Origin of the sequence: Streptomyces lydicus, from assembly GCF_000717345.1 — a bacterium.
GTDB classification, from domain to species: domain Bacteria; phylum Actinomycetota; class Actinomycetes; order Streptomycetales; family Streptomycetaceae; genus Streptomyces; species Streptomyces lydicus.
The window spans coordinates 228229-275022 of sequence record NZ_JNZA01000004.1 but is presented as its reverse complement, the minus strand read 5'-3'; the positions used below and the strand labels follow the sequence as shown (position 1 = coordinate 275022).

40 protein-coding genes and 1 riboswitch (1 of these 41 only partly in view) are annotated in these 46794 nt (G+C 73.1%); of the genes, 18 read left to right on the top strand and 22 right to left on the bottom strand.

Features of this window, described 5'->3' with window-relative positions; translation table 11 throughout:
- Both OO62_RS36910 and OO62_RS05390 read left to right on the top strand, forming a co-directional pair.
- Positions 1-605: hypothetical protein (locus tag OO62_RS36910; protein WP_051732754.1), on the top strand; the 605-nt coding region annotated here is incomplete at its 5' end.
- Between the two features lie 56 nt (positions 606-661).
- Positions 662-750: riboswitch (ZMP/ZTP riboswitch) on the top strand.
- Between the two features lie 20 nt (positions 751-770).
- Entirely contained in the window at positions 771-1646 is an 876-nt protein-coding gene (locus tag OO62_RS05390) for a bifunctional 5,10-methylenetetrahydrofolate dehydrogenase/5,10-methenyltetrahydrofolate cyclohydrolase (protein ID WP_051732752.1), read from the top strand.
- A 22-nt stretch (positions 1647-1668) separates the two neighbouring features.
- Here OO62_RS05390 and OO62_RS05385 read toward each other — a convergent pair whose 3' ends face one another.
- Positions 1669-2838: an NAD(P)/FAD-dependent oxidoreductase gene (locus tag OO62_RS05385; RefSeq protein ID WP_033265989.1), complete on the bottom strand. Its 1170-nt coding sequence runs from the start codon at positions 2836-2838 to the stop codon at positions 1669-1671.
- Complete coding sequence (locus OO62_RS05380; protein WP_033265988.1) at positions 2835-3155, bottom strand: bifunctional 3-phenylpropionate/cinnamic acid dioxygenase ferredoxin subunit; 321 nt, start codon at positions 3153-3155, stop codon at positions 2835-2837. The genes OO62_RS05385 and OO62_RS05380 overlap by 4 nt, the downstream gene beginning before the upstream one ends.
- A 168-nt stretch (positions 3156-3323) precedes the next feature.
- On the opposite strand from OO62_RS05380, the gene OO62_RS05375 reads away from it, so the two are divergent.
- From OO62_RS05375 to OO62_RS05345, 7 genes are all read left to right on the top strand, one after another.
- Positions 3324-4127, top strand: coding sequence for an IclR family transcriptional regulator (locus OO62_RS05375; RefSeq protein ID WP_206738461.1), 804 nt, complete (start codon positions 3324-3326; stop codon positions 4125-4127).
- 188 nt (positions 4128-4315) lie between these two features.
- The gene (locus OO62_RS05370; RefSeq protein WP_033265987.1) at positions 4316-5236 is read left to right on the top strand and encodes a zinc-binding dehydrogenase; all 921 of its coding nucleotides are present in this window, start codon (positions 4316-4318) and stop codon (positions 5234-5236) included.
- 76 nt (positions 5237-5312) lie between these two features.
- On the top strand, positions 5313-7754 hold the full coding sequence (locus OO62_RS05365) for a GcvT family protein (RefSeq protein ID WP_033265986.1): 2442 nt from the start codon (positions 5313-5315) through the stop codon (positions 7752-7754).
- A 97-nt stretch (positions 7755-7851) separates the two neighbouring features.
- Complete coding sequence (locus OO62_RS05360) at positions 7852-8982, top strand: aromatic ring-hydroxylating oxygenase subunit alpha (RefSeq protein ID WP_033265985.1); 1131 nt, start codon at positions 7852-7854, stop codon at positions 8980-8982.
- A complete protein-coding gene (locus tag OO62_RS05355) occupies positions 8975-10441 on the top strand; it encodes an aldehyde dehydrogenase family protein (RefSeq protein WP_033265984.1) in 1467 nt (488 codons plus the stop codon). Before OO62_RS05360 ends, OO62_RS05355 begins: the two co-directional genes overlap by 8 nt.
- Before the next feature lie 12 nt (positions 10442-10453).
- A complete protein-coding gene (locus OO62_RS05350; RefSeq protein ID WP_051732747.1) occupies positions 10454-12064 on the top strand; it encodes an APC family permease in 1611 nt (536 codons plus the stop codon).
- 28 nt (positions 12065-12092) lie between these two features.
- Positions 12093-13649 carry a GMC family oxidoreductase gene (locus tag OO62_RS05345; protein WP_033265983.1) on the top strand — a complete coding sequence of 519 codons (1557 nt, stop codon included), beginning with the start codon at positions 12093-12095 and terminating at the stop codon, positions 13647-13649.
- A 32-nt stretch (positions 13650-13681) separates the two neighbouring features.
- Here OO62_RS05345 and OO62_RS05340 read toward each other — a convergent pair whose 3' ends face one another.
- Positions 13682-15655: a heavy metal translocating P-type ATPase gene (locus tag OO62_RS05340; protein WP_033265982.1), complete on the bottom strand. Its 1974-nt coding sequence runs from the start codon at positions 15653-15655 to the stop codon at positions 13682-13684.
- 95 nt (positions 15656-15750) lie between these two features.
- Here OO62_RS05340 and OO62_RS05335 point away from each other — a divergent pair, with 95 nt between their 5' ends.
- Complete coding sequence (locus tag OO62_RS05335; protein ID WP_033265981.1) at positions 15751-16128, top strand: ArsR/SmtB family transcription factor; 378 nt, start codon at positions 15751-15753, stop codon at positions 16126-16128.
- Between the two features lie 87 nt (positions 16129-16215).
- Positions 16216-16842: a GntR family transcriptional regulator gene (locus tag OO62_RS05330; RefSeq protein WP_033265980.1), complete on the top strand. Its 627-nt coding sequence runs from the start codon at positions 16216-16218 to the stop codon at positions 16840-16842.
- 22 nt (positions 16843-16864) lie between these two features.
- On the opposite strand, the gene OO62_RS05325 is transcribed toward OO62_RS05330, so the two are convergent.
- From OO62_RS05325 to OO62_RS05300, 6 genes are all read right to left on the bottom strand, one after another.
- A complete protein-coding gene (locus OO62_RS05325; RefSeq protein WP_033265979.1) occupies positions 16865-17659 on the bottom strand; it encodes a carbon-nitrogen hydrolase family protein in 795 nt (264 codons plus the stop codon).
- A 111-nt stretch (positions 17660-17770) separates the two neighbouring features.
- Complete coding sequence (gene aspA, locus OO62_RS05320) at positions 17771-19189, bottom strand: aspartate ammonia-lyase (RefSeq protein WP_033265978.1); 1419 nt, start codon at positions 19187-19189, stop codon at positions 17771-17773.
- Between the two features lie 83 nt (positions 19190-19272).
- Entirely contained in the window at positions 19273-20304 is a 1032-nt protein-coding gene (locus OO62_RS05315) for an asparaginase (protein ID WP_033265977.1), read from the bottom strand.
- Positions 20305-20306: 2 nt separating this feature from the next.
- Entirely contained in the window at positions 20307-21080 is a 774-nt protein-coding gene (locus OO62_RS05310; RefSeq protein ID WP_077191668.1) for a FadR/GntR family transcriptional regulator, read from the bottom strand.
- Between the two features lie 123 nt (positions 21081-21203).
- On the bottom strand, positions 21204-21893 hold the full coding sequence (locus OO62_RS05305) for a response regulator (RefSeq protein WP_033265976.1): 690 nt from the start codon (positions 21891-21893) through the stop codon (positions 21204-21206).
- Entirely contained in the window at positions 21890-23602 is a 1713-nt protein-coding gene (locus OO62_RS05300) for a sensor histidine kinase (RefSeq protein ID WP_033265975.1), read from the bottom strand. Before OO62_RS05300 ends, OO62_RS05305 begins: the two co-directional genes overlap by 4 nt.
- Before the next feature lie 225 nt (positions 23603-23827).
- On the opposite strand from OO62_RS05300, the gene OO62_RS05295 reads away from it, so the two are divergent.
- The 3 genes from OO62_RS05295 to OO62_RS05285 all read left to right on the top strand — a co-directional run bounded on the left by OO62_RS05295 (position 23828) and on the right by OO62_RS05285 (position 26611).
- Positions 23828-24643, top strand: a complete 816-nt coding sequence (locus tag OO62_RS05295) for an ABC transporter ATP-binding protein (RefSeq protein ID WP_033265974.1) — start codon at positions 23828-23830, stop codon at positions 24641-24643.
- Positions 24633-25508 carry an ABC transporter permease gene (locus OO62_RS05290; RefSeq protein WP_033266055.1) on the top strand — a complete coding sequence of 292 codons (876 nt, stop codon included), beginning with the start codon at positions 24633-24635 and terminating at the stop codon, positions 25506-25508. Before OO62_RS05295 ends, OO62_RS05290 begins: the two co-directional genes overlap by 11 nt.
- A gap of 74 nt (positions 25509-25582) precedes the next feature.
- Entirely contained in the window at positions 25583-26611 is a 1029-nt protein-coding gene (locus OO62_RS05285; RefSeq protein WP_033265973.1) for an ABC transporter substrate-binding protein, read from the top strand.
- Positions 26612-26636: 25 nt separating this feature from the next.
- Here OO62_RS05285 and OO62_RS05280 read toward each other — a convergent pair whose 3' ends face one another.
- The 7 genes from OO62_RS05280 to OO62_RS05250 form a co-directional block, all read right to left on the bottom strand.
- Positions 26637-27704, bottom strand: a complete 1068-nt coding sequence (locus OO62_RS05280) for a trypsin-like serine peptidase (RefSeq protein ID WP_051732744.1) — start codon at positions 27702-27704, stop codon at positions 26637-26639.
- Positions 27705-27733: 29 nt separating this feature from the next.
- Positions 27734-28867, bottom strand: coding sequence for a trypsin-like peptidase domain-containing protein (locus OO62_RS05275; protein ID WP_033265971.1), 1134 nt, complete (start codon positions 28865-28867; stop codon positions 27734-27736).
- Positions 28864-31857 carry an AAA family ATPase gene (locus tag OO62_RS05270; RefSeq protein ID WP_051732741.1) on the bottom strand — a complete coding sequence of 998 codons (2994 nt, stop codon included), beginning with the start codon at positions 31855-31857 and terminating at the stop codon, positions 28864-28866. Before OO62_RS05270 ends, OO62_RS05275 begins: the two co-directional genes overlap by 4 nt.
- Positions 31838-32965, bottom strand: a complete 1128-nt coding sequence (locus OO62_RS05265) for a P-loop NTPase family protein (RefSeq protein ID WP_033265970.1) — start codon at positions 32963-32965, stop codon at positions 31838-31840. Before OO62_RS05265 ends, OO62_RS05270 begins: the two co-directional genes overlap by 20 nt.
- Positions 32966-32972: 7 nt before the next feature.
- Positions 32973-33929, bottom strand: coding sequence for an alpha/beta fold hydrolase (locus OO62_RS05260; RefSeq protein WP_033265969.1), 957 nt, complete (start codon positions 33927-33929; stop codon positions 32973-32975).
- An 18-nt stretch (positions 33930-33947) separates the two neighbouring features.
- A complete protein-coding gene (locus OO62_RS05255) occupies positions 33948-34844 on the bottom strand; it encodes a DNA/RNA non-specific endonuclease (RefSeq protein ID WP_078617019.1) in 897 nt (298 codons plus the stop codon).
- Positions 34845-34969: 125 nt separating this feature from the next.
- Positions 34970-35161 (bottom strand): DUF6381 family protein, encoded by a 192-nt coding sequence (locus OO62_RS05250; RefSeq protein ID WP_033265968.1) that lies wholly within the window; start codon positions 35159-35161, stop codon positions 34970-34972.
- A gap of 309 nt (positions 35162-35470) precedes the next feature.
- Here OO62_RS05250 and OO62_RS39460 point away from each other — a divergent pair, with 309 nt between their 5' ends.
- On the top strand, positions 35471-36586 hold the full coding sequence (locus tag OO62_RS39460) for a hypothetical protein (protein ID WP_159031816.1): 1116 nt from the start codon (positions 35471-35473) through the stop codon (positions 36584-36586).
- A gap of 38 nt (positions 36587-36624) precedes the next feature.
- On the opposite strand, the gene OO62_RS05240 is transcribed toward OO62_RS39460, so the two are convergent.
- The 3 genes from OO62_RS05240 to OO62_RS05230 are packed head-to-tail and all read right to left on the bottom strand — an operon-like array spanning position 36625 to position 40106.
- The gene (locus OO62_RS05240; RefSeq protein ID WP_033266051.1) at positions 36625-36975 is read right to left on the bottom strand and encodes a hypothetical protein; all 351 of its coding nucleotides are present in this window, start codon (positions 36973-36975) and stop codon (positions 36625-36627) included.
- A gap of 60 nt (positions 36976-37035) precedes the next feature.
- Positions 37036-37536 (bottom strand): DUF6328 family protein, encoded by a 501-nt coding sequence (locus OO62_RS05235; protein ID WP_099873178.1) that lies wholly within the window; start codon positions 37534-37536, stop codon positions 37036-37038.
- Between the two features lie 14 nt (positions 37537-37550).
- Positions 37551-40106 (bottom strand): ATP-dependent Clp protease ATP-binding subunit, encoded by a 2556-nt coding sequence (locus OO62_RS05230; RefSeq protein WP_033265967.1) that lies wholly within the window; start codon positions 40104-40106, stop codon positions 37551-37553.
- A 295-nt stretch (positions 40107-40401) separates the two neighbouring features.
- Between OO62_RS05230 and OO62_RS05225 the strand changes: the two genes are divergently transcribed.
- Together OO62_RS05225 and OO62_RS05220 are read left to right on the top strand one after the other, a co-directional pair.
- Entirely contained in the window at positions 40402-41067 is a 666-nt protein-coding gene (locus tag OO62_RS05225; protein WP_033265966.1) for a UdgX family uracil-DNA binding protein, read from the top strand.
- A 47-nt stretch (positions 41068-41114) separates the two neighbouring features.
- Positions 41115-42383 carry a PP2C family protein-serine/threonine phosphatase gene (locus tag OO62_RS05220; RefSeq protein WP_078617018.1) on the top strand — a complete coding sequence of 423 codons (1269 nt, stop codon included), beginning with the start codon at positions 41115-41117 and terminating at the stop codon, positions 42381-42383.
- Positions 42384-42450: 67 nt separating this feature from the next.
- Here OO62_RS05220 and OO62_RS05215 read toward each other — a convergent pair whose 3' ends face one another.
- A complete protein-coding gene (locus OO62_RS05215; protein WP_051732736.1) occupies positions 42451-44694 on the bottom strand; it encodes an FUSC family protein in 2244 nt (747 codons plus the stop codon).
- A 293-nt stretch (positions 44695-44987) separates the two neighbouring features.
- On the opposite strand from OO62_RS05215, the gene OO62_RS05210 reads away from it, so the two are divergent.
- Positions 44988-45608, top strand: a complete 621-nt coding sequence (locus tag OO62_RS05210; protein ID WP_398742073.1) for a PadR family transcriptional regulator — start codon at positions 44988-44990, stop codon at positions 45606-45608.
- Between the two features lie 107 nt (positions 45609-45715).
- Here OO62_RS05210 and OO62_RS05205 read toward each other — a convergent pair whose 3' ends face one another.
- Together OO62_RS05205 and OO62_RS05200 are read right to left on the bottom strand one after the other, a co-directional pair.
- Positions 45716-46300, bottom strand: a complete 585-nt coding sequence (locus OO62_RS05205) for a hypothetical protein (RefSeq protein ID WP_129322940.1) — start codon at positions 46298-46300, stop codon at positions 45716-45718.
- A gap of 98 nt (positions 46301-46398) precedes the next feature.
- Positions 46399-46794 carry the end of an acyl-CoA dehydrogenase family protein gene (locus OO62_RS05200; RefSeq protein WP_033265963.1) on the bottom strand. Its footprint extends 600 nt past the window's final position, so only the last 396 of its 996 coding nucleotides appear in the window; its start codon lies beyond the right edge, outside the window; the stop codon is at positions 46399-46401.

Here is a 46794-nt window from a genome sequence, read left to right as displayed (position 1 = left end):
CCGCACATCCGTCCCCCGCTCCCCAGGCCCCCGCACCCCAGACCGCCGCGCCGCCGCTCGCCGAACCGGCCTGGGCGCCGGCGCTCGACGCCGTTCTGATGAGCAGCTGGCACGCGGGAGTTGACCTCACCGCCCTCGCCTCCGAGCTCGGCCTCGACGTCCGGTTGCTGGTGGCCCGCGCCCAGCAGCTTTCCTCCGACAGCCGCCCCGCCCCGCAGCCCGCGCCACCGGACCGTACGGGCCGCCACCGCCGCATGGCGGGGCTCCAGCCGTCCCCGCAAGCCGACGCCGGCCACCTGTCCTGGCGGGAGAGACCGACGCCGCCCCCGCGTGAGCACTACGAACAGGACTCCTGGAAACAGCAGCCGTACCAGAACTACGAGAGCCACACCGGCTATCCGAACTATCAGAACCACCAGACCTACCAGGACTACCAGGTCTACGAGGGCCCCCAGCAGCCCGGGCAGCCCGGTCAGCCCACCTGGGACGCCAACGCCATCACCGCCGCCCAGCACGACTGGGACGGCATCCTCAGCCAGTGGGAGGCCGCCGCCCCCACCACCACCCCGCCGCTCCCCACACCGGGCCACGGCGGCGCCACCTGAGCCGGGCGGGCGCCCGGCACCGCACCGCACCGTCCGCGGGCCGTCTATTACAGTGGGCGGCGAGCCGTGACTGGCGCTGGGGTGGAGTACCACCGGGGAGCGGCTTGGCCACCCATGGTCCCTGCCGCGCGCCTGGGCGCCTCCGCACGACGCCCAGGAGCCCCGATGCCGACGGCACCCACCACCCAGTCCCCGACGCCCCCCACCGCCCGCCTCATGGACGGCAGCGTGCTCGCCCGCCGCATGGTCGAACAGGCCGCGGAGCGCGCGGCGCTCCTCACCCGGCGGACCGGCCGGACCCCGTGCCTGGCGACCGTGCTGGTGGGCGACGACCCGGCCTCGGTGACCTACGTCCGTATGAAGCGCAGCCGCTGCGAAAAGGCCGGGATCCGGTCCCGGCACGTCGCCCTGCCGGCCGCGACCACCACCGCCGAGCTCGTCGACACCCTCACCGCGCTGTCGGACGACCCCGAGGTGCACGGCATCCTCCTCCAGCACCCGGTCGGCCCGCACATCGACGAGCGCGCCGCCTTCGAGGCCATCGCCCCTGCGAAGGACGTCGACGGCGTCACCTACCACTCCTTCGCCACGATGAGCTTCGGCGCCGACGGCTTCGCCTCCTGCACGCCCGCCGGCATCCTCCGGCTGCTCGACCACTACGGCGTCGAGCTGGCGGGCAAGCACGCGGTCGTGGTCGGACGCAGCGCGATCCTCGGCAGGCCCGTCGGGATGCTGCTGCTGGGCCGCGACGCCACCGTCACCTACTGCCACTCCCGCACCACCGACCTCGCGGCGCTCACCCGGCAGGCCGATGTCCTGGTCGCCGCTGTCGGGCGGCCCCGGTTCCTGACCGGCGACCACCTCAAGCCCGGCGCCGTCGTCATCGACGCCGGCTACAACCCCGGCAACGTCGGTGATGTCGACTTCGAGTCGGCACGCACCCGCGCCTCCCTGCTCACCCCGGTCCCCGGCGGCGTCGGCCCGATGACCATCGCCACCCTGCTCACCCAGACCGTCGACGCGGCGGAGCGCCAGAGCTGACACGCATCGCTCGGTCCGGCGGTCAGGCGGTGGCCGGGTGGGTGGTGCGGGCGAGTTCGCGGCGGAGGCGCATGAAGGGGCGGGGGCGGTTGAGCGCGAGTACGGCGGTGGTGCGGCCGTCGCGTTCGTAGCAGGCGAGGAACGAGCGGTCGTCGGGGGAGCCTTCGACGAGCCGCGGGGTGTCGCCGGGGGCCCGTCGGCCGGCGAACTGGATGCGGACCCCGTACTGGTCGGACCAGAAGTACGGCAGTGCGCGGTGGGTGGCGACGGTGCTGCCGGCCAGCAGGTTCCGGACCGCCACCGCGGCCTGTTCGGTGGCGCTGGTCCAGTGCTCGGCGCGGCTGCCGTCGGTCCGGGCGACGTCGCCGACGGCGATGATGTGGGGGAGCGGGGTGACGCCGCCGGCATCGCACACGACGCCGTCGTCGAGCGGGAGGCCGGAGCCTTCGAGCCAGGCGGTGTGCGGACGTACGCCGATGCCCACGACCACGACATCGGCGGGAAGCAGCCGCCCGTCGGACAGTTCGACCGCGGTGAGGCGGTCGTCGGGGCCGGCGCCGTGCAGGCGGCTGACACCGGTCCCGGTGAGGAGGGTGACCTTGTGTTCGGCGTGCAGGGCGGCGCAGATCCGGGCCATCTCCTCGCCGAGTTGGGGGAGGAGGGGCAGCGGGGCGGCCTCGACGACGGTGACCTCGTGGCCGAGGGCGGCGCAGGAGGAGGCGACCTCGGCGCCGATGAAGCCGGCCCCGATCACCACGACCCGGCGCGCGGCACCGGCCAGGTCCGCACGGAGGGCCTGGGCGTCGTCGAGGGTGCGCAGGGTGTGGGTGCCGGTGGGGGCCGCGCCGGGGAGCCGGCGGGGGGCGGCGCCGGTGGCGAGGACCAGACCGTCGGTGGTCAGTGACCGGCCGCCGTCGAGGAGCACCGCGCCGGCCGCGGTGTCGAGTCCGGTGGCGCGGGTGCCGAGCAGCCACTCGGCGTCGAGTTCGGCGATCTCCTCGGCGTCGGCGAGGGCGAGTTGGTCCTGGCCGGTGGCGCCGGTCAGGAAGTCCTTGGACAGCGGCGGCCGGTCGTAGGGGCGGTGCTGCTCGTCCCCGACGATCACCAGACGGCCGTCGAACCCCTGGGCGCGCAGGGCCCGGGCGGCGTACAGGCCCGCGAGGGACGCTCCGATGACTGCGACCGACTTCATGCGGCGGTGCCCTCCTCGGCGAGGTGGTGGACGTAGATCATGCCGTCCTCGACGGTCACCGGGTGGGTGCGTACGGCCCGGCGCGCGGGCAGGCAGGTGGGCGCGCCGGTACGCAGATCGAATGAAGCGGCGTGGAGCGGGCATTCGACCAGACACCCCTCCAGCCAGCCGTCCGCGAGCGAGGCGTCCTGGTGGGTGCAGGTGTCGTCGATGGCGTACAGCTGCCCGTCGGCGTTGAAGACGGCGACAGGAGGTGCGGTGTCGATGCGTACGGACTCGCCCACGGGCAAGTCGGCGAGATGGCAGACAGGAATCACAGGACCCCCCTGTTACTGTTCGGTATCATCGAGTTTCGCGTTGCGCACGATGAAGCGCTATGCGCAACAGAATCCAGACGGGGAGCGTGTGCGTCAAGCGATCCCAGGAAATGCCGGCTGTTCAGATTCGGACCCGCGAGCGGGTTCCCAGGTGGTGAGATCCCGTACATGACGGACATCGTGGAGGAGCAGACGGACGGCAGACCGCCGAAGGGGCCGGCGAGCGCCGTGCAGTCGGTGGACCGGGCGGTGACCGTGCTGGAGATCCTGGCGCGCCTGGGCGAGGCCGGGGTGACCGAGGTCGCCGACGAGCTCGGCGTGCACAAGTCCACCGCGTTCCGGCTGCTGGGTGTGCTGGAGAGCCGCGGGCTGGTCGGGCAGGAGCAGGAGCGCGGCAAGTACTACCTCGGCGCCGGGGTGTTGCGGCTGGCCGGCGCCGCGGCGGTACGGCTGGACATCTCCCAGGAGGGCGCGGCGGTCTGCAAGCAGCTGGCCGACGAGCTGGGGGAGACGGTCAACATCGCGGTGCTGGAGAGCGATGCCGCGGTCAACATCATGCAGGCGCGCGGTCCGGCCTCGGTCACCGCGCAGAACTGGCTCGGCCGGCGGACGCCGCTGCACGCCACCTCCAGCGGCAAGGCGCTGCTCGCCTACCAGCCGGGACCGGTCCAGGACGCCGTGCTGGGGCGGAAGTTGCCGCAGCTCACCGAGCGGACGGTGACGTCGGCGGAGGTGCTGCGCCGGGAGCTCAGGCAGGTCGTCGAGCGCGGTTTCGCGGTGGCGGTCGAGGAGCTGGAGCTCGGGCTGCGCGCCGTGGCGGCGCCGGTGCGGGCGCACGACGGCTCGGTGATCGGCGCGATCAGTGTGTCGGTGCCGGCCTACCGGCTCGACGAGGAGCGATTGCCCGAGGTCGTCAAGGGCACGGTTTCCGCAGCTGAGGAGCTCTCCCGGCGGATGGGGTACGCCTGTTGAGCGGCTGACGGGCAGGGTGGCCCAGGCGGGGCCGGAGCGAGCGCTCCGGCCCCGTCGTCGTGTCCGGGCGGGTAACGAGCCTTTTACCAACAGCTAGCTCGCACCTCTTGACGGTGCCGATCCGGCGTTCCCACTATGTCTCTCATCGCGCAACCAGTCGTGCAGTGCGCAACACTGAGGGGTAGGGCATGCCACACGAAGTCCGTGCCGTCGTCGCGGCGAAACGAGGCGCACCGGTCGAGCTGCAGACGATCCTGGTGCCGGATCCCGGTCCGGGCGAGGTGCTCGTGTCCGTCCAGGCGTGCGGGGTGTGCCACACCGATCTGCACTACCGGGACGGCGCGATCAACGACGCCTTCCCCTTCCTGCTGGGCCATGAGGCGGCCGGCACCGTCGACGCGGTCGGCCCGGGCGTCACCGATCTTGCCCCGGGCGACTACGTGGTCCTCGCCTGGCGGGCGCCCTGCGGCAATTGCCGCTCCTGCCGCCGGGGCCGGCCCTGGTACTGCTTCGACTCCCGCAACGCAACCCAGCCGATGACACTCCTGGACGTCGGCAGCGGCGACACCGTCGCCGTCATCGGCTGCGGAGGCGTCGGCAACGCCGCCATCGCCGGCGCCTCGATCGCCGGGGCGCGCCGGGTCATCGCCGTCGACATCGACGAGCGCAAGCTCGACGGCGCCACCCGCTTCGGCGCCACCGACACCGTCAACTCCCGCGGCGCCGACCCGGTCGAGGCGGTCCGCGACCTCACCGGCGGGCACGGCGCGGACGTCGTCATCGACGCGGTCGGCCGCCCCGAGACCTACCGCCAGGGCTTCTACATGCGGGACCTGGCCGGCACCCTGGTCCAGGTCGGTGTGCCCGACCCCGAGATGAAGATCGAGCTGCCGCTGATCGACCTCTTCGGCCGTGGCGGCGCGCTGAAGTCCTCCTGGTACGGCGACTGCCTGCCCAGCCGCGACTTCCCCGTCCTCATCGACCGCTACCTCAGCGGACGGCTCGACCTCGACGGTTTCGTCACCGAGACGATCGGCCTGGACGAGGTGGAGTCCGCCTTCGACAAGATGCGCGACGGCCGGGTACTGCGCTCCGTCGTGGTCCTGTGACGGCGCCTCCCACCCCCACCTGACGCGAACCGGCGTCACCCCCGTCGACACCCCGACCAGCAGCAGGAGGAGGGGCATGTCCCGTACGCCCGCAAACAGTGCCCGTGTGGTTGTCATCGGTGCCGGCATCGTCGGCTGCTCCCTGGCCGACGAACTGACCGCCCGCGGCTGGACCGATGTCACGGTCCTCGAGCAGGGCCCGCTGCCGGCCCCCGGCGGCTCCACCTCGCACGCACCGGGCCTGGTCTTCCAGACCGGCCCGTCCAAGACCATGACCGAGTTCGCCGCCTACACGGTACGGAAGCTGGGCTCCCTGGAGGTCGACGGCCTGCCCTGCTTCAACGCCGTCGGCGGGCTGGAGGTCGCCACCACCGAGGCCCGCTGGGCCGATCTGCACCGCAAGGCCGGACTCGCCGCCTCCTGGGGCGTACGCGCTGCCCTGCTCACCCCCGAGCAGTGCAAGCGGCTGTGGCCGATGCTCGACGAGACCAAGCTCTTCGGCGGCCTCCACACCCCCGACGACGGACTGGCCCGCGCCCTGCTCGCCTGCCGCGCCCAGATGGAGCGGGCCGCCTCCCGCGGTGCCCGCTTCCTCGAACGGCACACCGTCACCGGCATCGAGCGCGCCGACGGCCACGTCACCGGCGTCGTCACCGACCGGGGCACCTTCCCCGCCGATCACGTCGTGTCCGCCGCCGGTTTCTGGGGCCCGGTGATCGGGGCGATGGCCGGGGTGGACGTCCCGCTGCAGCCGCTGGCCCACCAGTACGCCACCACCGCGCCGCTGCCCGAACTCGCCGGCGTCAACGACCCTCGCAACGAGGCCAGCAAGCCGATCCTGCGCTTCCAGGACCGGGATCTGTACTTCCGCGAGCACACCGACCGGCTGGGCATCGGCTCCTACGCCCACCGGCCGATGCCCGTCGACCCGCGCACCGTCCCCGCCTTCGACGACGCGCCCCTCATGCCGTCCTCGCTGCCCTTCACGGAGGAGGACTTCGCACCGAGCTGGCAGGACAGCGTCGGACTGCTGCCCGCACTGGGCGCGTCCGAGGTGGCCGAGGGCTTCAACGGGGTCTTCTCCTTCACGCCCGACGGGATGCCCCTCCTCGGCGAATCCCGTGACCTGCGCGGATTCTGGCTCGCCGAGGCGGTCTGGGTCACCCACTCCGCGGGCGTCGCCAAGGCCGTCGCCGAGTGGATGACCGACGGCCGGCCCGCCGTCGACGTCCACGAGTGCGACCTCCACCGCTTCGAGGACGCCCAGCGCTCACCCGCGTACATCGCCGACCGCGGCGCCCAGAGCTTCGTCGAGGTCTATGACGTCATCCACCCGCTGCAGCCCATGGAGCAGCCCCGGCCGCTGCGCACCAGCCCCTTCCACCCACGCCAGCAGGAGCTCGGCGCGTACTTCCTGGAGGGCGGCGGGTGGGAACGCCCGCACTGGTACGAGGCGAACGCACCGCTCGCCGAGGGGCTCGACCTGCCCGAGCGGGACGCCTGGTCGGCACGCTACTGGTCGCCGATCGCCGCGGCCGAGGCGAGGGCGACGCGCGAGCGGGTCGCCCTGTACGACATGACGCCGCTGCGCAGGCTGGAGGTGACCGGGCCCGGAGCCCTGGACTTCCTGCACGCGATGACCAGTAACAACCTCCGCAAGAAGCCCGGCGCGGTCACCTACACGCTGCTCCTCGACGAGACCGGCGGCATCCGGTCCGACCTCACCGTCGCCCGCCTGGGCACCGACCGCTTCCAGGTCGGCGCCAACTCGCCCGCGGACCTCGACTGGTTGCTGCGGCACGCCCCCGAGGGAGTGCAGATCCGCGACATCACCTCGGGCACCTGCTGCATCGGCGTCTGGGGGCCGCTCGCCCGCGACCTCGTCCAGCCGCTGACCCGCGACGACTTCTCCCACGAGGGCTTCGGCTACTTCCGCGCCAAGCAGACCTACCTCGGCCACGTACCGGTGACGGCGATGCGGCTGAGCTACGTCGGCGAGCTGGGCTGGGAGCTGTACACCACGGCCGACCTGGGGCTGCGGCTGTGGGACACGCTGTGGGAGGCCGGGCAGCAGCACGGCGTGCTCGCGGCCGGCCGCTCGGCCTTCAACTCCCTCCGCCTGGAGAAGGGTTACCGCGCCTGGGGCACCGACATGACCGACGAGCACGACCCGTACGAGGCGGGCCTCGGCTTCGCCGTCCGCCTGGACAAGGAGTTCACCGGACGGGCCGCCCTCGAAGGGAAGCAGACCCCGGCCCGCAAGCTCACCGCGCTGCTCCTCGACGACCCCGCCGCCAACGTCCTCGGCAAGGAGCCCGTCCACCTCGACGGCGCACCGGCGGGCTACGTCACCAGCGCCGCGTACGGCTACACGCTGGGCCGCTGCGTCGCCTACGCCTGGCTGCCGGTGCTCCCCGCCGGCACCGCAGTGCACGTCGAGTACTTCGGCGAGAAGATCCCGGCGACCGTCGCCGACGAGCCGCTGTTCGACCCGAAGATGACCCGCATCCGCCGCTGAGACCCCCGCTGCGACGCACCGAGGAGGCCCGTGCGGGCCGCCTCGCCCGGGACACCCCCAACCGCCTCGCCGCCGCGCCCGCCTGAGGAGTACGCACGTGACGACGACCCCGCTCTCCCCCAGCCTGATCGCCACCCTCGCCGGCCACTACTACACCGACCCCGACGTCTTCCGGCTCGAACAGGAAAAGATCTTCGAGCAGCTGTGGTTCTGTGCCGTGCGCAGCGCCGACCTGGAGAAGCCCGGCGCCTTCCGCACCGTGCGGATCGGCCGGGAGAGCGTCCTGATCACCCGTAACCGCGCCGGTGAGCTGCGCGCCTTCCTCAACATCTGCCGGCACCGCGGCGCCCAGCTGTGCACCGAGGAGTCCGGCGAGGTCCGCCGCAACCTCCAGTGCCCCTACCACGCCTGGACCTACGACCTCGACGGGCGGCTGGTCGCCGCCCCCAACCTGCAGAAGATGCCGGACATCGACCGCACCGAGCGCGGCCTGGTCACCGTCCCGCTGCGCGAGTGGCTCGGCTACGCCTGGGTGTGCCTGGCCGACGAGCCGCCGTCCTTCGAGGACACCGTGATCGGTGCGGCCACCGAGCGGCTGGGCGATCCGGCCGCCATCGAGCACTACCGCACCGAGGGGCTCGCCCTCGGCAAGCGCATCACCTACGACGTGCGCGCCAACTGGAAGCTCATCATCGAGAACTTCATGGAGTGCTACCACTGCGCCACGATCCATCCCGAACTCACCGAAGTACTACCGGAGTTCGCCGACGGCCTGGCCGCCCAGTACTACGTCGGCCACGGCGCGGAGTTCGCCGAGGAGGCCGCCGGGTTCACCGTCGACGGCAGTGCGGGCTTCGGCCGGCTGCCGGGCATCGACGACGCCCAGGACCGCCGCTACTACGCGATCACCGTCCGGCCGCAGGTGTTCGTCAACCTCGTCCCCGACCACGTCATCGTCCACCGGATGTTCCCCATGGCACCCGACCGCACCGTCGTCGAGTGCGACTGGCTCTATCTCCCCGAGATCGTCGACGCCGGCGTGGACGTCTCCAAGTCCGTGGAGCTCTTCCACCGGGTCAACTCCCAGGACTTCGACGCCTGTGAGCGCACCCAGCCGGCGATGCACTCCCGCGCCTACCGCGACGGCGGGGTGCTCGTCCCCAGCGAGCACCACATCGGCGCCTTCCACCAGTGGGTCACCGAGCGGCTGGAGGGCGAGCATGCCTGACCTGTTCATCGACGGCCGCTGGCGCTCCCCGCTCACCGAGCGGACCCGCGAGATCCGCTGCCCCGCCGACGGCAGCCTGGTCGCCGTCGTCGACGAGGCCGGCGGCAAGGACACCCTGGAAGCCGTCGCCGCCGCCCGCCGCGCCTTCGACCGGGGCCCCTGGCCGCACACCCCGGACGCCGAGCGCGGCGACCTGCTGCTGCGGGTCGCCGGCCTCCTGGAACGGGACAAGCCGGCGCTGGCCCGCGCGGAGTCCCTGGACACCGGAAAACGCCTCGTGGAGAGCGAGGCGGACATCGACGACATCGCCGCCTGCTTCCGCTACTTCGGCCGCCTCGCCGGCACCGCGGACGGCCGGGTGGTCGACCCGGGCACGCCCGGCGTCGACAGCCGCATCGTCCACGAGCCGATCGGGGTCTGCGCCCTGATCACCCCCTGGAACTACCCGCTGCTGCAGACCGCGTGGAAGGTCGCCCCGGCCCTCGCCGCGGGCAACACCTTCGTCCTGAAGCCCAGCGAACTCACCCCGCACACCGCCCTCGCCCTGATCCGGCTGCTCCAGGAGGCCGGGCTGCCGGACGGCGTCGCCAACCTGGTCCTGGGCACCGGCCCGGAGGTCGGCGCCCCGCTCGCCGACCACCCGGACGTCGACATGGTCTCCTTCACCGGCGGGCTGCTCACCGGGCGGCGGATCATGGCGGCCGCAGCCGGCACCGTCAAACGCGTCGCCCTCGAACTGGGCGGCAAGAACCCCAACATCGTCTTCGCGGACGCCGACTTCGACACCGCCGTCGACCACGCCCTGACCGCGGTCTTCCTGCACTCCGGCCAGGTCTGCTCGGCCGGTGCCCGGCTGCTGGTCGAGGACGCGCTGCACGACCGGTTCGTCGACGAGGTCGTGCGCCGCGCCCGGCTCATCCGGCTCGGTGGACCCTTCGACGACCACGCCCGTACGGGGCCGCTGATCTCCGCCGCGCACCGCGCCAAGGTCGAGGCGTACGTGGCCGCCGGGCTCGCCGAGGGCGCCGTACTGCGCTGCGGCGGCGCCCGCCCCGACGACCCGGCACTCGCCGACGGCCACTACTACCTGCCCACCGTGCTCGACGAGTGCCACGGCGCGATGTCCGTGGTGCGCGAGGAGTCCTTCGGACCGGTGCTGACCGTCGAGCGCTTCGGCGACGAGGACGAGGCGGTGCGGCTGGCCAACGACACCGTCTACGGGCTGGCCGGCGCCGTGTGGACCACCGATCAGGCCAGGGCCGACCGGGTCAGCTCCGCGCTGCGCCTGGGCACCGTGTGGATCAACGACTACCACCCCTACCTCCCGCAGGCGGAGTGGGGCGGCTTCAAGCAGTCCGGAACGGGCCGGGAGCTCGGCCCCAGTGGTCTGGCGGAGTACCGCGAGATCAAACACATCTGGCGCAACACCGCACCCGCGCCGCTGCACTGGTTCGACTGAGGAGGAACGCTCTTGACTTCACCCGACGCGGCGCCGGCAAGAGGTGGCACGCGGAACGACACCCGGCAGGACACGCACGACGACACCGAGCTCGCCGAATTCGGTTACCGCCCCGAACTCAAGCGCACCCTCGGCAACTTCCACACCTTCGCCGCCGGCATCAGCTACATCTCCATCCTCACCGGCACCTTCCAGCTCTTCTACTTCGGCTACGGCATCGGCGGACCCGCCTACTGGTGGTCCTGGCCGATGGTCTTCGTCGGCCAGCTGATGATCGCCCTCTCCTTCGCCGAGCTGGCCGCCCGCCACCCCGTCGCCGGGTCCGTCTACAACTGGGCCAAGAAGCTGGGCAATCCGCACATCGGCTGGCTGGCCGGCTGGATGATGCTGGTCGCCTCGATCGTCTCGCTCGCGGCGGTGGCCCTCGCCTACCAGCTGACCCTGCCGAAGATCTCCGCCGTCTTCCAGCTCGTCGGCGACGGCACCGGAACGTACGACGTCGCCACGAACGGTGTGCTGCTGGCGACCGTCCTGATCGTGTTCACCACCCTGGTCAACGCCTTCGGCGTCAAACTCATGGCACGGATCAACACCGCGGGCGTCTTCATCGAGCTGATCGCCACCGTCGTGCTGATCGTGCTGTTCGCCGTCCACGTCGTGCGCGGTCCGGGCGTGGTGCTGGAGACCCAGCACCACGGCGCCGGCCAGCACCTGGGCTACCTGGGTGCCTTCCTCACCGCCTCGCTGGCCTCCGCGTACGTCATGTACGGCTTCGACACCGCGGCCTCGCTCGGTGAGGAGTCCCTCGACCCCTCCCGCAACGCGCCGCGGGCCATCCTCCGCGCGCTGATCGCCTCGTTCGTGCTCGGCGGGCTGATCCTGCTGCTCGCGATGATGAGCGTGGGCAGCCTGAACGGGAAGGGGCTGACCACCGACGGGCTCCAGTACGTGGTGCTCGACGTGCTGGGCGACACCGGCGGCAAGGCGATGCTGTGGTGCGTGCTGATCGCGGTCACGGTCTGCGCGCTGGCCGTGCACACCGCCGCGATCCGGCTGGCGTTCGCCATGTCCCGGGACAACAACCTGCCCGCCGCGTCGCTGATGGCGAAGGTCAGCCCGCGCTTCCGGACGCCCGTACTGCCCGCGGTCATCGTCGGGGTGCTCTCGCTGGGCGTACTGCTGATCAACATCCGCCAGCCGCAGATCTTCTCCGTGGTCACCAGCATCGGCATCATCATGATCTACCTGGCGTATCTGCTGGTCACCGCCCCGATGCTGGTGGCCAGGGTGCGCGGCAGGTGGACGCCGGCCGACGGCGGCCGCTTCACGCTGGGCCGCTGGGGCCTGCCGGTCAACGTCCTCGCCGTCCTCTGGGGCGCCGGCATGATCGTCAACCTCGCCTGGCCCCGGGACGCGGTCTACAACGCCACCCCGCCGCACCACTGGTATCTGCGCTGGGGCGCGGTGCTGTTCGTCGGCGCCGTGGCGCTCGGCGGCTTCGCCTACTACTGGTTCGTCCAGCGGCACCGCACCGGTGTCCTCGCCGAGCACGCCGCACCGCGGTCCACCGCGGACGCCCCCGCCGCCCCCGACGCGCCCGTCACCGTCCCGGCGCAGGACTGATCCTGACTTGCAAGGAGGTCAACTCCCCATGCCCATCGAAGAGTTCGACTATGTCATCGTCGGCGGCGGTACCGCGGGGAACGTCGTGGCCGCCCGGCTCAGCGAGGACCCGGCCGTCACCGTCTGCGTCCTGGAGGCCGGCCCCTCCGACGTCGGCGACGACAACGTGCTGCGCCTGGACCGCTGGATGGCGCTGCTGGAATCCGGCTACGACTGGGACTACCCGGTCGAGCCCCAGGAGAACGGGAACAGCTTCATGCGGCACGCCCGCGCCAAGGTGCTCGGCGGCTGCTCCTCGCACAACTCCTGTATCGCCTTCTGGGCACCGGCCGAGGACCTCGACGGGTGGGAGGCGGCCGGCTGTACCGGCTGGGGCGCCCGCGACACCTTCCCGCTCTACCGGCGGCTGGAGAGCAACGACGCACCCGGCGACCACCACGGCCGCAGCGGCCCGGTCACGCTGCGCACCATCAAGGGTGCGGACCCGTGCGGCGCGGCGCTGTTGGCCGCCTGCGCCGAACACGGCATCCCCACCACGCCGTTCAACACCGGGCAGACCGTCCTCCGCGGCGCCAACTGGTTCCAGATCAACTCGGACGAGAACAACACCCGCCAGTCCTCCTCCGTGGCCTACCTCCACCCCGTCATGGGCAAGCGGCCCAACCTCACCGTCCGTACCGGCGTCCGCGCCGAACGCCTGCTGATCGACGACGACCGCCGCTGCACCGGAGCCACGTACCTCGACCCCGATCTGATCCACACCCGTACGGTGCGGGCCCGGCGCGAGACCATCGTCTCCTGCGGCTCGATCGACACCCCCAAGCTGCTGATGCTCTCCGGCATCGGGCCGGCCGAGCACCTGCGCGAGGTCGGCGTGGACGTGGTGGTCCACTCGCCGGGGGTGGGGGAGAACCTCCAGGACCACCCCGAGGGCGTGATCATGTGGGAGGCCGCGCGCCCCATGGTCACCACCTCCAACCAGTGGTGGGAGATCGGCATCTTCGCCGACACCGAGCCCGGCCTCGACCGGCCGGACCTGATGTTCCACTACGGTTCCGTGCCCTTCGACCTGAACACCGCCCGGTACGGCTACCCGACCTCCGAGAACGCCTTCTGCCTCACCCCGAACGTCACCCGCGCCCGCTCCCGCGGCACGGTCCGGCTGCGCACCCGCGACTTCCGCGACAAGCCCAGGGTCGACCCGCGCTACTTCACCCACGAGCACGACGTACGGGTGATGACGCACGGCCTGCGGCTCGCCCGCGAGATCGTCTCCCGGGCCCCCATGGCCGAGTGGGCCGGCGCCGAACTCGCCCCCGGCCCCGACGTCCGCACCGACGACGAACTCCTCGACTACATCCGCACCACCCACAACACCGTCTACCACCCCTCCTGCACGGTGAAGATGGGCGCCGACGACGACGCCATGGCGCCGCTGGACGCCCGGCTGCGGGTCAAGGGCATCGCGGGACTGCGGGTCGCCGACGGGTCGGTGATGCCGGAGCTGGTCACCGTCAACCCCTGCATCACCACCATGATGATCGGGGAGAAGTGCGCCGACATGGTGCGCGAGGACGCCGGGTGAGCCCGCGGGACCCCTAGGGGCTGTCGTGTGGATCAGGCCGGGCCGGCCGCCCGCCGCCACGCGGTCTCGCGCAGCAGCCGCAGGCCGTTGAGGCCCACGAGGACGGTGGAGCCCTCGTGGCCGAGGACGCCCAGCGGCAGCGGCAGGTCCCCGGCCAGGTCCCAGACGACCAGGCCGGAGAGGAAGACCGCGGCGACCACGAGGTTCTGCACGACCAGCAGGCGGGCGGCCCGGGAGAGCCGCAACACGGCGGGGACGGTGGCGAGTTCGTCCCGAACGACGACCGCGTCGGCGGTCTCCAGGGCGAGGTCGGAGCCGGCCCGGCCCATCGCGATGCCGGTGTGTGCGGCGGCCAGCGCCGGGGCGTCGTTCACCCCGTCACCGACGACCAGCACCCGGCGGCCGGCCGCCTCCTGTGCGCGGACCGCGCTCACCTTGTCCTCGGGCAGCAGCCCGGCCCGTACGTCGGTGATGCCGACCTCGGCGGCGAGGCGGGCCGCGGCGCGCGGATTGTCGCCGGTCAGCAGGGTCGGGGCGCGGCCGGTGAGGGCGCGCAGGGAGGCAAGGGTGGTGGCCGCGCCGGGGCGCAGCCGGTCGGCGAGTCCCAGCACCCCGGCCGGTACGCCGTCGCGCAGGACGAGGACCGCGGTGTGCCCGGACTCCTCCAGCTCCGCGACGAGCGCGCCGGTCCGCGCGTCCGCGGGGCCGCCGGCGGGCAGCAGCCGGGCCGGGGAGCCGACCGCGATCCGGGCGCCGTCGACGGTGGCGCGGACGCCGGTGCCGGGGGAGGCGGTGAACTCCTCGGCGGCCGGCAGCCGCAGACCGCGGGCGCGGGCGGCGGCCACCAGCGCCCGGGCCAGGGGGTGTTCGCTGGGGTGCTCGGCGGCGGCCGCCCAGGTCAGCAGCGTCTCCTCGTCGAGGCCGGTGTCGGGCAGCGGCCGGACGGCGGCGACCTCGGGCGTACCCTCGGTCAGGGTGCCGGTCTTGTCGAGCGCGACCGCGTCGACCTGGCCGAGGCGTTCCATCACGACGGCGGACTTGACCAGGACGCCGTGCCGTCCGGCGTTGGCGATGGCCGACAGCAGCGGCGGCATGGTCGCCAGCACCACCGCGCACGGTGAGGCGACGATCATGAAGGTCATCGCCCGCAGCAGGGAACGGGTCAGCTCCGCGCCGAGCAGCAGCGGGACGACGAAGACGGCGAGGGTGACGGCCACCATGCCGACCGAGTAGCGCTGTTCGACCCGCTCGATGAACAGCTGGGTCGGCGCCTTGGTCTCGGACGCCTCGGCCACCATGGCCACGATCCGGGCGATGACGCTGTCGCCGGCGTCGCGCTCGACCCGGACCGTGAGCGCGCCGGTGCCGTTGAGGGTGCCGGCGAACACCTCGTCGCCGGGCTCCTTGGGCACCGGCAGGGGTTCGCCGGTGATGGTGGCCTGGTCGACCTCGCCGGCGCCGTCGAGGACGCGGCCGTCCGCGCCGACCCGCTCGCCGGGGCGGACCAGCACGACGTCGCCGACGGCGAGTTCCGCGGTGGCCACGCGCTGTTCGGTGCCGTCCGCGGCCAGCCGGGTCGCGGTCTCCGGCGCGAGCGCGAGCAGGCCGCGCACCGAGTCCTCGGTACGGGCGGTGGCCAGCGCCTCCAGAGCGCCGGAGCAGGCGAAGATGACGATCAGCAGGGCGCCGTCCAGCACCTGGCCGATCGCGGCCGCCCCGACGGCGGCGACGATCATCAGCAGATCGACGTCGAGGGTCCGCGCGCCGAGCGCCCGCAGCCCGGACCAGGCCGGTTCCCAGCCGCCCGTCACATACGCGACGGCGTGCAGCACGCCCCAGGTCCAGGCCGGTGCGCCGGTCAGCTGCAGCGGCAGCGCGAGCAGGAACGCGGTGGTCGCCGCGGCCGCCCACCGGGCCTCGGACAGCGCGAGCACGCGGGTGCGGCGGGGGACGTCCCGGCGCGGCGCGGAGGTCCGCGGCGGACGCTGCAAGACGGCAGAAGGCATGACGGCACAACCCTTCACGGGCGGGGGAGCGGCAACCCCGTCACCGTACAGGAATGAATGAACAGGTCTTCATCTATCGTCGTTAGGATGGCCCCATGGGTCACGGAATGGATCACCGCAGCACCACCCGCGAGCGCCTGGACGCGGTGGGCGCCGCCGATGTCGCCGCGACCCTGCAGGCCCTGTCGACCCCCTCCCGGCTGCGGATCCTCGCCCGCCTCCAGGAAGGCCCCTGCGCCGTGGGCGACCTCGCCGCCGCCGTGGGCATGGAGCAGTCCGCCTGCTCGCACCAGCTCCGGCTGCTGCGCAACCTCGGGCTGGTCACCGGCGAGCGCAACGGCCGCTCGATCGTCTACGGCCTCTACGACCACCACGTCGCCGAGCTTCTCGACCAGGCGCTCTTCCATGTCGAGCATCTGCGCCTGGGCCTGCGTGACGCGCCGTCAGTGACCCCGGACGCGGCGGGTCGTTGACCGCCACCCACCGTGTAACCTGCGCATTCAGCCGGCACGCAGGGCCGGCCGGGGGCGAATGGATCTTCACGAGTGGGGGAGCGGGCGATGCAGTCGGGGCGTGAGAAGGCGTACGCATATCTGAAGGACAGCGTGCTGACCGACCCCGAGATGCAGGACCGGTTCCTGTCCGAGCAGGAGATCGCCGACCGGATCGGGGTCTCCCGCACGCCGATCCGCGAGGCCCTGCTGCTGCTCGCCGCCGAGGACCTGGTGCGCCTGGTGCCGAAGCGCGGGGCGCACATCGCGCCGCTGTCCGGGCGGGAGATCACCGAGCTGATCGAGATGCGCCGGCTGCTGGAACGCTTCGCCGCCGCGCACACGACGGCCGCGGGCACCGCCCCCGTCGACGAGATGGCCGCCCTTCTCGCGGGCCAGGAGCGGCTGCGCGGCGCGGACCGGGCCAAGGAGTTCCTCGCCGCCGACCACCGCTTCCACGCCGCGCTCGTCGACGCGGTCGGCAACTCGCTGATGAGCAGGCAGTACGCCGCGCTGCGCAGCCGTCAGAGCAGGGCCGGCGTGCGGGCGCTGCACCGTGCGGGCGGCCACCAGGACGAGATGCTCGCCGAGCACCGGCGGATACTCGACGGGCTGGCCGCCGGCGACGCCGCGGCCGCCTGCGCGGCCATCGACAGCCACCTCCAGACCACCCGGCGCCTCCTCCTGGCCGCCTGACCCCGCCCGGCGGCCCCCGTTCCTACAGCCGCCGGTTGTCCAGCACTGCCACCGCGCGCCGCACCCGCTCGGCCTCCTCGGCGTCCACGTCGGCCACCAACAGCTCGGGCGCGCCGCCCAGTTGGGCGCGTACGGTGCCGTCGGGGCCGATCAGCGCGCTGTGTCCGACGCCGGTCGGTGCCTTCGTGGGCGCCTCCGGGTCGGCCTGCGGATCCGGCGCCGACTGGCCGACCGCCGCGAGCCAGACCGTCGCGTCCAGGGCGCGGGCCCGCACCAGCAGATCCCACTGGGCGCGCTTGCCGGGCCCGGCTCCCCAGGCGGCGGGCAGTACCGACACGGTCGCCCCGGCGTCCGCGTGCGCCCGGAACAGCTCGGGGAACCGCAGGTCGTAGCAGGTCGCCAGGCCCACGCCGACCCCGTCGACGTCGAGGGTCACCACCCGCGAGCCGGCGGCGACGGTGTCGGACTCCCGGAAGCCGAACGCGTCATAGAGGTGGATCTTGTCGTAGGAGTCCTCGACCCCGGGCCCGGTCGCGAGCAGCGTGTTGGCGACCCGCCCCTCGGACGCCGGGGTGAACATGCCCGCCACCACCGTCACCCCGGTCTCACCGGCGACGGACCGCACGCCCTCGGCCCACGGGCCGTCCAGCGGCTCGGCCACCGGTCCGAGCGGCACCCCGAACCGCACCATGGTCGCCTCGGGGAAGACCGCCAGCCGCGCGCCCTCCCGCGCCGCCCGCCGCACCTGCTCCTGCACGGCGGCGAGGTTCTCCTTCGGGTCGGTCGAGGCCGTCATCTGGCACAGCGCGATACGCATGCAATCTCTCTCTTCCCTCGTGCTTCCGTCGTGCCGATTCTCGTCCCGAAGCGGCCGGAGCGACAGCCGGACCCGCGCGGCGGGCGGGTCCGGGCCGTCATCGGGGGTTCGTCAGGCCGGGGCGGGGCCCCCGCCGGTGCCCGCGAGCTCTTCCGGGCGCAGCAGTGCGGCGAGCCGCTCGGCCGGCAACAGACCCTGCTCCAGGACGAGTTCGGCGACGCCGCGCCCGGTGGCGAGCGCCTCCTTGGCGATCGCGGTCGCGGCGGTGTAACCGATGTGCGGGTTGAGGGCGGTGACCAGGCCGATGGAGTTCTGCACGGTCGCGCGCAGGGTCTCGGTGTTGGCGGTGATGCCTGCCACGCAGCGCTCGGCGAGGGTGCGGCAGGCCGCCCCGAGGTGGGTGATGCTCTCCGAGAGGGAGTGCAGGATGATCGGCTCGAAGGCGTTGAGCTGGAGCTGGCCCGCCTCGGCGGCCATGGTGATGGTGACGTCGTTGCCGATCACCTCGAAGGCGACCTGGTTGACGACCTCCGGGATCACCGGGTTGACCTTGCCCGGCATGATGCTCGAACCGGCCTGGACCGGCGGCAGGTTGATCTCGGCCAGGCCCGCCCGCGGGCCGGAGGACAGCAGCCGCAGATCGTTGCAGCTCTTGGAGAGCTTGACGGCGATCCGCTTCAGGACGCCGGAGAGATGGACGAAGGCCCCGCAGTCCTGGGTCGCCTCGACGAGGTTGGCGGCGGTCACCAGGGGCAGCCCGGTGAGTGCGGCCAGGTGGCCGCGGGCCGCTTCGGCGTAGCCCACGGGGGCGTTGAGCCCGGTGCCGATGGCGGTCGCGCCGAGGTTGATCTCGTGGATGAGCAGGACGGCCTCGGCCAGCCGGCTCTGGTCCTCCTCCAGCATCACCGCGTACGCGGAGAATTCCTGGCCGAGCGTCATCGGCACCGCGTCCTGGAGCTGGGTGCGCCCCATCTTCAGCACCTCGCGGAACTCCTCGGCCTTGGCGGCGAACGCCTCGCGCAGCACGCCCATCGCGTCGAGCAGCTCGCGCACGGCGCTGACCGTCGCCACCTTCACCGCGGTCGGGTAGACGTCGTTGGTCGACTGGCCGAGGTTGACGTGCTCGTTGGGGTGCAGGTGGCGGTAGTCGCCCTTGGCGTGGCCCAGGAGTTCCAGCGCGCGGTTGGCGATCACCTCGTTGGCGTTCATGTTCGTCGAGGTGCCGGCCCCACCCTGGATGACGTCGACGACGAACTGGTCGTGCAGCCGGCCGTCCACCCGGATCTCCCGGCAGGCGGCGGCGATCGCGTCGGCCCGCCGCGGGTCGAGCAGCCCGAGGTCCTGGTTGGCGCGGGCGGCGGCCTCCTTGACGGCGGCGAGCGCGTTGATCAGATGCGGGTAGGCGGCGATCGACGTACCGGTGATGGGGAAGTTCTCCACGGCGCGCAGGGTGTGCACGCCCCAGTACGCGTCGGCGGGTATCTCGCGGTCGCCGAGCAGATCGTGTTCGCGGCGGTGGGCGGCGGTCATGGCGCGGGTGGTGTCCTTCGTTGAGGAGGAGGGGTGCCGCCCCAGGGGTGTCCCGGGGCGGCCGGCAGGGTGCTGACGTGACGTCAGGTACGGGGGGCGGACACGGCGAGCGCTCCCGCGGCCCGGAGCTCGCCGACCGGGGCGCCGCCGCCGATGACCGGGGTGGTGGCGAAGGCGGCGAGCACGCCGGGGTCGACGCCGCAGCGCGCCAGCGCCGCCGCCGTCACCGGCATCCGGGCGCGGTCGGCGCCGTCGGCGATCTTCACGCCGACCGCCCAGCCGTCCGGCAGCGCCACGATCTGGACGCCCTCGAAGCCGTCCTTGGCCAGCAGCCCGGGCAGCGCGCGCACCAGCCGGGCGGTGTCCCGGCCTGCGCCGGAGACCATCTCCGGGTGGCTGCGCATGGCGTGCGCGATCCGGCCCTCGTGGGTGTCCGGGGCTGCGGTCGCGAGCCGTGCGGCGGCCCGGGTCAGCCCGTGCAGGGAGACCGCGAACAGCGGGGCGCCGCAGCCGTCGACGGTGACCCGGGCGATGTCCTGACCGGTGAGGTCCGCCACGGTCGCGGCGATCTCCGACTGCACCGGGTGCCCCGGGTCGAGGTAGTCGTCCAGCTGCCAGCCACCGGCCAGGGCGGTCAGCAGCATCGCGGCGTGCTTGCCCGAGCAGTTCTGGGCCAGCCGGCTGGGGCCCAGGCCGCGCCGGAGCCATGCCTCCCGTTCGGCGGGCCCGTAGGGCAGGTCGGGCACATTGCGCAGTCGCTCCTCGGTCAGCCCGGACGTGGCGAGGATGCGCCGGGCGGTGGCCAGGTGCCGCTCCTCGCCGGAGTGGCTGGCCGCGACCAGGGCCAGCGCCTCGTCGTCCAGCGGCGGCAGCCCCGCGCGCAGCAGGCCGACCGCCTGGAACGGCTTGAGCGCCGAGCGCGGGTAGAACGCGGCCTCGATGTCGCCCGCCTGGAACGCGACGCTCCCGTCGGCCGCGAGCACCACGACCGAGCCGTGGTGGACGCCCTCGACGATGCCGCCGCGGACCACATGGGCGACCGGCACATGGGCCGGCTCGCGGACCTCGGGCGGTGCCTGCGGTGCGCGGCGCGGCGGGGTGATGTTCCGGCTCATGATCAGCTCTCGGTGCTTTCGGTGTTCTGGGTGGCTTCGGTGGCTTCGGTGGCTTCGGTGCGCGAGGGGGCCGCGCGGTGGGCCGGCCGGACGATGGTGGTCAGCGTCGTCTCGACACGGGCGAGGTGGTGCGCCATGGCCTCCGCGGCATCCTGCTCGGAGCTGTCGACGAGCGCCTCGACGATCGCCCGGTGCTCGCGGTTGGACTGCTCACGCCGCCCGCCGAGCTCGTTGAGGAACGCCGACTGGCGGGCCAGCGCGTCGCGGATCTCCTCGATGACCCGGCGGAACACCGGGTTGCGGGCCGCCTGGGCGACGGCGAGGTGGAAGAGGGTGTCCATCGCCACCCACGCGGTGGTGTCGGTCTCCCGCTCCATCCGCTCCAGCAGATGGGTCAGGTGATCGAGGTCCTCCGGCGTACGGCGCAGCGCCGCGTACCCGGCCACCGGGATCTCCACATGGCGGCGCACCTCCAGCAGATCGCTCGCCGCGTAGTCGCCGAAGGTGGGGTCCGCGACCGCGCCGTCGGAGACCACGAAGGTGCCCTTGCCGGTGCGCGAGACCGTGAGGCCCATGGTCTGCAGCGCCCGCAGTGCCTCCCGGAGCACGGGCCTGCTCACTTCCAGGCGGCGGCAGAGCTCCGCCTCCGAGGGGAGTTTGTCCCCGACCGCGTAGTCGCCCCGCTCGATGGCGCCGCGCAGATGGTTCAGGACCGCTTCCATCGCGCTGACCCGTCGGGGTACGGGACCAGCTGTCTGGCTGTCTGACAGGTTCACCCAGGGATCGTCGGCTCCGGCGGGGGGAGCTGTCAAGCGGCGGGACGGTCCCCGCGGAAATCGAGCACGGAGAAGCCCTTGTCGTAGCGGCGTCCGACCGCCGCGACGAAGGCGGGCAGCCGCTCACCGGGTGGCCCACCGGTAGAGGTGCTCCGGACGCCCCGTGTCGCCGTACTTCAGGGTCAGTGTGATGTGGCCGCTGCGCTCCAGATGCTTGAGGTAGCGCTGCGCGGTGGAACGGCTGACACCGGAGCGCGTCGCGACCTCATGGGCGGACAGCGGCTGGCCCGCCCCGTCCAGGACGCGGCGGATCAGGCCGACGGTGGCCGCCGAGTGGCCCTTGGGGAGTTCGGTGTGCGGGGCCTCGGTGGTCCGGAAGGCGCCGAAGATCCGGTCGACCTGCTCCTGCCCGGCCTCGCCCCGGCCGCCCACGCCCTCGACGGTACGGCGCAACGCGGCATAGCCGTCGAGCTTGGCGCGCAGCCCCGAGTAGCCGAACGGCTTGACGAGGTACTGCAGCGCGCCGGAGCGCATCGCGTCCTGGATCGTGGCCACGTCGCGGGCCGCCGTCACCATGATCACGTCGGTGCGGTGGCCGAGCTGCCGCAGCCGCCGCACCAGCGCCAGCCCCGTCTCGTCGGGCAGGTAATGGTCGAGCAGCACCAGGTCCACCGGGGTGCGCTCCAGCGCGGCCAGCGCCTGGGCGGCGGTGTGCGCGCGGCCCGCGACGCGGAAGCCGGGCACCTGGGAGACGTACGCGGCGTTGATCTCGGCGACGTGGAAGTCGTCGTCCACCACCAGGACGTCGATCATCGTGGCTCTCCGCTCACCGTGGGTCTTCGCTCCTCGTGGCCGTGGTGCCCCCGTGACGGGGCGGCCGGCCGTTCCCCGGGGCCGTCCGGCGCCGCGCCGCGCGGGGCGAGCGCCTCGGGCAGCACGACGGTGAACACCGCGCCGCCGCCCGCGCGTGCGGTCACCCGCGCCATGCCGCCGTAGCGTTCGGCGAGCCGGCGCACCAGCGCCAGGCCGATGCCCCGCCCGCGCACCGGCGCACGCCCGGCCGTCCCGGGGCCGGCGGCCTTGGTGGACCAGCCCTCGGCGAAGATCCGCTCGCGCCGCTCCGGCGGCACCCCCGGCCCGTTGTCCGACACCCGCAGTACGGCCGTGGTGCGCTCGGCCCGCAGCTCCACCTCGACGAACGGTGCCTCGCGGCGGTGCCCGGCGCTGGCGTCCAGGGCGTTGTCGATGAGGTTGCCCAGTACGGTCACCAGGTCGCGCGGGTCGACCACCGCGTCGGGCAGCAGCGTCGCCGGCGACACCCGCAGCGAGACCCCGCGCTCGGCGGCGATCGCCGCCTTGCCGACGAGCAGCGCGGACAGCAGCGGATCGTGCACCCGCTCGGCGATCTGTTCCGCCGACGCCCGGTGCGCGCTGGTCACCTCGGTGACGAACTCCACGGCCGTGGCGTACCGGCCGAGTTCCAGCAGCCCGCGCAGCGTGTGCAGCTGGTTGGCGTGCTCGTGGTCCTGCGCCCGCAACGCGTCCAACAGGCCCTGGGTGCTGTCGAGTTCGCGACCCAGCAGCTCCAGTTCGGTACGGTCCCGCAGCGTCACCACCGCCCCGCCGTCCCGGGTCGGCACGCGGTTGGCGATCAGCACCCGGCCGCCGCAGACGGCCAGCAGATCCGCGCCGTCCACCCGCCCGGCCAGCACCTCGGTCGTCCGGCCCGGCGGCAGTACCTCGTCCAGCGCCCGCCCCGCGGCCCCCGCACCGATCCCGAGCAGCCGCCCGGCCTCGTCATTGACGAGCCGGATCCGGCCCCGGCTGTCGAAGGCCACCACCCCCTCGCGGATGCTGTGCAGCATCGCCTCGCGCTCGTCGAGCAGTGCGGAGATGTCGGCGAACGCGACCCCGTGCGTACGGCGGCGCAGCCGGCGGGAGAGCACGACGGCGGCCAGCACCCCGACGGCCAGCGCCGCGCCCGCGTACCGCAGCACGGTGGGGATGGTGCCCATCAGCCGCCCCCGGACGCTGTCGTAGGCGATGCCGACCGACACCGCGCCGACGATCCGGCCGCGGGCGTCCCGCAGCGGGACCTTGGCGCGGGCCGAGCGGCCCAGCGTCCCGGTGTCGATCTGCCGCACCTCCTGGCCGGCGAGGGTGCGGCTGGGGTCGGTGGAGACGTGCCGGCCGATCTCGGCGGGATTGGTGTGCGACCAGCGCACCCCGTGGGGGTCCATCACCACGATGTACAGCGCGCCGGTCGCCCGGCGGATCCGCTCGGCGTCCGCCTGCACCGGTCCGTGCGGGGCCGGTCCGGTGGTCGTCAGTTCGCGGGCCAGGTCCGGGTCGGCGGCGGTGGTCTGCGCGATGGCCAGCGCCCGCCGCATCGCCTGGTCGTCGAGCTGGGAGCTGAGCGGCGCGAGGAACAGGCCGGTGGCGAGGACCATCACGCCGGTGGTGAGGGTGACCTGCGCGGTCAGGACTTGCGCGAAGACGCGTCTGGGCCAGTGGATCCGCATGCCTCTCCCTCGTCCTCGGCCCTCCGCGGGTTGCGGAACCGGCGCTTCCTCTTCACCGCCGGGTGCCCGCACCGTAAGCCCTGCGTGAGCGCCTGCCCACCCCCTGGTGATCTCGAAGTTGTTCTAGCGTGAGCAAAACGAGCACAACAGGGTTTGCGCGCAGAAAGGTGGCTTGCGCCCACAAGGCTGCCGCTGTGGCCCGCACCACTCCTAGCCTCCCGGCTCATGAACAGCCACACGAGCCCCGCGATCGAACTGCGGGGAACGAGCAAGACATTCCGCACCCCCTCGGGTGCGCTGCACACCGCCGTCCGGGATCTGGACCTCGTCGTCGGACGGGGAGAGTTCGTCGCGGTGGTCGGGCCCACCGGGTGCGGCAAGTCCACCACCCTGACCCTGGTCAGCGGCCTGGAGGAGCCGACCCGGGGCGAGGTGCTGGTCGCCGGCGAGCCGGTCCGCGGCATCGGCGACAAGATCGGGTTCGTGTTCCAGCAGGACGCGGTCTTCCCCTGGCGCACCGTGCTGTCGAACGTGATGGCCGGACCCCGCTTCCGCGGCGTACCCAAGCCCGAGGCCAAGGAGCGGGCGCGGGAATGGCTGGCCAGGGTCGGGCTGGCGTCCTTCGAGGACCGCTACCCGCACCAGCTCTCCGGCGGCCAGCGCAAGCGGGTCGCGCTCGCCGCGACGTTCGTCAACGACCCCGACATCCTGCTGATGGACGAGCCGTTCTCCGCGCTCGACGTGCAGACCCGGGCGCTGATGTCGGACGAGCTCCTGGACCTGTGGGCGGGCACCGGCGCCTCCGTCGTCTTCGTCACCCACGACTTGGAGGAGTCCATCGCCCTCGCCGACAAGGTCGTGGTGATGACCGCCGGGCCGGCGACCGTCAAGGAGGTCTTCGAGATCGACCTGCCGCGGCCCCGACGGGTCGAATCGGTACGGCTGGAGCCACGGTTCATCGAGATCTACCGGGAGATCTGGTCCTCGCTCGGCGAAGAGGTTCGCATCACCCGCGAGAGGGGTGCCGCAGATGTCGCCTGACACCGCCTCCGCCCCCGTGGGGATGACCAAGTCCCCCACCGGAGCTGACCGTTCGCAGGAGCGGGCGCGCGCCGCGCGCAACCACAGGCTGCTGGTCCAGGGCACCCGGGTGCTGCTGCTCGTCGGCCTGATCGGACTGTGGGAGGGACTGGCCCGCGCCGCCGTCATCGATCCCTTCAACTTCTCGATGCCCTCGAAGATCTGGGACCAGATCGTCCAGTGGGCACTGCACGGCACCCCGCAGGGTTCGCTGTGGGAACAGATCTGGTACACGCTCTACGAAGCGCTGCTCGGCTGGGTCGTCGGCGTCATCGCCGGGGTGGTGCTGGGCATCGCGCTCGGCCGGGTCCGCTTCCTGGCCGATGTGCTCGGCCCGTACATCAAGGTGCTCAACGCGCTGCCGAGGATCGTGCTGGCCCCGATCTTCCTTATCTGGTTCGGACTCGGACCGGCCTCCAAGGTCGCCTCGGCCGTCGTCCTGGTGTTCTTCCCGGTCTTCTTCAACGCCTTCCAGGGCGCCCGCGAGGTGGACCGCAACCTGGTCGCCAACTCCCGGATCCTCGGGGCGAGCAGCCGCCAGGTCACCCTGCAGGTGGTGATCCCGTCCGCCACCTCGTGGATCTTCACCAGCCTGCACGTCAGCTTCGGCTTCGCACTGATCGGCGCGATCGTCGGCGAGTACATCGGCGCGACCAAGGGCCTCGGCCTGCTGGTCTCGGCGTCCCAGGGCACCTTCAACGCGGCCGGCGTCTACGCGGCCATGGTGATCCTCGCCGTCGTCGCCCTGCTCGCCGAGGGACTGCTGGCCTTCCTGGAGAAGCGGCTCTTCCGCTGGAAGCCGGCCGACGCCGGCGCCGAACGCTGAACCCCGGCCGACACCTCCGCCACCCGCTCAACACCCGCCTCCCGTAAGCCCGTCACCACACCAAGGACACCACCATGCGCACCCACCTCAAGCTCGCGACCGCCACGGCCGCCACGATGCTGGCCCTCACCACGCTGACCGCCTGCGGGGGATCCTCCGGCGGAGCCGCCGACGCCAAGGACGGCAAGGTCAAGATCATGGTGGGGGGTCTCGACAAGGTCATCTACCTGCCCGCCAGACTGACCCAGCAGCTCGGCTACTTCCAGGACGAGGGCCTGCACGTCACCCTGCTCACCGAACCGGCCGGTGTGCAGGCCACCACCTCGCTGATCTCCGGCGACGTCCAGGGCGTCGTCGGCTTCTACGACCACACCCTCGACCTCCAGGTCAAGGGCAAGCAGGTGGAGTCGGTGGTGCAGCTCGCCCACGCCCCCGGCGAGGTCGAGGTGGTCTCGAACAAGGCCGCCGGCGACCTCACCTCCGCCAAGGACTTCAAGGGCAAGAAGCTCGGCGTCACCGGCCTCGGCTCGTCCACCGACTTCCTCACCAAGTACCTCGCGGTGAAGAACGGGGTGCAGACCAACGAGTTCACGCCGGTGGCGGTCGGCGCCGGCCAGACCTTCATCTCCGCCCTCCAGCAGGGCTCGATCCAGGGCGGGATGACGACCGACCCGACGGTCGCACAGATCGTGGACAAGAAGCTGGGCAAGGTCCTCATCGACATGCGGACGCCCGAGGGCTCCAAGGAGGCGCTCGGCGGCCCGTACCCCTCGTCCAGCCTCTACATGAACACCGACTGGGTGAACAGCCACAAGGACACGGTGCGCAAGCTGGCCAAGGCATTCGTGAAGACCCTCAAGTGGATGTCCACCCACTCCGCCGAGCAGATCGCCGCCAAGATGCCCGCCGACTACGCGCAGGGCGGCAAGCAGCTCTACGCCCAGGCGATCAAGGACACCCTGCCGATGTTCACCAAGGACGGGGTGATGCCGGCCGACGGCCCGGCGACCGTCGAGCGGGTGCTGAAGGCGTTCAACCCCAACCTCAAGAACGCCACGGTGGATCTGAAGAAGACCTACACCACCGAGTTCGTCAAGAAGTAGCGGCGGCCCCGGAGCGCGGGCCCGGTCAGACGAAGTTGATGTCCGCCCGGGCCAGCAGCGGGTCGTCGACCAGCTGCCACAGCGGTACGGCGAAGTTGCCGGAGCCGTAACGGCCCCCGAAGTGCAGCCCCAGCACCCGGTGGTCGGAGAGGTCGATGACGGGCGAGCCGCTGTTGCCGCCCAGCGTGGAACAGTCGTGCCCGAGGGCGTCGCCGCCCGGCACCAGCCCCGTGGCGGTGCCGGGCTGCAGCCGTTTGACGTTGTAGATGTCCATGAAGATCCGGCGCATCGACTCCGGTTCGTTGCGCCGGCCGTCGTACGCCGGATAGCCGACGCAGTACACCGGGCGGCCGGGCAGGTCGGCGGGCGCGTCCGCGGCCACCGCCAGGGGGGCCGGCAGTGCCCCGGCGCCGGCCGGCGGCGCCACCCGCAGCAGGGCCAGATCGACGTCCTCGTGGATGCCCACCACCTCGACGACGTCGTAGGACGGGCCGCCGCCCTCCGGAGCGGTGTCGCCGTACTCCTCACCCATGTCGACATTGGCCCTGATGCCCTGCTGGAAGCTCCAGCCGCGGCCGTCGCCCCGGGCGAACTCCGCCGCCACATGGCGGTTCGTCAGTACCGTGTCCGGGCCGACCAGGAACGCCGTGCCCAGCCAGTCCAGGCTGAGGTGCCCGCTCAGCTCGACCCGCCCGACCCGCGCGAAGGACTCCCGGATCGCGTCCCGGTGGCCGTCCAGCACCGCCCAGTCGCCCTGCTGCGGCGCGAAGTCGTGCTGCTGCACGAGGATCGCGGGGCGGCCCTCCAGCAGCACGATGGCCTCCATGCCGAAGGACTCGTCGTCGCTGATCTCGTCCGCCCGCCCCTCGGCGAGCTTCTCCAGCCCGGTGACGCCCGCCGACAGCACCCGGGTCCGCTCCTGCTGGGCGAACTGCGCGATCTGCCCGGCCGGCAGCTCGTCGGCGGGCAACTCCTCCAGCGATTCGGGGATCTCCCAGGAGAGCCCGTCCCGCACCCGCGCCGCGACCTCCCGCAGGTCCGAGAAGACCTGTTCGGGCCCGGCCGCCACCGGTGATCCGCTCCTGCTGTGCATCTCGCCCTCCTCGGACGCTCGGTGAGCCGCTACGGCGCCGCCTGCGCGGCGGTGATCTCGGCGTGGACGCCGGGACTGCTGGTCTCCAGATGGCGCAGCACGCTGCGCATCTGCGTGCCGACATTGACGAATGCCGTGGTCCTGCCCTGGAACTGCACGTTCTCCACCCGCCGGGTCCCCCGGTGCAGCGCCACCACCTTCCAGTCGTCGGTGAAGACCGGGGAACCGGAGGAGCCGCCGCGGGTGTCGGTGAAGTAGCGGACGTCGTTCTCGTCCGCCTCGTAGACGAGGTTGTTGCGCAGCGCGACCCGCTTCGGCTGCCCACCGGGATGCTGGATGATGTTGACCGCCACGTAGTCGCCCCGGGCCACCGCGAGCGGCCGCTCCGCCAGCCGCAGCACCGGCCGGGCCGGCCCGGCGGCCAGCCGCAGCACCGCGTAGTCGAGCGCGGCGTCCGCGGCGACCAGCTCGCCGACCGTGACCTCCGCCGTCTCCACCTCGTCGGTGTCGAAGTCGAAGCGGACCGTGGTGTGCCGCGCCTGGAGCCGCAGATCCTCCTCGTCGGCCGTCGGACGCCCGGCGCCGGTGCCCGCCCGGGCGTTGACCACGTGGTGATTGGTGATCAGCAGATCCGGGGCGATCAGCCAGCCCGTCCCCGCGTGCGGGAAGCCGTTCGGCTGGAGCGGGGCGCCCCCTTGGTACGGCGGCACCTTGATCCGGGCCACCGACCCGCCCGCGAGCTCACCGCCGCGCAGGAAGCCGATCGGGACGGTGTCGTCCCGGTGGACGATCTCCTCCTTGATCTCCGCCGCCGGGGACGGCAGCCCGGCCAGTACGTCCGGCTCACCGCCCGCCTTGCGCGCCACCTCGTCCAGCGCCCGCTGGAAGACGGTGAGCGGTTCGGCCTCGGTGGTCTCCGCGACGGCGTTGCGCAGCCAGATCTCCAGCGGCACCGTGCCGTCCACCAGCCGCTCCACCCGGTTCATCTCGTTGAGGTCCGAGTGCACCTGGCGCCCGGGCGCCGGGTTGAGCGGCAGCGTGCCGCGGTAGCGGGGCATGATCCCGTCGAGCAGCAGCGGCCGCACCGCCGGGTCGGCGAGCCCGGTCTCCACCGCGGCGTCCAGCACCTGGCGGATCTCGTCGGGGGAGAGGTAGCTGCTCATCGGCCGGCCCGCCCGGCCGCGCTGGTCTCGTCCGCCCTGGTGCGGTGCGCCTCCCGCGCCGCGGCCGTCGGCCGGCCGCCGCTGCCCGCCCCCATCGCCGCGGCCACCCCGGCGACGATCTCACCGCTGGTGTCGGGGACGTCCAGCAGCCGCCGGGCCAGCGCGTCGAGCGTGCCGCGGTCCCGGGCCAGCCGCAGGATGCCGGAGATGCCGGTGGGGGCCCCGCCCGCCTGCGGCCTGGTCGGGCCCGCCGCGTCGTCCAGGATCTCCATCACCCGGCCCAGCAGCGCCGGCTGCCGGCGGGTGGCCCGCCGCATCGCGGCGCCCAGTTCGTCCAGCGTCTCGTCGTCGGCGGGCAGCCCCACCACCTCCAGGGCGTGGGCGAGCGCTCCCGGGGCCCGCTGGTAGATCTGCGAGGCCACCGCGCGCACCAGCACCGGCCGGCCGGCGAGCACCGCGTCGGGCAACTCCGCCAGCCGTTCCGCGAGTTGGTGGTCCGCCTCGCTCTGCACGCCGGGTAGGTCGTCGGTCAGCTGGGCCCGGGCCAGCAGCGCGCCCATCGCCTCCAGGTCCTGCCCCAGGCCCATCGCGACGTCCTCCGCCGTGCGCAGCGCACGGTCCGCGCCGCTCCGGTCGCCGTCCTCCTGCGCGAGCCGGGCGGACAGCAGCAGCAGCTCCAGCCGGCGTTCCCCGCACCCGGCGCGCTCCGCCGGCCCGAGGGCCTCGGCCACGGCCCGGCGGGCCTCGTCCCGCTGCCCGAGCCGGTTCAGCGTCTCGGCGTACAGCGCGTGCAGCGGACTGCACGGGGTCCAGGGCCGACGCCGGCCGATCCGCTCGCACGCCGCCCGGGCGTAGCCCTGCGCCAGCAGGTCCTCGACCTCCTGGGCGGCGATCCGCTCCCAGTCCTCCTGGTCGGCGCCCGCCGCCACCTTGTCGGGAGTGCCGCCGCCGAGCCGGGCCGTCAGCAGCCCCGCGGCCCGCGGCGTCATGTCCTGCTGTGCCCCGGCCAGGAACCGCTCGACGCCCGGCAGCCAGCGCTCCTCCACCGAGCGCGGGTCCTCGTCCAGCCGCAGCCGGTGGTAGATCTCCTCGGCGCGCGCCTCCAGCCCGTCCCGCGCGGCGTAGTACTCGACCGCCCGGCGTTCGACCGCGCGCATCACCTCCGTATGGGCACCGCCCGGCAGCCGCAGCATGATGGCGCGCACATCGCCGCGGTAGCGCACGGCGTCCGGGCGGGCGGGCTCGACCATGTCCAGGCGGCTCAACTCGGCGAAGAGGTCCCGGGCGCGGTCCTCGGTCGGCACCCGCAGCCCGCACGGCCCGGCCAGTACCTCCTTGACGATCTCCGGGGTGATGACCCGCAGCACCAGGCCCGGATGCGCGAGCTTGCGGACGTCCGCGTCGGCGATATGACTGAGGATCCGGTCGTAGAGGATGCCCTGCACCAGCAGCTGGTCGACGCGGCGGAAGACCTCGCGGCGGCGCTCGGGCAGACTGCGGATCAGCTCCCCGGCCCGCCCGGACTCCTCCCCGGTGAGCGTGACCGCCCGCGCTGCCAGCTGGAGGCTGAGCGGATGCCCGCCCACCCGGTGGGCCAGCTCCCGGGCGACTTCCGTCTCCCGGACCCCGCACGACATCAGCACGTCGACGGACGCCTCGGTGTCCAGCTCGCCGAGTTCGATGTCGAGCGGTCTCGAGGTCTTCGCGGGATGCTCCACCGGTGCCCGCCCGGCGACGATGAAGCGCAGCCGCGGATAGACCCGCTGGAGCGCCAGGAAGATCGCCCAGGTCCGGCCCAGCGCAGGTGAGCCGCGGTACTGCGCCTCCTCGCACGAGTCGAGGACCATCACGAACGGCGGGTCCGGCTGGTCCGGGGAGGTCTTGTGCTCCGCGACGGCCCGCACCAGGACGTCGGCGACCCGCCGGATCAGATCGGTCTCCCGTCCGGTGGCCAGCAGATGGAACTGCTGCGAGGAGCGGCGACCCAACATCGCCCGGGTGGTGGCGAGTTCGTGCAGCTGGCTGACCCGCTCCTGTCCCTCGCGCTGGCTGCGGGCGGCCTGCTGGCACTCGTCGGCCAGCGCGTCCAGCTCGGCGCGGTGGGCGGGGTACTGGACACCGAGCTGGCGGGCGGCCTCCGCGATCAGGGTGACCGGCTCCTGGATGGCGAGGGTGGGCCGCTCGAAGTCGATGTACGCGAACGGGAAGCCGGCGGACGGATCGCGGGCACCTTCGAGCACGAACTTCGCGAGCAGGGTGCTCTTGCCCATCCCGCCCGGGCCGTGGATGACCAGCGGCGGCACCGGCACCGGGGGACCGCCCGCCGGCCGGCCGGGCTCCGCCGGCGCACCCGGCGTGCCGACGTAGGCCCGCAGTGCCTCCGTCTCCCGGGAACGCCCCCGGAAGGCCCGGCTGACGAGGCGTTCGAGGGGCTCCAGCAGCCTGGCCCGCTCCAGGGCGTGCTGCAGCTCGGCGGGGTCCGGAAGGCCGGTCACCCGCGGGACCTGCGACAGCCACAGCACCGCCTGGAGAGCCTCGGCCAGCTCGTCGGCGCCCAGCCGCTCCGTCGCCGGCGGATTGCCGAACAGGTGGGCCAGCGCGAAGCGTTCCGGCCCGGGCCCGGTGGGGAGCTGGCCGATGTTGCACGCCAGGAGGCGCCGGGCGGCCTCGGGCCCGGCCAGGCCACGCAGCGTCTCCTCCCGCACCTCGGCCCTGAGGGCCCACTCCGGCTGGTCCGGCATCCCCAGCGTCGTACAGTCGTCGACCAGTTCCAGGACCGCGCCGCCGGTGGCGCGCTTCTCCCCGGGCAGCCGCAGCAGCCGCGGATCGAACCGGGCCAGCAGACAGGCCGCCTCCCGGTAGGCGCGGCGGGCGCGGGAGACCTGCCGGGTGCGGTCCCCGCCGGTGTGCAGCGCCTCGCGCAGCCGGGCGGCGAACAGCTCCCGCAGCCCGGACGGCGCCGGGGGGCGCTCAGAGGGACCGGTAGACAAGGACCGCTCCCTCCGCCGCCGTGCAGAGCCGGCGCATGTAGCTCTCGCCGCCCGCGGCCTCCGTTTCGATGGCGCGCAGCACCTCGTCCACGGCCACCTCGACGAGCTCGTCGATGGCGGCCTCCCGGGGCCCGCCCACCCTCAGGAGCTCCGGCGGCGATTCGTGGAAGACCTGGTGGAAGAAGGAGTGCAGCTCGCCCGGGCCGGCCGGCCGCGCGGTGTCCCAGCAGAGGTTTCCGCGTAAGTCGTAGGGGAGTTGGCGCATGGCGCGCCCGTACCCGAGCAGCACCAGCCGGGGCGCCTGATCGCCGCGGGCGGCGGCGTGCTCGTAGAGGGCCGTCGCGAGCTGCCCGATGAAGTCCCACACGTCGGAGCTGGGATCGAGCTTGTCGCACTCGTCGAGGACCAGCCACAGGTGCTCCTCGGCGGCGGTCGCCCGGCCGGCCACCCAGTGCGCCGCCTCGTCGATCGAGGGCAGCAGGTCGTTGAGGTCGGTCGGGTTCAGCGGGGAGGCACCCTCGCCGGGACCGGCGACGAAGTCGGCCAGCCGCCGTACGACCTTGGCGGCGGTGGAGGTGCGCGACAGCGTGACCCGCACCGGGCGGAATCCGCTGTGCTGTCCGATGTGGCGCAGGAAGTTGTAGGTGTACGACCGGCCGCTGCCCGGCTCCCCGTCGACCAGCAGGATGAACTTCTCGGGGTCCGCGAGGAACCGCCGCAGCGTCTCGCGCAGATCCTCCCGGCCGATGAAGGCTTCGGTGCCGTTCTTCAGCACACAGGCACGGAAGTTGTCCCGTGCCGCGTGGGCGCGGAAGTCCTCACGCAGCCGCTCCAGCAGGTCCCGGGCCTTGACGATGTCCGGGAGCACCGCCAGCCGGTCGACCGAGGTGAGCGCCTCGACCAGCCGCAGCTGCCGCTCGATGCCGGTGCGCGAGGCGTGCACGAGGGCGCGGGCGTTGTCGGAGCTGACGTGGGTGAGCGGCAGGGCACTGACGAACTCCGGGGCGAAGCCGTACTGGGCGAGCTGGGAGTGCGGGTCGGTGGTGTCTAGCAGGTACTCCTGGGCCCAGGTGGTGACCAGATCCCACTCCGTCTCGGTCAGCGGCATCCCGGACCTACCCGCCACCGTCGCCGAAGATCCGCTGCACCGGTTCCCTGACCTCGCGCTGGGACAGGTACTCGGCGATGCCGTGGTGATTCCTGCTGTCGTTGACCACCAGCAGGTCGGTGATCCGCTCCTGCGGTGCGTACTCGGGGCGCAGGGTGTGGTCGAGGGCCACCAGGTCCCGCAGGTCCGAGGCGTTGCGCCAGGCGGCCACCCCCGCGGGGACGGCCGGCGGCCGCGCCAGGTGGTCCTGCACCTCGGAGACCGCCAGCGGGGAGCCCACGGTGACCAGCAGATCCACCGGGCGCCCCTGCTCCTGCAGCACCTCGTACGCGATGATCGTGCCCAGGCTGTGCCCGACCACCACGAGCGGGCCGCCGTCCAGGCCGTCCAGCGCCCGGGCGACCACCTCGCGCATCGCCGGCCCCGCCCCGCCGAAGAAGTAGGCGTACACGTCCTTGAAGGCGTGCTGGACCAGCAGCCGGAACAGCGCGGTGCGGCCCGACCGGGGCAGCCGGAGCGCCTCCAGCGGGAGCGCTGCGGTGGGCTCCTCGGGCGCGCCGGCCTCGGCGAGGGTGTCCGCGAGGTACGTCATGTCCCGCAGCCAGTCGGCCAGCGCGCTCTCGTCGGGGCGGACCCGCTCCTCCACGGCGGTCGCATCCTCCGCGGCGGCCGCACCGGCCTCCAGGCGCGCCTCCTCCAGGGTCCGCGCCACGAAGTCTTCCGCCGGCTCGGGCGCGGCACCGGCGGGGACGTCCGCCCGCTCCTCGACCCGTTCCGGCGCGCCGTCCAGCGGGTCCGGGCCGAAGTCGGGCAGCGGCTCGGGGTACCGCAGCGGGGCCCAGTACGCCATCCGCGACGCCGCGCCCATGTCGTGGCCGAACAGTGCCGTGTCCCACTGGGACTTCAGCAGCTCCGGACGGACCTTGTTCCCGTTGCCGTGGACGTAGACCACGCTGGGCGGCATCGTGCTTCCTCTCGTCGTTCAGCCGCGCCCGAGCACGATGTCGTCGTGCGAGGCGAGCCGCAGCCAGCGTTCGCGCGGAGCGCGCTCCGCCGGCATCAGGTCGGCGTCCGGCAGTGGGCCCAGGTCCAGCGAGGTGAGCTCGACGACGTCCGACACCGGGACCTGGAAGGTGCGGAAGGCGCCCAGGGGCGGCGGTGCCCCCGGCGTCGCGCCGGCCATCGCCCGCTCGAAGTCCCGGGACAGATCCGGACTCTGGTCGAGGACGTACGCCGTCGCCGCCAGCGCCCCGTCCTGAAGGAACGCCGCCACCTTCCAGAAGCGCAGCGGCACCTGGACGCCCCGGTACGGGGGGTCCGAGTCGTGCAGCACCGGGCCGGTCAGCACGGTCAGCTTGCGGTCGAAGTCGGCGGCGTTGCCGAGCAGGTAGTTCTCCAGCCCCTGCCAGAGCTTCTTGCCCTGGTTGAAGACGTCGGCCTGCGGGGCGGCGTTGGTGTAGTGGAAGGTGTCCGCGTTGGCCAGGCCGGCCTCGGCGGCCGTGCCCCAGACCGGGTCGAGGCGGCGCACCAGATGCCCCTTGTCCAGGGAGTTGCCCACGTAGATGTCGTCGCCCATCTGCCGGTCCTCGGGCACCCGCGGATCGAACTGCCAGCCGTTCTCGCGTGGTACGTGCTCCAGCAGCTGCCGGCCGTCGATGCAGACCGCGGTGGCCGCAGCGGTCCGCCGGTCCGGGCGCAGCACCACCGTGAAGTGGGTGTACGGCAGGGTCACGGTGGCCACGTCGGGGCTGTTCGGTTTCGGCAGCGGGACCGGGACGCCGAGGAAGTTCTCGTCGTAGCCGGCACGGTCGGCCAGGGTGTCGCGGGACGGGGCCCCGGCGGCCGCCCCGCCCGCCTGTGGGGAAGCTGATGGGGTCATGTGATAACCGCTTCCCGGTGGTGCGGACCGGCCACCGGCGGCCACCCCGAAGCCACTCGAACAGCCGCGCGCATCGCGTACGGGACGCCGCCCGGGGCCGCGTCCCGTACCCGTGGAGCGCTCTCTCAGTCCGAGGGGTAGATGTCCCCGCCCCGCATCATGCTTTCCTGTTCGCTCTGCGACTGGAGCCGGCGGGCCTTCTCCTCCAGCCGCTTCCGCTCGTCCGGGTCGGCGGTGTGTTCCGCGGTCGCCTTCAGTTCCTGGGCCTTGTCGCGCATCTGCTGAATGCGTGCGCGGGCTTCTCCCTGTGCATTCATGAGCCGTCCTCGTGATCCGTCGTCGCGCGGTGGGGGGCCGCATATACCAGCGAATCAGGCCCGGCGGCCGGCGGCACGTCGGGAGGTCGCCCGACGGGCCGCGGAAGCGGCCGGAGTCGACGAAGCGGGATCGTAGAAGGCCGCGGAACCGCGGCGCGCCCGGGGAATTCGGCGTGTCTCCACCGTATGGCCTTCCTGAATGGCGAGAGCGGGCGAGAGGGACGTTGGCTGTGGCACAGCAGCACAACGTCCGCTGAGTGTCAGCGCTTCTGGTGTTTGACGCTCCCCATCGTTCAGTGGAGTCCCTCCATGTCATCCGAACCAGCACTTTGTGGGGGCGACGCCGAACTGTCATCGACAGAACACGGCGAGCACATTCCGCCCAACACCCCTGAGAAGAACTCGGCCCGCACCCTCCTGTGGGAGGCAGTCACCCACCGGCCCCTGGAGGAAGTCGCCGCTCTGGTGGAACTGCTCAAGCGCAGCGGTGACGTTCCCAACCCCGGCGATGAAGCCCTGCGCATGGCGGTCGTCTCCCGCCCCGTGAGCGATGTGGCGGCGCTCTTCGACCTCCTCCAGGCCACCCCGCACACCGTGGAGGCCGGCCGCGACGCCCTGCGCGCCGCGGCGGTGGGCAGATCCGTCGAGGAGGTCGCGCAGCTGATCGAGATGTTCGACCGCTCCGAGGACGGTGGTGCGGACCCCTACGGCGCCCCCGATCCCTACGGCATGTCCGACCCCTACCCGCCCGGCCCCGGTGGCCCCGGTGGTCCGATGGGGCCAGGTGGTCCCATGGGCCCCGCCGAGCCGGAGCCCACCTCGTCCCTGCACGTCCTCGACCCGGACGTCCGTCCGCTGGGCAACGCCGCCCACGCGGGTGGCACCGGCCGGCTGGACTCCGCCCCGCCGCAGCCGCCCAACCGCCCGCCGTGGGCCCAACGTCCGGCCGGCACCGCGCCGCAGCACGGCGGCCCGGCGTGGGCCAACGGGCACGACGAGTCCCGCCAGCCGGGATACGCCATGCCCGGGGTGCTGCGTTCCGTACTGCGCTGGCCCGCGGCCGGGGCCCTCGCGCTGTGCGGGCTGAGCCACCTGCCGGTGAACGCCTCGCACCTGCACGGGGCCCAGGCGGCCGCCGGGCTGTCGATGGCCATCGCGCTGGTCTACCTGCTGCTCGCGGGCTGGCTGGCGATGCGCGACACCGCCCTGGTCTGGACGGTGAGCGCCGCGGCGGCCATGGTCATCATCGCGCTGCACGCGCTGTCCCGGGCCGGGGTCCTCAACCCGCTGGGCGGTGGCCTCGGCGAGGCCGGCATGTGGCCCGAAATGATGGCGGTGGCACTGGCCATCATCAGCGCGGGGCTCGCCGGTGCGGCCCTGCTGAGCCGTCCGCGCCGGGTCGGTCCGGCGCCGGCCGGAGCGTGAAGCCGCAGCAGGACGCGCGGCACCAAGGGCGCGGTGGCTCAGGTGTGCGGCGCGCCGTAGTACCCGGCCAGCAGCCGGTGGTAATCGTCGTCGCCGATGTGCCGGTCCCGGTCGAACTCCGGTGAGTCCTCGATCTCCTTCTTCGTCCGGGCGACGTAGATCGTGCCGCGGTCGAAGTCGATCGACGAGATGACGCCGGCCGGCAGCAGGATGTGCCGCCCGAAGATCCACACTCTGGTGTCGACGACCAGATAGGCGGCACCGGCCTCGTCGGAGTGCTCGTCGACGGTCCCCACGGTGCCGTCGATCGCCTCGACCGTGAACCCGGTCAGATCGGTCCCGGCCCGGTGGCCCGCGGAATCCCGGTAGCCCCAGATGCTGTCCGTCATGAAAACCTCCCCGGTGGGAAACGAAAGCGACAGCCGGCCGTCCGCCGTCCGGGCCGGCACTCAGTCCTTGGCCGAATAGCGCCGCAGCACCCAGGCCGGCAGCCCGAACCAGCACAGCAGGAACCACACGATGAGCCCGCCGACGGTCCACGGGACGGCGGCGGAGTGGCTCGTCGCGAGCCGCAGGATCAGCAGCAGCGCCGAGGTGACCGTCGCCAGCAGCAGCACGACCCCGACCAGCGCCAGACGTGACGCCCACACCACCGTCTCGGGCTTCAGACGGTGGCCGGTGACCAGCCGGTGGAAGGTCACCGTGCCGAGCAGCGCACCCGTCGTGGCCGCCCCCAGCAGGACCGTCGCCACGTAGATGCCCTTGTCGGCCGTCCCGAGCGTGACGAACCGCGGGGTGAAGACCACGGTGAGCAGGAACCCGAAGAGGATCTGCACACCGGTCTGGATGACGCGCACTTCCTGGAGCAGTTCGATCCACCGCCGGTCGGCACGCTCTTCGGGCGACTCGTCGCGTCCCTCGGACGTCTGACGCGGACCCAGCGGCTCCACCCCTGGCCTCCCTCTCAGGACTTTTCCGTCGTACGGAACGCCAGCACGCCGTCCCGCACCTCCACGACGACCTTGTCCCCGGGCGACAGCGCGCCGTCCAGCAGCAGCCGCGAGAGCGGGTTGTCGACCTCGCGCTGGATGGTGCGGCGCAGCGGCCGGGCGCCGAATTCGGGCTGGTGACCGCGCCGGGTCAGCCAGTCCACCGCCTCGGGGGTGAAGTCCACCGCGATGTCCTGCCCGTGCAGCCGGCGGCGGGTGCCCGCCAGCAGCAGCGCGGTGATCTCGTGCAGCTGCTCGTCGGTCAGCCGGCGGAAGATGATGATCTCGTCGAGCCGGTTGAGGAACTCTGGGCGGAAGTGCTCGCGCAGGCTGGCCAGCGCCCGCCCGCGCGCCGCGTCGCCACCCTCGCCCTCGGCGGAGTCCGCGCCGAAGCCCAGCACGCCGCGCCCGCCGCTGAGCGCGTCCGAACCGAGGTTGCTGGTCATCACGATGACGGTGTTCTTGAAATCGATCCGCCGGCCCTGGGAGTCCGTCAGATGCCCGTCGTCGAGCACCTGCAGCAGCATGTTGAAGACGTCCGGGTGGGCCTTTTCCACCTCGTCGAGCAGCAGCAGCGAATACGGGTGGTGGCGCACCGCCTCGGTCAGCTGGCCGGCGTCCTCGTGGCCGACGTATCCGGGCGGCGCACCCACCAGCCGGCTGACCGTGTGCCGCTCCTGATACTCGCTCATGTCCAGCCGCACCATGCGGTCCTCGCTGCCGAACAACGCCTCGGCGAGGGCCTTCGCCAGCTCGGTCTTGCCCACTCCGGTGGGCCCCAGGAAGAGGAAGCTGCCGATCGGGCGGTCGGGGTCGGAGAGCCCGGCCCGCGAGCGCAGGATCGCCTCGGACACCGCGGTGACGGCGTCGTTCTGGCCGATCACCCGGGTGTGCAGCCGTTCCTCCAGCCCCAGCAGCCGCTCCTTCTCCTCCTGCGTCAGGCTGCTGACGGGCACGCCGGTCTGCCGCGACACGATCTCGGCGACGTCCTCGGCGGTGACCTCCACGATCCGCCCGTCGCCGCTCGGCTGCGTCCCCCGCTCGGCGTCGATCCGGGCGGTGAGGGTCGAGATCCGGTCCCGCAGCTCGGTGGCCCGTTCGTACTGCTCCGAGGCGACCGCCTGGTCCTTGTCGACGGCCAGCTGCTCCACCTCCTGCTCCAGCGCGCGCACGTCGGTGGTCTTGCCGCCCGAACGGAGCCGGACCCGGGCGCCCGCCTGGTCGATCAGGTCGATGGCCTTGTCGGGCAGGAAGCGGTGCGTGATGTAGCGGTCGGAGAGCTCGACCGCGGCGAGCAGCGCCTCAGGGGTGTAACGGACCTGATGGTGGGCCTCGTAGCGGTCCTGGAGGCCGCGCAGGATCTCCACCGTGTCGGCGACGCTCGGCTCGGGCACCAGGATTGGCTGGAAGCGGCGGGCGAGCGCGGCGTCCTTCTCGATGTGCCGCCGGTACTCCTCCAGCGTGGTCGCCCCGATGACGTGCATCTCCCCGCGTGCCAGCGCGGGCTTGAGCATGTTGCTGGCCTCCAGCGAACCGCCCTCGCCGCTGCCGCCGCCGGCCCCGACCACCGTGTGCAGCTCGTCGATGAAGACGATCAGCGAGTCCGGGTGCGTCCGGACCTCCTCCATGATCCCGTTCATCCGCTCCTCGAAGTCACCGCGGTAACGGGTGCCGGCGAGCACCGCGGTCAGATCCAGGGCGACCACCCGGCGTCCCGCCAGGTTCTCCGGCACCTCCCCGTCGGCCAGCCGCTGCGCCAGTCCCTCCACGATCGCCGTCTTGCCGACGCCGGCATCGCCGACCAGCACCGGATTGTTCTTCCCGCGCCGGGAGAGCACCTCGATGGCCTGCTCGATCTGCTCGTCGCGGCCGATGACCGGATCTATCCGGCCCGCCCGGGCGAGATCGGTCAGATCGCGGCTGTACTTGTCGAGGGTCGGGGTGTCGTGCTTGGGCGGGGTGCTGTGCTCACCGCCCGGGTGCGGCGGGTGCCCGGGGCCGCCCGGCGGGTTGGCCTGCGGCTCGAAGTGCGCGAGGTTCAGGATGCGGCCGGCCGCCGAGTCCGGGTTGGCCGCCAGCGCGTCCAGCACGTGCTCCGGGCCGATGTACGACGCCCCGTTGTCCCGCGCCAGCTCATGGGCGCCCAGCAGCGCCCGCTTGACCGCCGGGGTCACCGCCACGCTGGACTGCTGGGGGCCGCTGCCCGCGGTGCGGTCGATCTCGGCCGCCAGCGCGTCGGGGTCCGCCCCGGCGCGCTGCAGCATGGTGCGGGTCGGCTCGGCGGCCAGGGCGGCCCGCAGCAGGTGCTCGGTGCCGAGCTCGGGACTGCCGTGCTCGGCGGCGTACGCGGCGGCGGAGGTCACCAGCTCCCGGGCGGAGCCGCTCATCAGCCGCGCGATGTCCGCCTGCCGGGGCATGGGCTGCCCGGCGTCCCTGCTCCCGGACTTCGCGCCGCCCCCGAAGAAGCGGGCGAGGAATTCACCGAACGGGTCCGGGCCGTAACCCTCCGGACCCACGTGTCCGTTGCTCATGTGTGTCCGTTCCGCTGTCACGGCGGTACCGCGACATGCTGCCTTGTCGGTGCTTGTCGGGCTCCTTGTGCTGCTCTCGTGTTCCTGCCCTCGCGGATGCCCGGGAGACCGGACGTCACACGCCACTCCACTGCTTCAGGATCAGGGCCAACACAGCCGTCCGCACCCGGGCGGGGCGGGCCCCGGCGCCGCGCATCCGGCGCAATGCGGGCGGCCTGGCGTTAGCCACGGCACCCGCCGGGAACCCGTAGCGGTGCACAGCCGGGCAGGCCGGGCGACGACGGAGGCCAGCGCGATGCCGAGCACGAACACCGGGACGGCCGGGAGCGAGCCGGACGACTCCGACCAGCGGTACGACGCCACCCCGTACCTGCCCGCCCGCGGCGGGCTGCCGGCGCACCGCCGGGCGGCGGCCGGGTGCCGGGGCTGCCCGCTGCACCGGGAGGCCACCCAGACGGTCTTCGGAGCGGGCACCTCCTCCGCGCGGACGGTGCTCGTCGGGGAGCAGCCCGGTGACCAGGAGGACCGCCAGGGAGAGCCCTTCGTGGGGCCGGCCGGGCGGCTGCTGCGCACGGCCATGGCCGAGGCCGGGCTGGAGGAGGACCAGGCGTACTTCACCAACGCGGTCAAACACTTCAAGTTCACCGTGGCGGCCCGCGGCAAGCGCCGCATCCACAAGGCGCCGAGCCTGCGCGAGATGACCGCCTGCCGGCCCTGGCTGTACGCCGAACTGCAGCTGGTCGCCCCCGAGGTGATCGTGGTGCTCGGCGCCACCGCCGCCAAGGCCCTGCTCGGGCCCTCGTTCCGGGTGACCAAGGAGCGCGGCACACCGGTCGAGAGCGAACACGGGCTGGCGGTGGCCACCGTCCACCCCTCGGCGATCCTGCGGTCCGACGACCGCGCCGAGGCGTATGCCGGTCTGGTCACCGATCTGCGCACGGTCGCCGGCCTTCTCGACTGAAACCGGCGTCCGGCCGCCCCGCCCGGTCCGCCGGATGGCGCGTCCGGATGGCGGGCCCGCGACCCACGCACTTTGCTCACTGTCAGAACGGAGCCCCTCGGGGCCCGGAGGACCACGGGAGGGCGGAGGCGAGTCAGCTGACCGGTGACGGCGAGTACCTGCTCCAGGACTTCCTGACCGCCCTCCCCACCACCCCCGCGACGAAGCTGCCCGCCCTCGTCGACCGCTGTGCCGCACAGCTCGGCATGCAGCGGGTCGCCTTCTACCTCGTGGACCTCCAGCAGCGGCAGCTGACCCCGCCGGCCGGCGGGGAGCCGCTCCCGGTGGACTCCTCGCTGGCGGGGTGGGCCTACCGCACGCTCTCGCTGCGCATCGAGGAGACCCCCACCGGCCCGCTGATCGTCTGGCTGCCGCTGATGGACGGCGCGGACCGGCTGGGCGTGGTCGGCATCCACACACGGTCGCTGGACGGCTTGCTGCTGCGGCGCTGCCGGACGCTGGCGGCCGTCCTGGCCATGGCGCTCACGTCGAAGCGCGCGTTCAGCGACCGGTTGGTCCAGCAGACCCGTACGGCGACCATGACGCTGCCCGCGGAGCTGGTGCGCTCGCTGCTGCCGCCGCGCACGATCGGCGGCGGACGGGCCGTCTCCACCGCGGTGCTGGAACCCGCCTACGAACTGGGCGGCGACGCCTTCGACCACGCGCTGACGGAGTCGACGCTGCACGCGGTGATCCTCGACGCCATGGGCCACAACCTCGCCTCCGGCATGACCTCCGCCCTCGCCATGGCCGGCTGCCGCAGCGCCCGACGCCGGGACGCCGCGCTCCCCACGCTCGTCCGGACCATCGACGACGTGCTCGCCGACTGGCTGCCCGACCAGTTCTGCAGTGGCATCGCCGCCCAGCTGGACCTGGCCGACGGCGTGCTGACCTGGTGCAACTGCGGCCACCCGCCACCCCTGCTGATCCGCGACCACCAGGTCCTCGACAAGGCACTGGAACGGCCCGAGGAACCTCCCATGGGCACCCCCGCGAAACTGGCGGACGCCCCTCGCCGGGTCCACCGGGAGGCGCTGGAACCGGGAGACCGGGTGCTGCTGTACACCGACGGCGTGACCGAGGCCCGTAAGCCCGACGGCTCCTTTCTCGGGATCCAGGGCTTCACCGACTCGATCATCCGGGCCACCGCCGCCGGGGAGCTCGCCGCCGAGGCGCTCCGGCAGCTGATCCACTCCCTCGTGGAGGGGCAGGACGACGTCCTCACCGACGACGCCACCATCCTGCTGCTCGAATGGCTGCCGAACGGCTCCGGCTGATCCGCAGCGCGCGCCGACGCCCCGGCCGCCCCGTCCACCTCACCCGGTGGGTGGTGCCACCCGGGGGTCACATCTCCCGGTGGATGCGGGCCAGATCGGCGGTCAGCGCGTCGAGCCAGATGACCGAGTCGACCAGCAGCGCGGCGGAGTCCGCCCGGGCCGGCGGGGCCGCCCCGGCCGGCGGTACCGGCGGGGCGACCGCCAGCAGGGCGCCCAGGTCGAGCGGCCGGGGGAGCACCTCGGGCGGCCCGTCGCCGGTGCGCAGGTGCCGGGCGAGGGCGCGGTAGTCGGCCGCGGTGGACTCGGCGGCCTGCCGCAGCCAGGCACCGACCTCGTGCGGGGTGATCCGGCCGGGGCGGCCCGGCAGCAGCCGTTCACCACGCCGGGCGTCCGCGCCGGCGACCAGCACCGCGGGCCAGTCCGGCTGCCGGGCGGTCCGCTCCCGCGGCTCACTCTGGTACTGCGCCAGGCTCTCCTGCGCGAGCATCATCGCCCGGTTGAGCGCGAGGATGCCGGCCCCGCCGTCGGCCGCACCGGCACGGTCGGCGACGAGGGCGGCGGTCCGCCCGATCCCGTCGGCGACGGCCTGGCACAGCGCCGCCATGTTCCGGCGCACCTCGGGCGCCGCGCCCCGCGGCCAGGCCGCCAGGCCGCAGACCAGGCCGATCAGGCTGCCGGCCAGCACGTCCTCCAGCCGGACCGGGGCGAGCTGCCAGGTGACCGGGGCGACCTGCGCGAACAGCACCGCCACGACCAGCGTGAAGCCGCCCTGCGCCCAGGCCAGACCGCGCAGCGGGCCCGCCGTGAACGCCAGCAGCATCACCAGCGGCAGCAGCACCGCGTACACCGCCCCGTGGTTGTGCGCCACCGCCAGCAGCCCGCCGGCCACCACCGCACCGATCAGCGTCCCGAGCAGCGCCTGCCGGACCGCCGAGCGGGTCTCCAGGCTCGTCGTACGGGTCAGCGTCAGCGTCGCCAGCAGGACCCAGAAGCCGTGCTGCAGATCGAGGAGTCCGGCGACGGCCCGGGCCGCGGCGAGGCCCAGCGCGAACCGGCAGGCGTTCTGGAAGATCACCGAACGCGGCGTGAGGTGGGTGGTCAGCCGCCGCCACCACAGCTCGGCGGCGTGCGCACGGGCGTAGGCGAAGGCGTGTCCGGCGGGGTCCTGGTCGACGTCGCGGTCGCCCAGCAGCAGCCGGGTGGCCAGCACCAGGACGACCGCGGAGTCGGCGGCCTGCACGACCAGGGACCGGCGGCGCAGATAGGTCAGCCGGTCGTCGGCGCTCAGCCGCCCCAGGGTGTCCAGGGCCCGGTGGGTGCGCACCGGGGCCAGTTCGCTCTGCAGCGGCCCGGCCCGGGGACCCTCGCCCGGCGGCAGCCGCGCGCCGTGCCGCAGCGCCGCCGCCGCCTCGCGAGCCGCGTCGCCGACGGCCCGGAGCAGCGCGGTCGTCTCCGGCCGGTAGGCGTGCTGCGAGCCGGCCGCGGTGTGCAGCGCGTCCAGCCGGTTCAGCAGGGTGCGCACCGCCTCCGCCGCGTGGGCCATGGCCTTGTGTGCGAGGGAAGGGGCGGCGGGCAGGTCGGCGGGGGGTATCCGGGCGGGGCGCAGGGCGTCGGCGGCGGTACGGGCCCGCGCGAGCACCGGCTCCGGGACGGGCCCGCCGTGGTGCCCGGCCAGGTCGGCGGCCGCCTCGGCGGCCCCGGCCAGCAGCCGGCGGAAGGGCGGGGTGTCCGGTTCGGGCAGCAGGATCCGCTGGGCGGCCGCGAGCAGGACGGCGCCCAGCAGGAAGCCGAGGAGCCGCTGGCCGAGGGTGTCCGGGGCGTAGGGCGGGAAGCACGGAAGGATGTACAGCAGCTGCATGCCGGGCGCCGCGCCGGCGATCCGCGGTCCGGTGGTGCCCGCGTAGGCCACCAGGAAGCCGACGACGAGCATCCCGAGGACGGCCGCCCAGGTCCGTACGGCGAGCAGGGTGCCCAGGGTGATGAGCACCAGGCCGGCCGGGAGCGCGGTCAGGACGGTGGCGGCGCGCTGGCGTCCGGACCCGGGGATGCGGGCGAGCGCGCCGAGCGAGACCACGGTGAACGTGGCGTAGACGGACATCACGGCCCGGTCGAGGCCGTAGCGGCAGATGTAGAAGGCGACACAGGACGCGGCGGTCACGCGCACCGCATTGCCGACCACCGCCCGGTGGCCGCGCACGAACTCCCCGGCGCGCTCCGGCAGGCGGCGCAGCCCGCCCGGCCACGCCGCGGCGGGCCCGTCGGCCGCCCGCCCGCGCGCCCGCCGCGGGGAGGCTCCCTGCTGCGGCCTCACTCCTCCACTATTGGCCGCCGGGCGGCGGTCCGCACTCCTGCGCGCGGGGCACGGGCAACACCGCGCCGCGAGGCCACCCGCGGCGGGGACGCGGGTCCGCCGCCCGCCGGTGCGGCCTCCCGGGTGGACCGTGGCCGTACGGGCGATACGGGCCGTACGGGCCGTCCCGTGCCGCGCCTTCCCGGGCAACGGACCGCCCCCTGCCGGCGACACCGGATCCCGGCGACAAGAAGCAGGTCACGGAGGGGAGTTGGCGACGGCCGTCACGGACCGCAGCGGAGCCGGACCGTAGACTGCGGACCGTGACGGACAAGGAGGCCGGTGCGGTACCCGCCGGCGAGGGTGCGCAACCAGCGCTGCCGGCGACCGGCTGGGCGGTGCTCGGCCTGCTCTCCTTCGGGGAGGAGCTGTCGGGTTACGACCTGAAGAAGCGGGCCGACCGGTCGTTGGGCCTCTTCTACTGGAGCCCGTCCTTCAGCCAGATCTACGGCGAGCTCAAACGGCTGGAGAAGACCGGCTGCGTCAGCTCGCGGCTGGTCGCCCAGGAGACCGGCAACCGTGACAAGCGCGTCTACGTCATCACCGACGTGGGCCTGGCGGCGGTCCGGCACTGGGCGCGGGAGGCACCGGTGGAGCCGCCGGTCCTCAAGCACGGTGTGATGCTGCGGGCGTGGCTCGGCCATCTGCTGGAGGGCGAGCGGATGCGGGAAGTGCTCGGCAGCCACCGGGACTACGCGGAACGCATGCGACGGCGCGCCGAGGCGGACGCCGAGCGCGCCCGCACGGAGGGCACCTGGGCCCACCCCGCGCTGGTCCTGAAGTGGTCGGAGCGGTTCTACGCCTCCGAACGGGACCTGGCCGACGCGATGTTGGCGGACCTGGACGAGACGGAGCGCCACCCCCGCCAAGCCTGACGAGGACCTGAGCGGTGGACGCCACTCGGCCCGGCGTGCAGTCACCCCAGCCGAAATTGCCGTTGCGGATCATGATGGATTATTAGTTCAACGTCAGGCGTGCGGACTTACGGAGATGGGGTGGGGCCCGCCTTGGTGGGGCCCGGCGACATCTCCTCGCCGTCCGGGGGAGGGGTCGCCTTGTCACGGCTGACGATCTTGTCGAAGCCGGCTGGATCCGTGGCCTTGTACGTGAAGGTCTCGGCGCTCAGGTCCGAGTCCGTGGTCAGCGTGTCGCCACTGATCCTGCCGTGCACCGGAGGGCCGCTGATGCCGGCCGGAATCAGGGTGACGCTGCTGCCCTGCTGAGTCCCCGTCAAGGAGTGCGGACTTCGCTTTTCACCGCCGGGGGAGCCCTTCGACAGCAACACGGCTGTGTAGGTGCCGGCGACCGTTCCATCAGGGTGCGTCGTCCAGTCGAGGAGATCCAGGTATTCGACCCCGGCACTGGCACGGTAGGTGTAGAACACGAAATGGCCGCCACCGGAGGCATCCGAAGTTCCGGCGGAGGTCTGCGATCCGTCCTCGGACACACTCCTGCCCGGCGTGGGTCGGTCCGGAGCCGGCTTGCCGGCGGCGCAGGCGGACAGCCCTGCTGACAAGAACACCGCAACCATCCAACGGCCTGCAGCCTGCATGCTGGGCATCGCCATCCCCGAACTCAGGAGTCAAACCTCGGGCGTTCGATCGTCCCAGCGGCGCCGATCGGCGTCCAGAGCGCCGCGGCAGAGGGACGGACAGCGGCACCCCGTCAGCCCTCGAGCACCCGCGTGCGGCACTCGGCGGGCGTCCCCCAGGCGTCCCGCAGCGGTCGGGCCTTGCGGATCCACAGGGAGAGGTCCAGCTCCTCGGTGTAGCCGACGGCGCCGTGGAGTTGGAGGGCCGTACGGGCCGTGGCGTAACCGGCCTCGCCCGCCGCGGCCTTCGCCGCCGCCACCTCGCGTCCGGCCGAGGGGGCGCCGGCCGCCACCGCCAGCGCCGCCGCGTACACCAGTGGCTCGGCCAGCTCCAGTCCGATGAGCGCGTCCGCCAGCCGGTGCTTGACCGCCTGGAAGGAGCCGAGGGGCACCGCGAACTGGGTGCGCTGCTTGACGTGGGCGACGGTGGCCGCCAGCAGCGCCCGGCCGAGGCCGAGCGACTGGGCGGC

Bases quoted from the DNA above. Each gene is read 5' to 3' on its own strand.
- OO62_RS05390 (WP_051732752.1), top strand. From the start codon at position 771: ATGCCGACGGCACCCACCACCCAGTCCCCGACGCCCCCCACCGCCCGC.
- OO62_RS05385 (WP_033265989.1), bottom strand. From the start codon at position 2,838: ATGAAGTCGGTCGCAGTCATCGGAGCGTCCCTCGCGGGCCTGTACGCC.
- OO62_RS05375 (WP_206738461.1), top strand. From the start codon at position 3,324: ATGACGGACATCGTGGAGGAGCAGACGGACGGCAGACCGCCGAAGGGG.
- OO62_RS05370 (WP_033265987.1), top strand. From the start codon at position 4,316: ATGCCACACGAAGTCCGTGCCGTCGTCGCGGCGAAACGAGGCGCACCG.
- OO62_RS05365 (WP_033265986.1), top strand. From the start codon at position 5,313: ATGTCCCGTACGCCCGCAAACAGTGCCCGTGTGGTTGTCATCGGTGCC.
- OO62_RS05355 (WP_033265984.1), top strand. From the start codon at position 8,975: ATGCCTGACCTGTTCATCGACGGCCGCTGGCGCTCCCCGCTCACCGAG.
- OO62_RS05345 (WP_033265983.1), top strand. From the start codon at position 12,093: ATGCCCATCGAAGAGTTCGACTATGTCATCGTCGGCGGCGGTACCGCG.
- OO62_RS05340 (WP_033265982.1), bottom strand. From the start codon at position 15,655: ATGCCTTCTGCCGTCTTGCAGCGTCCGCCGCGGACCTCCGCGCCGCGC.
- OO62_RS05335 (WP_033265981.1), top strand. From the start codon at position 15,751: ATGGGTCACGGAATGGATCACCGCAGCACCACCCGCGAGCGCCTGGAC.
- OO62_RS05330 (WP_033265980.1), top strand. From the start codon at position 16,216: ATGCAGTCGGGGCGTGAGAAGGCGTACGCATATCTGAAGGACAGCGTG.
- OO62_RS05325 (WP_033265979.1), bottom strand. From the start codon at position 17,659: ATGCGTATCGCGCTGTGCCAGATGACGGCCTCGACCGACCCGAAGGAG.
- aspA (WP_033265978.1), bottom strand. From the start codon at position 19,189: ATGACCGCCGCCCACCGCCGCGAACACGATCTGCTCGGCGACCGCGAG.
- OO62_RS05315 (WP_033265977.1), bottom strand. From the start codon at position 20,304: ATGAGCCGGAACATCACCCCGCCGCGCCGCGCACCGCAGGCACCGCCC.
- OO62_RS05305 (WP_033265976.1), bottom strand. From the start codon at position 21,893: ATGATCGACGTCCTGGTGGTGGACGACGACTTCCACGTCGCCGAGATC.
- OO62_RS05300 (WP_033265975.1), bottom strand. From the start codon at position 23,602: ATGCGGATCCACTGGCCCAGACGCGTCTTCGCGCAAGTCCTGACCGCG.
- OO62_RS05295 (WP_033265974.1), top strand. From the start codon at position 23,828: ATGAACAGCCACACGAGCCCCGCGATCGAACTGCGGGGAACGAGCAAG.
- OO62_RS05290 (WP_033266055.1), top strand. From the start codon at position 24,633: ATGTCGCCTGACACCGCCTCCGCCCCCGTGGGGATGACCAAGTCCCCC.
- OO62_RS05285 (WP_033265973.1), top strand. From the start codon at position 25,583: ATGCGCACCCACCTCAAGCTCGCGACCGCCACGGCCGCCACGATGCTG.
- OO62_RS05280 (WP_051732744.1), bottom strand. From the start codon at position 27,704: ATGCACAGCAGGAGCGGATCACCGGTGGCGGCCGGGCCCGAACAGGTC.
- OO62_RS05275 (WP_033265971.1), bottom strand. From the start codon at position 28,867: ATGAGCAGCTACCTCTCCCCCGACGAGATCCGCCAGGTGCTGGACGCC.
- OO62_RS05265 (WP_033265970.1), bottom strand. From the start codon at position 32,965: ATGCCGCTGACCGAGACGGAGTGGGATCTGGTCACCACCTGGGCCCAG.
- OO62_RS05260 (WP_033265969.1), bottom strand. From the start codon at position 33,929: ATGCCGCCCAGCGTGGTCTACGTCCACGGCAACGGGAACAAGGTCCGT.
- OO62_RS05255 (WP_078617019.1), bottom strand. From the start codon at position 34,844: ATGACCCCATCAGCTTCCCCACAGGCGGGCGGGGCGGCCGCCGGGGCC.
- OO62_RS05250 (WP_033265968.1), bottom strand. From the start codon at position 35,161: ATGAATGCACAGGGAGAAGCCCGCGCACGCATTCAGCAGATGCGCGAC.
- OO62_RS39460 (WP_159031816.1), top strand. From the start codon at position 35,471: ATGTCATCCGAACCAGCACTTTGTGGGGGCGACGCCGAACTGTCATCG.
- OO62_RS05240 (WP_033266051.1), bottom strand. From the start codon at position 36,975: ATGACGGACAGCATCTGGGGCTACCGGGATTCCGCGGGCCACCGGGCC.
- OO62_RS05230 (WP_033265967.1), bottom strand. From the start codon at position 40,106: ATGAGCAACGGACACGTGGGTCCGGAGGGTTACGGCCCGGACCCGTTC.
- OO62_RS05225 (WP_033265966.1), top strand. From the start codon at position 40,402: ATGCCGAGCACGAACACCGGGACGGCCGGGAGCGAGCCGGACGACTCC.
- OO62_RS05220 (WP_078617018.1), top strand. From the start codon at position 41,115: ATGGCGGGCCCGCGACCCACGCACTTTGCTCACTGTCAGAACGGAGCC.
- OO62_RS05205 (WP_129322940.1), bottom strand. From the start codon at position 46,300: ATGGCGATGCCCAGCATGCAGGCTGCAGGCCGTTGGATGGTTGCGGTG.